The following is a 55,827-nucleotide window of genomic DNA, read 5'->3' on the forward strand; positions in this document are numbered from 1 at the left end:
AACCAGGAGCGCGCTGGAGCCAGGGGTGCGGGCTGGAGCCAGGGGTGCGGGCTGGAGCCAGGGGTGCGGGCTGGAGCCAGGGGTGCGGGCTGGAGCCAGGGGTGCGGGCTGGAGCCAGGGGTGCGGGCTGGAGCCAGAGGTGCGGGCCAGAAGCAGCGGCGCGGGCCAGAAGCAGGAGCGCGGGGCCGGAACCAAGGAGCGCGCTGGAGCCAGGGGTGCGGGCTGAAGCCAGGGGTGCGGGCTAGAAGCAGAGGTGCGGGGCCAGAAGCAGGAGCGCGCCCTGGAGCCAGGGATGCGGGCTGGAGCCAGGGGTGCGGGCCGGAAGCAGCGGTGCGGCCGGCGCGGTGCCGGGGCGTGCTGGTGCGCGTGCAGTCCCTCGATTCGCTTTTCACCCGCCCGACGTTCTATGGTTGTCCTACCGACGCGGGGTGGAGCAGCTCGGTAGCTCGCTGGGCTCATAACCCAGAGGTCGCAGGTTCAAATCCTGTCCCCGCTACAAGAAGAAGAGCCCGGTCACCTGGAAAACAGGGGCCGGGCTTTTTCGTGTCACCTTTCTTGTGCCACCTTCCTCGCGTCAGGTCCGTCGCAGATCGGTCCCGGGTGCGTGTGCTGGCACGGGACGCGCGCCCAATCACCAGGTATGCCCTCACACATCGCCGGCCCCACCTGTAACTGATCGCCCGACCGGATATGGTGACCGGCCGTCCATCAGCACTCTCAGGGGGTCAGGTTGCCCAAGTCACCCGTCTGGTTCGACTGCGACACCGGCATCGACGACGCCTTGGCCCTCGCCCAGCTGGCCGCCAGCCCCAGCATCGACCTCGTGGGCGTCAGCACGGTCAGCGGCAACATCGACGCGGCCCAGGCCGCCCGGAACACGCTGGACCTGCTCGCCCTGCTGGGGCGTGACGACGTGCCGGTGGCCGTGGGGTCGCACGATCCGCTGGTGGGCAAGTACGCCGGGGGCGCGCCGGAGGTGCATGGAGGTAACGGCATCGGCGATGTGCAGCTCGCCCGCTCACCGCGCGAGGTGCAGACCCGCTCCGGGGTGGAAGAACTGCTGGCCGCGGCCCGGGCGCACGCCGGGGAGCTCCACCTGATCGCGGTGGGCCCGCTCACCAACCTGGCCCACGCGCTGGTGCAGGAGCCGGAACTGCCCTCCCTGGTCAAGCACGTGACCATCATGGGCGGCGCGGTCTGGGTGCCGGGCAACCTCACCGCGCACGCCGAGGCGAACATCGCCAACGACGCGGAGGCGGCGCGGATCGTCTTCCGGGCGGGCTGGCCGGTCACCCTGGTGCCGCTCGACGTGACCCACGCGCACACCTTCGACACCACCGCGTACGAGGCGCTCCTGGCCCGTGACACCGCCCTGCACAAGGCGCTGGCGGGGATGCTCGACTGCTACCTCAGCTTCCACGAGACCCGCCACGGAGTGCGGGCCAGCGCGCTGCACGACCCCCTGGCCACGATGCTGGCGACCGGCGCAGTCGAGGCGAGCACGGTCCGTTCGACCGGCCTCGTGGTCGACACCACCGAGGAACAGACCCGAGCACGGACGCTCGCGGTCGAGGTGGACGCCCTGCACCCGGTTGTCGATGTGGTCACCGAGGTGGCCGACCCGGTCGGCCCTCGGCTCCTGGAGCTGCTCCTGGCCCTGCCGGGCCGCTGAGGCCCCAGGCCCTCAGACCTCGTCGTTGAGGATCGCGTCGGCGAGCATCCGGCCCACCCGGATCGCCCCGTCCACGTGCTGGAACCCCAGCCCCGCCACGTCCGAGGAGCCGAACGAGATCGGGCCGACCGGTTCCCGCAGCCGGGCGCCGTAGCGGGTCAGACCGCCGATGTCGAAGCTGGTGGCGTAGGCGCCGGCCGTCCACTCCTCGGCCATCCACTGGCTCTCGTAGTAGGCCAGCGGCTCCAGGGCCTGCTCGCCGTAGTAGGCGGCGAGCGCACCCAGGGTGGCGGCGCGGCGTTCGTCGGTCGACAGTGCAAGCAGCCGGTCGGCGTTCTCGTCGGAGACGAAACCCACCAGCGTCCCTCGGGTGTCGTCGTGGTTGGTGTTGTCGTAGGCCTCGTGCACCACCTGGTAGGGACTGAAAGCGGTTCCGGACAGCCCGGCTTCGCGCCAGAACGGCGTGGGGTAGGTGATGTGCAGCTTGATCACGATGCCGAACGACTGGTGCTGGCGGGCCTGCATGTGCACCGGCGGCAGGTTCGGGGTGAAGGCGATCCGGGGTGCCAGGGTGGGCGGAAGGGCGAGAATCACGCGCCGGGCCCGCCATTCGCCACCGCTGGCGGTGCGCACCGTGGCCCCCGCGTCGTCGTAGTCGATCGAGGTGACCGCCGAACCGGTGACGACCTTGTCGCCGAGCTGCTCGGCCAGGCGCAGCGGAACCTGCTGCAGCCCGCCCTTCACCCGCCGGTCGAGGATGAAGTCGGCGTCTACCAGGTGACTGAAACCGCCTGCACTGGCGGCCATCAGGACTGCCGACAGGGCCGAGAAGGCGTGCGCGGGCTTGGTCAGCATGGCCGGGCCGATGTAGAGCGCGATGTTGTCGCGGGCCTCGGCGTCGTCGGTCTGTTCCTTCAGCCAGCCCGCGAACGAGATCCGGTCCAGTTCGTCGGCCCCGGGCATCTCCCAGGGGCGCAGCGGATCCATCTGGCCGGAGAGCTTGTCCAGCAGAACGGTGATCCGGTCGACCTCGGAGGCGGTGTACTCGGACACCGGGAAGGCGGCGCCGGCGAACGTGTGACGCACCCCGTCCTGGCCCACGTACACGCTCTCGCCCTCGCGGTAGCGCTCGAACGTGTCCAGGCCCAGCTCGTCCAGGGTCTCCAGCAGGGCGGACTGGTCGGGGGAGACCCACTGCCCACCCAGTTCCAGGCGCACGCCGTCGACCGTGTCGGTCCACAGCCGGCCGCCGATGCGGTCGCGGGCCTCCAGTACGACCACGTCGTGACCCGCCCGGCTGAGGCGGGTGGCCGCGGTGAGGCCGGTGACACCGGCGCCGACGACCACGACATCGACCTGCGTGCTCATGTGCGAATGCTCCCTGGGGTGCGTATATCGTCGTCAGGAGTGTCAGGGACACGGGAATTCGCGTCAACCCCAGTTAACCGCCACGAAATCAGCAACGCTGAATCAGCCCGGGATCGGACGTACGCCGGGCCCGTAGCGATCCACGCAGAACTGGGCCAGGCGATCGGCCAGGGCGGCCAGCGTGGTGGCGGCGTGATGCTGTGGGTCCCAGGCCGCGTACAGGTGGATCCGCACGGCGCCTGCCGGGCCGGTGAGCCCCACCGGGCTCAGGCTGAAGCGAGGGTCGTCGGAAACCACCGCTACGCCTCGCCCAGCTGCTGCCAGGGCCTGCGCGACCTGGGCGTTGGTGCACTCGATGTACCGGCGGTAGCTCAGCCCGGCTGCGGCCATCGCCTCGTCGAGCAACTGGCGCGGGCGGAAGCCCTCGGTAAGCACCAGAAGCTCGCGTTCGGCCAGCTCACCCACCGACACGGAATCTCGCGCGCTCCACTCGTCCTCAATTGGGACCTGAGCCCAGATCGGCAACACCGCCAGGGCACAGGAGGCCAGGTCGGACGACGGGGGGCGGGGGACGATGGCCAGGTCGGCGCCGGAGTGGAGGGCGGCGTCGGCGCCCCGGGGGTCGAGCTGGCGCACGATGGGCACCGGATCGTCGGGGAGCAACGTTGCCAGGAATGGGGCCACCACATCGCTGAGGGTGGTGGTGGGTACCGCCAGGTGCAGCTGATCGAGCCTCCCGGAAGCAATGCTCGCGGCGGCTCTCCGCACTTCATCCGCCTGGCGTAGCAATGACCGGGCCAGCGGCAGGAACTGCGAGCCGGCCGGGGTAAGCCGCAGACGGTGCCCCTGGCGCTCGAACAGGGCCATACCTAGCTCCTGCTCCAGCTGGCGTAGCTGCCGGGAGAGCACGGGCTGGGTGACGTGCAGCCGGGTTGCCGCCTGGGTGGCCGAGCCCTCGTCGACGGTGGAGACGAAGTACCGCAGCAGCCTCAGGTTCATGCTCACAGGGCATGAGGATAGTGCTGAACAGGTCTTGGACAACATGAACGCCAGGCTGAATCCTCGGAGTCATGTCCGACCTTGAACAGACCCGCCTGGTCCGCACCGAGTTGCCCGGCCCGCGCTCGGCCGCACTGATGCTCCGGAAGCAGGCCTTCGTCAGTCCCGGGGTCGGCACCACGATGCCGGTCTTCGCCACCCGCGCGGCCGGTGGCATCGTCGAGGACGTCGACGGCAACCGCCTCATCGACCTCGGCTCGGGGATCGCCGTGACCACGGTCGGCAGCAGCGCGCCGCGGGTGGTCGCGGCGGTTCAGGCGCAGGTCGCCGAGTTCACCCACACCTGCTTCATGATCACGCCCTACGAGTCGTACGTGGCGGTCGCCGAGGCCCTCGCCCGGCTGACCCCGGGTGACCACGAAAAGCGTTCCGCGCTGTTCAACTCCGGTTCCGAGGCGGTGGAGAACGCGGTCAAGATGGCCCGTTCGTACACCGGTCGCAGCGCCGTGGTGGTGTTCGACCACGCCTACCACGGCCGCACCAACCTGACGATGGCGATGACCGCGAAGGTGGCGCCCTACAAGCACGGGTTCGGCCCGTTCGCCGCCGAGGTCTACCGGGCGCCGATGTCGTACCCGCTGCGCGACGGCCTGAGTGGGGCCGAGGCGGCCCGTCGGGCCATCGGGCAGATCGAGACCCAGGTCGGGGCCGGGAATCTCGCCGCCTTAGTGATCGAGCCGATCCAGGGCGAGGGCGGTTTCGTGGTTCCCGCCGAAGGTTTCCTGCCCGCTCTGGCCGACTGGTGCCGGACCAACGGCGTGGTCTTCGTGGCGGACGAGGTGCAGTCCGGATTCGGCCGCACCGGAACGATGTTCGCGAGCGAGACCGAGGACGTCGTCCCGGACCTGGTGGTCAGCGCGAAGGGGATCGCGGGCGGGCTTCCGCTCTCGGCGGTCACCGGGCGCGCAGAAATCATGGAAGCTGTCCACCCCGGCGGTCTCGGGGGCACCTATGGGGGCAATCCGCTCGCCTGTGCCGCCGCCCTGGCCGTGATCGAGACGATCGAGTCGGACGGCCTGCTGGAAAGAGCCCGCCAGATCGAGACTCTCGTGCGCGAGCGGTTCGCCAGGGTGGACGATCCGCGGATCGCCGAGGTACGGGGGCGCGGGGCCATGCTCGCCGTCGAACTCGTGCAGCCCGGCACCGGTGAGCCGGACGCCGCCCTGGCCAAGTCGATCGCGGCCCACGCCCACAGCCAGGGCGTGATCACCCTGACCTGCGGCACCTGGGGCAACGTGATCCGTTTCCTGCCGCCGCTGAGCATTTCCGACGAGCTGCTCACCGAGGCCCTCGACATCGTCGTGGCCGGGCTGGAGGTGACCCGATGAGTGACCACACCAAAGGCGTTCTGATCGGTGGGGAATGGCGCACCGGCAGCCGGGGCGTGTTCGAAGTGGTGAACCCGGCCACGCTGGAAGTGATCGCCCAGGTGGCCGACGCCGGCCCGGACGACGCCGTGGCCGCTGTGGACGCCGCGTCCCAGGCCTTCCGGGCCTGGGCCGACACCGCGCCCCGGGTCCGCGCTGATCTGCTGATGCGCACGCGTGAGCTGATGCTGCGAGACGCCGAGGAACTGGCCGAGCTGATCAGCGCCGAGAACGGCAAGTCGCTGGCCGACGCCCGGGCCGAAGTGTCCTACGCAGCCGAGTTCTTCCGCTGGTTCGCCGAGGAAGCAGTGCGCCCACACGGCGATTTCGGCTCATCGCCCGTCGGTGGCACCCGCACCATCGTCACCCACCACCCGGTCGGCGTTGCGGCCCTGGTCACTCCCTGGAACTTCCCGGCCGCGATGGCGACCCGAAAGATAGCCCCCGCACTCGCGGCCGGCTGCACCGTCGTCCTCAAACCGGCTGCTGAAACGCCGCTCACGGCGCTCGCTGTGGCCCGGTTGATGGCCGAGGCCGGAGTGCCGGACGGCGTGGTCAACGTGGTGCCCGGGCAGGACGCCCCGGCGATCGTCGCGGCCTGGACCGATGACCCGAGGGTGCGGAAGCTGTCGTTCACCGGCTCCACCAATGTCGGCCGTCAGCTTCTGCGTCAGGCCGCGGAGCGGGTCGTGAACACGTCCATGGAGCTGGGCGGCAATGCGCCCTTCGTGGTCACCGCCGACGCCGACGTGGATGCGGCGGTGGAGGGGGCGATGCTGGCGAAGTTCCGCAACGGCGGGCAGGCCTGCACCGCGGCGAACCGGTTCTACGTTCACGAAGACGTCGCGGCCGAGTTCACCGCCAAGCTCGGCGCGAAGGTCGAGGCGCTGAAGGTCGGACCGGCCGCGGAGGGGGCGGACATCGGCCCGCTGATCTCGGCCCGGGCCCACCAGAACGTGCAGCGGATGCTGGAGAGTGCGCTGGTCACCGGCGCCACCGTGGCTCATCAGGCTGCCCCGGCCACCGCCCCCGGCCACTTCTTCACCCCGGTGGTGCTGACCGGGGTGACCAATGAATCGGACGTGGTGCGCGAGGAGACGTTCGCGCCGATCGTGCCCATCCTGACCTGGACCGACCCCGAGGACATGCTGGCTCAGGTGAACTCCACCGAATACGGCTTGGCCGCTTATGTTTTCGCCGGTGATCTGGGAACCGCGCTGCGGCTGGCGGAGCGGATCGAGGCCGGCATGGTCGGCGTCAACCGGGGTCTGGTCTCCGACCCCTCGGCCCCGTTCGGTGGTGTCAAGCAGAGCGGAATCGGCCGGGAGGGTGCACGGATCGGCCTGGAGGAGTACACCGAGACCCAGTACTTCAGCGTGGCCTGGTGATCTGACGCCCTAGGAGACCGTCTTCTCCTGCCAGGCGGGCCAGTCCGGGTCGTGCCCGGGCCAGACCTCCACCCCTGGCCGCTGATCCAGTTCGTGCAGACGCTGGATCGCGGTCAGGGCGAACGGCTCGTCCTGAGGGCGCATCACCGTGCCGCACGGCACGGCCTCGAGGACATTGCGCTTCAGATCGGCCGCGTCGCAGGCCAGAACCACGGTACGGCTGGGCAGTTCGACCATCACCGACTGGTGCCCCGGGGTGTGACCGCGCGTGTCCAGAGCAGTGACGCCGGGGGCCAGCAGGGTGTCTCCGTCGAGCAGCACGATGTTCAGATCTTCGCGCAGATAGTCGCCCGGCACCACGACGTGCTTCTCGTCGAGGTCAGGTATCTGACGGGCGAACTCGTACTCGGCGCGTTGCATGAGGACCGGCACGTCGGGCCCGAGCAGCCGCAGCCCGCCGGTGTGGTCGAGGTGCACGTGCGAGACGATGCACCCGCGCAGATCGCCCCAGGAAAGCCCGAGTTCGGCCACCTGGTCGGCCAGTGGGTCACCCGGGGGCAACAGTGCGGTGTAGCTGTCCCAGTTGTAATACGTTGCGCGCTCGACCGGATCGCGCACCACGTCGACGTTGAAGCCGGAATCGACCAGCAGCCAGCCGTTCTCGTGCACCACCGCGCTGACCGTCACCGGCTCCAGCAGGAACACCGCCGGATCGCCGCCGAGAATCGAGATGGACTCGCGGATCGGTTCGTAGCCAACGATCATCGGGTGCAGTCGCAGCGGCGGGCCGGTCAGCCCGAGCGATGAGTCCTCTTGCCAGTCGAGCACGCTCACGACATCACTTCCTCAGGGACGGCCAAGGGGGAGCGGGCCGCCTCGCGCAGCCGTCGCTCGGGTACCCGGAGTACCCGCAGGGCCGCGTCGGCGATCGCTGGGGCCACCTCGTCGGCCGCCATGGCTCCCTCGGTGCGGCGTCGCAGGATCACCGACTCGACCAGTCCGGTCACCAGCGCCGTGGCCTGCTGGGCGGCCTCGGGATCGGATTCCGTTACGGAGGCGACCAGTTCGCGGTAGACGGCGTAGAGTCGTTCCCGTTCGGAGTGGAACTCGGCGAACGGCTCCTGGTCGACCTCGGGCAGCAGGTAGAGCGCGCCGATGTTGTCCCGGCCTGACAGCAGCAGGCGGGTGTCGTAGGAGCACAGAGCCCACAAACGGACGTCTGCGGGCTCGGGTCGGTCGCTCAGAGCGGTGGCGAACTGCACCGAGGGCCGCACGGTCTGCAGCAGCAGACGCAGCAGGATCGCCTGCTTGCCGGGGAAGTAGTGGTACATCGAGGCCTGGCTGATCCCGGCCCGGGCGGCGATCTTGTGGGTGCTCGTACTGCCGTAGCCCGCGGTGCAGAACAGGTGGGCCGCCGCGTCGAGGATGTCCCGCTCGGTGCCGAGGCCGGAAGGGGACGGGCCCTTCGCGCGAGGGCGGCCGAGGCTGGGCATTCCCGGAGTTTAAGGCCCGGGCCCGGAAGGCCGATGACGGCATGGTCGTTCGAACAGATGTTCGATAGAATCGGCGTGTCGCCAGCAGCGTGAACCGCGGGGGTGCTAATGCAGCCGAGGCAGTCACGAGCCGTCCATGAGTTCCCTCCCAGCGATCCATCGGCCCGCGTGTTCACACCGCCGCAGGCCCTTCCGGTGTTGGCGCTGCTGCGCGACGCCAGCGGTGAGGTGCTGGCCGTGGTGCCGGCTGCGGTGCAGGCCTGGTCGGGTGATTCGGTGCGGGTCACCTGGGCCGCCCGGCGTGGTGTCCAGCTGTATGCGGCGTGGGTCCCGGCCGAAGACGTGCTGCGCGGTGCGGCGGCGGCCCGGCTGCTCGACGAGTTCGCCTTCGGCGGGGGCTACCGCGCGGTGATGGCCCGGTTCCTGGCCTGGCGGGAGGTGCAGCCGCGATCCGCCTGAGGCAGTGAAGGGAGGGTGGGTGCTCCCGGGTGGCGGGTACTCCTTCGCGCTGGCTGGGGCGGTGGCTGGTGGCCGTGCTGGCTGTGGCTGGTGGCCGTGCTGACTGTGCTGGCCGTGGCCGGTGGCTGTGGTCGTGCTGGCTGGGGTAGTGCTGGCGCATCGCACGGAGGTGCTGCCCCGCGGCTCACGCGTGGGGCGCCTGGGTTCCGACCATTTCGCGACGTGTACGCATGGTCCACCTGGTACCAGGTGAACCATGCGTACACGTTCAACTCGAGCCCCGACCCATCGGCCGGGGCCGGGGCGACACCAGCGATCACGGGGTGAGCGCGCACGGGGGTGTCTGAAGCCAATCCCAGAAGGGGTTCATCGGGGCGGCGGGTGGGCTTGAACGGGTGGTGCCCTGGTGCAGTTGCGGATCGGGTATTCCTCGGCGCGGGCCCAGTGGGTACCAGTGGTTCATCTCGGCGTAAGTGGCCGCCAGGGCTGGCTGATGCCTAGTGGCGAAGCGATGAGTTTCGCCGGCCGGGGCGGTCCTGAACCAAGAGACGAACTGTCGAAGCCTGGCCAACCCGCCAGACCCTGACAACCGCCGAGACCTGACAGCCGCCGACGCCCTGGGAGCCGAGCCTGTGCCGATGTCCGCCGAAGTCCTCAGCCGGCTCCACGCCGACCTTGCCGACCAGGTCGCCGCGGGCGCGGTGCCCGGCCTGGTCGCGGCGGTGGTCTGCGGCGACGAGACCGAGGTGCTGGTCATCGGCACCCAGGGCCTCGACGACCCGACGCCGATGCGGCCGGACACCATCTTCCGGATCTCGTCGCTGACCAAGCCGATCGTGGCATTCGCCGCCCTGCAGATGGTCGAGGAGGGCGTGTTCGGCCTGGACGAGCCGGTCGAGGGATTGCTGCCCGAGCTCGCCGGCCTCCGCGTGCTGCGCAGCCTGTCCGGCCCGGTCGACGACACGGTTGCGGCCGAGCGCCCGATCCTGGTGCGCGACCTGCTCACCTTCACCGCGGGGTTCGGCCAGGTGATGGCCCCGCCCGGCACCTACCCGATCCAGGCCGAACTCGACCGGGCGCCCGGTGCGCCGGGTCCGCCGCAGCCGGCCCGCACCGTCGCGCCTGACGAGTACCTGGCCGCCTTGGCCGCCCTGCCGCTGTTGCACCAGCCCGGTGCGCAGTGGATGTACAACACCGCGAGCGACGTGCTGGGCGTGCTGATGGCCAGGGCGGCGGGGGCCACCTTGCAGCAGGTTCTGCAGCAGCGGCTGTTCGGTGCGCTCGCCTTGAGAGACACGGGATTCTGCGTGCCGTCGTCCAAAATCGACCGTCTGGCAACGAGTTACCAGCCTGGCCCAACGGGTGGGCTGGAGCTGTTCGACCCGGCCGAGGGCGGGCAGTGGACGAGCCCGCCGCCGCTGGAGTCGGGCGCCGGCGGGCTCGTCTCCACGGCGGAGGACCTGCTTGCCTTCACCCGGCTGATGCTGGGCCGGGGTGTTTTCGAGGGGCGCCGCCTGCTGTCCGAAGAGCTCTTCACCGCGATGACCACCGACCAGCTCACCGAAGAGCAGAAGCAGAACACCATTTCGATGCCCGGCTTCTTCGACACCCACGGCTGGGGCTACGGCCTGAGCGTGCGCACGGTGGCCGGCGACGGGGAGCCGGCCGGTAGCTTCGGCTGGTCGGGCGGGCTGGGAACCTACTGGGCCGCAACCCCCGGCGGCTCGGCCGGCATCCTGCTCACCCAGCGGGCCATGACGTCACCGGAGCCGGAACCGCTGGTCACGCAGTTCTGGTCGGGGGTGTGGGCGGCCGGTGCGGGTCAGCCCTCCAGGTCGTAGAGCAGCACGCCGTCCTCGCTCACCTGCGCGGCGTCCACCTCGGACACCCGCCGTGCGCAGAGCTCCAGCAACTGCACGATCCCGGGGGCGACCACCCGGCGCAGGTCCTCGTCCGAGCCGATCACGATCACCTGCCCGACCGTGCCGCCGGGCTGCGGGACCAGGTCGACCGCGAGCTGGTTGCCGCCGCCGTCGGTGGCGAAACCGATCCAGTCGGGCGAGGTGTAGAGGCCCTGCACCGGGTCGCCGTCGCGGACCTCCACCGCGCTGTCGAAGTCCTCGGCCAGTTGCTCAGGGGTGTAGCCGGCGCGGACCTCGTCCCAGTTCCGCCAGCCGTCGGCGACCTTGCCCACCGGGTCGAAGCTCCAGCCGTCGCCGAACACCGCGCACACCCAGCGTCCCTGCTGGCGAACGGTCTGCGCATGGGCGCCGTGGCTGAGCTGGTACCAGTCGGTCTGCCCGTCGCTGAGCTGGTAGAGCCCGGCCAGGTCGGTCGGCAGGGCCCGGCCGATCGCCTGTTGAACGGCGGCGATGTCGGTCGGGGCGGCGCCCGGCCGCAGTAGTTCGTCCACCGTGTAACCGGCCCGGGCCAACGCCTCGAGCAGCAGGGTCCAGGCGTTCTGCACCTCGGCGGTGGGTGGGGCGATGGCTTCCTCGGTCACTTCGGCTCCCTCGGGTCGGCGGGGGTGGCAGGGGTGGCGTGGGTGGGAACAGATGGACGCTCGGTGGCCCGGCTCGCGCCGGTCGGTCCAGTTGGGTGGGGAGTCGGGTCGGGCTCGTAGACGGCGAAGAGCGCGGTGCCCAGGCTGAGCATCAGCGCGAGGGCGAACAGCACCGGCGCAGTGGTGCCGGTGACGAGTGCGACCACGACCGGAACGCTACCCACCAGCGCCAGGTCGGGGCCACGCAACATCGATGCACTGAGCCCGGGCGGCAGCGAGCCCATCGGGGTGTAGATCAGCGGGCCGCCGAAGGTGGGCACCGGCCGGTATCCGGCCCGCAGCGTGGCGGCGCCCCAGGCCGGGCCGGTGAGCAGGCCGAGCAGCACCCAGCCGGCCGGGTCGCCGTAGCGCCAGCCCAGCACGGCCGTGATCGCGACGAACCACGCGGTCATCACCGTGGCCGGAAGGGCCAGCCGGCTCAGGCGGACCATCCGCTGGGCGATCGGCAGGGCGGCGTCGAGGCCGGGGCTGAGCTGGGCCCGGCGCACGCCCTCACCAGTGGCCAGCGAAGCGATGTACCCACCGATCAGCAGCAGGACGATGGTGGTGGCCGGGCCCGGATCGGGCACCAGCAGGCCGATGCCGGGCAGGGTCAGGGACAGCACCATCTGGGCGATCCGGCGCGGGGCGCGGGCGAACAGGAACGCGTCCGAAGTGATCAGCGCGGCCGAGGGGCGCCAGGAACGAGGGACGTGGGTGAGCCAGGACATCCGGGACGACCGGGAACGCTGGGGAGACTCGGAGCGGATCGTGAGCGCGCGGCCGAGGGCGCGGGTGTCCAGCGAGAGCACTGCCACCAGGGCCTCGTCGGTGACCGAGCCGCGGTGCCGGAGGTCGGCGCCGTGCACGGAGTCCAGGCGGTTGTCCCACCTACGGCCGAGGGCGACGGCAACGCCGGTCAGGAGCAGGGCGAGGGGCAGGGTGATCAGGCCGGGGTGGGGCGGGGCAGTGCCGGCGAAGGCCAGGACGATGCCCACCACCGGCACGGCCAGGGCCACTCCGTCGGCCGACCACCGCAAGGCCCGAATGGCCTGCGGCTGGGGCTGAAGCAGCCCGGCCACGATCACCAGCGTCACCGTGAACACAGCCCCCAGCGCAGTGGAGCCGAGCAGCGCCGCCGTTCCCGCGGGCAGAGCCACCGCCACCGCCGCGCCGCTGATCGCCCCCACCACCAGACCGATCGCCGGCCAGCGCACAGCGGCCGGGCGCAGCAGTGAGCGCCTGTCCACCGGCAGCGGCAGCCACCAGGCGGACTCGGCCGCAGACAACGACAACGGGCCGAGCCGGGTGACCAGACCGACGAACGACGCCACCGCGGCGACCGCGAGCAGCACCGCGATCCAGCCGACGGCCAGCCCGGGCCCCTCCTGCGCGGCCCGCCCGAACCCACCCGCCTCCGGGGCCAGCCGGGAGGACAGCGCGAAGATCATCGAAGCGGCCAGCGCGATCGTGAGCAGACCGGTGTAGACGTCACCGAGCAGATCGCCGAGCCGGGCGTCCGAGTGGTAGCGGGTCGCGTCGCGGGTGGCCCGCCGCACCTGGGTGCCCGAGGGCAGCGGTCGGCTCACAGTTCGTGCCGGATGATCTGTGCTCCCCGTTCGGGATCGACCAGGCGGACCTCGGTGTCGGAGATCGCCAGCACCCGGGTGGCCGCGGTGACCAGGAGCACCGGGTCGTGCGTGGCCATCAGCACGCTGCCCCCGGCCTCGCGCTCCTCGACCAGCCAGCCGGCCAGCGCGTCCCGGATCGCCGCGTCGAGCCGCTGCTCCGGCTCGTCGAGGATCATCAGCGAGCGCGGCCGGGCGAAGGCCGCGGCCAGGGCCAGGCGACGGCGCTGGCCGGAGGAGAGCGCGGCGGGCAGCGCGGCCGAGCGCTCGGTGAGGCCGAAAACCTCTAGCTGGTGGTCGGTCACGTCGTCCGGGTCGTCGACGCCGTGCCCGTAGCAGGTGAGCAGCAGGTGCTCGCGCACGGTCAGGCTGGGGAAGAACGCCTCGTCGCCCAGTTCGGAGGCCACGGACGCGCGGAAGGTGGTGCTGCGCTCGTCCAGGCCGGCACCGAGCATCTGCAGGGTGCCGCCCAGCGGGTTCAGCAGACCGACCACGGTGCGCAGCAGGGTGGACTTGCCCGAGCCGTTGGCGCCGATCACGGCCACCACCTCGCCCGGGGCCACCGCCAGGCTGATCGGTGGGCAGACCGGAAGCCCGTAGCCCACCTCCAGGTCGATGACCTCGATCAGGTTCACGTCCGCCACGGTATCCGTCCCTGCCTTCATCCCTGCCCGCCCTCTTCCGCCGCATGCCCGCCGTGCATGAGCACGGACGAACGGGACACCGGCGGTGTTCCTATCCTGTCCGGGTGAGACCTTCCCGCCGCGCCGCCGCCGTCCAGCCCTTCTACGCCATGGAGTTCGGAAAGCGGGCGCTGGCGCTGGAGTCGCAGGGGCACCCGGTGATCCGGCTGAATCTGGGCGAGCCGGACTTCGGCGCTCCTCCGGCGGTGCTCAGCGCCCTGGAGAAGGTCGCCGACGGCCGGCCGTTGCCGTACACCGGGGCCACCGGCCTGCCGGAACTGCGGGAGGCGATCTCCGGCTTCTACCGCAGCGAGCACGACGTGGAGGTCGATCCGGGGCGCATCGTGGTCACCGCCGGTGCCTCGGCCGCCCTGCTCCTGGTCAGCGCGGCGCTGGTCGACCCGGGCGACGAGGTGCTGATCAGCGATCCGTCCTACCCCTGCAACCGGCAGTTCGCCGAGAGCTTCGGCGCCGAGGTGGTTCTGGTGCCGACCACGGCGGAGTCGCGATTCCAGCTCGACCTGCCCGCGGTGCAGGCGAACTGGACGGCGGGCACTCGCGGAATCATGATCGCCACGCCGTCCAACCCCACCGGCACCTCGATCGAGGGGTCCGAGCTGAAGGCGATCTGCGACTTCGCCCGCGAGCGCGACGCCTGGCGGATCGTCGACGAGATCTACCTGAACCTGGGCCGCCGGGACGCCGACGGCCGGGCCCCGGCCAGCGTGCTGAGCAGCGACCCGGACGCCTTCGTGATCAACAGCTTCTCGAAGTACTTCGGCATGACCGGCTGGCGGCTGGGCTGGTGCGTGGTGCCGCAGGACTTCGCCCCGGTGATGGAACGGCTGGCCCAGAACTACTACATCTGCCCCTCGACCCCGGCCCAGATCGCTGCGCTGGAGTGCTTCACCGCGCAGTCGCTGGAGGTGGCCGAGGCCCGGCGGCTGGAGTTCGAGCGCCGCCGGGCCGTGGTGCTGGAAGGGCTGCAGGCCGCCGGTCTACCGGTGCCGGTGCCGCCGGACGGGGCCTTCTACGCCTACTTCGACGTGTCCGGCACCGGCCTGGGCGCGTGGGAGTTCTGCGAGCGGTTGCTGGCCGAGAAGCACGTGGCGCTCACCCCGGGCAAGGACTTCGGCCGGCTGGGGGCCGAACGCTACGTGCGCCTGTCCTACGCGGCCTCGGTGGCCGAACTGCAGGAGGGACTCGCCCGACTGGCCGACTTCACCGCCGCCCTAAGCACGTGAGGGCCTGAGCGGCCTCAGACGATACCGCCGTTGGCCCGCAGCACCTGCCCGTTGACCCAGCGCCCGCCGGGCCCGGCCAGGAACGCCACCACCTGGGCGATGTCCTGCGGGGTGCCGAGCCGCTCGAGCGGCGGCTGCTTGGCCAGGTGGTCGATGGTCGCCTCGTCCTTGCCCTCCAGGAACAGCTCGGTGGCGGTGGGGCCGGGAGCGACCGCATTGACGGTGATGTCGCGCCCGCGCAGCTCCCGGGCCAGCACCAGGGTCATCGCCTCGACCGCGCCCTTGCTGGCCGCATAGGGCCCGTAGTTCGGGAACTGCAGCCCCACGACCGACGTGGACAGGACGATCACGGCGCCGCCCGAGCGCACCCGGCGGGCCGCCTGCTGGGCCACCACGAAGGTGCCCCGGATGTTGGTCCGGTGCATGGCGTCCAGTTCGTCGAGGTCGAACTCGGCGATCGGCGCCAACGCCATCCGGCCTGCGGAGTTGACCACGACGTCCACCCCGCCGAACGACTGTTCGGCGGCGTCGAACATCGCCGCCACGGCCTTCTCGTCGGCCACGTCGGCCTGGAAGGCCAGGGCCCGGCCACCCGCCGCGGTGATCTCCTGAACGACCTCCTCGGCGGCCGAGGCCCGGCCCGCGTAACCGACCACCACGGCCTGGCCCTGCGCGGCCAGATCCAGAGCGATCTGTCGGCCGATGCCCCGCGACGCCCCGGTGACGACTGCTACCCGCTGCTGGCTCATCTTGACGATCTCCTCTGCGAATCGATGCCACGATCGGCTCGTAGCGTTGCTATGGGAAGACCGTAGCAAGCATTCCTTAGCGGCGCTACCTCGATGTCGTATCGCTGATTCAGGAGCCTTCGACGGCCAGGTACACCCAGGCCGACGCTCCGGACGCCAGTGGCACCAGGAATCGTCGGTAGTCGTCCACCTCGTAGAGATCGGCCGCCGCCAGTTCGGCCGGGGTGATGGTGAACACCGATCCGTCCACCGAACGGGTGGGATCTGCAGCGCGGACGACGGGGTGGCGGTCGGTGCCGCTCGCGGCGATCACCGCCGGATCGGTGATGGTCAGCCACTCCTGCTGGTAGCCGGTAATGCTGTCTGCCTGCCCGTCGAGCAGATGGCCGAACTGGGACCGCTGCACTTCGGGCAGTTGCAGGGTTCCGTACGAGAACAGCTGCACTGCCGTACCTTCCGTCCCGCCGATGCGGACAAGGTGAGGATTGGCCGGGTCGTTGTTCTCGACCACGATCGGGGCCTTGGCAAGCGGATCGTGCTCGGCGAGGTAACGTCGGCAGGCTGCGTGATACCGGTTCGTGTACAGCTCGGCCGCCCTCTCCGAGCTGCCCAGTAGATCGGCGTCACGTACCACCGCCCGGGCGTGCGCGACCTCGAAATCCACCTGCGCGAAGACGATCTGGTCCCATCCGCCGACGAGTTCGGAACGCTGGAGGAAACTCCCGTCCACGATGAGCACGGCATCGCGCGCTGCGGTCTGAGGATCTTCGGCGAGCACCTGATCACTGGCCAGGTCGATCACCCGGGTGCGATAGAGCCCGTCGCCTTCCGGCCCCAGTCGGTCAAGCAGTTCCCGGCGCACGGCCGCGGTGTCGTAGGCGTCCTCGTAGTAGCCCGCCGCCGACTCGCGGCCCTGCCGGTACCGGCGGGCGCGCGGGTGGTGGTAGCCGTCCAGGCTCAGCGCGATCGCCGGACGCCCGCGCTCGGCCACGGCAACCGCCAGTTCGGCAGCCAAGGTCGTCTTGCCGGCGGCGGTGATGCCGTCCACGCCAACCCGCAACGGGTGCCCGGGGTCGAGGGCGGCCAGATGGTCGGCGATGCGGCCGATCACGCGGCTGCGCGGGGTCACGGTCGGAGAATTCGTCATACCTGTGGACACTAAACAGGCAGCCGGTACGCTCGCCTGGATTTCGTCATCGGGAGGTCGTCATCGTCGCCAGCGTCCCCAGTCTGATCGAGCTGCTCACGCTCGAGGAGATCGACACCGACCTCTACCGTTCCGGCACGCTCTATCCAGACCCCCGTGGGCTTTTCGGTGGTCAGGTGGCGGCCCAGGCGCTGCGCGCGGCCGGCCACACGGTTGGGACGGACCGGCCCGCACACTCGCTGCACGGCTACTTCCTGAGGCCCGGGGATCCCTCTCGCCCGGTTATTTTCGAGGTGCACCGCGACCGGGACGGCCGCTCGTACTCGGCCCGCCGGGTGGTGGCCCGCCAGGGCGGGAAGGTGGTGCTCAACCTGGCGGCGTCGTTCCACCGGCCCGAAGACGGTCCCGACCTGCAGGCCGAGGTGATGCCGCACGAGCCGGCGCCCGAGCTCGGCTCGCCGGCCCAGCTCGAGGCGGACACCGTGGGCATCGACTTCGTCGAGGCAGCGGGCGCGCGCTCGGTCCTGGCCGATGCGCAGGCTCGCCCGTCCCGGGTCTGGGCCCGGTCGCAGGTTCCCCTGCCCGACGATCCGCACCTGCAGGCCTGCGTGCTCACCTACCTGTCCGACATCCTCACCGGCCTGACCACGCTCACCGTCCCGTCGCCGGAGATGCTGCTGACCAGCCTGGACCATGCGATCTGGTTCCATCGGCCGGTCGATCTGAACAACTGGGTGCTGATGGATCTGACCGGCCACTCGATCGCGGCGGGCCGGGGCATGTACTCCGGCCGGCTGTTCAGCGAGGACGGCCGGCTGGTGGCCGGGCTGACCCAGGAGTCGTTGTTCCGGACCAGTCCGACCGGGCGACCCGGGTCGCGGCGGATCCGGCGGAAGCCGCAGAACTGATCGACCCGGGTATGATGCTTGAATGCTCAAGCATTCGGCATTTCCCGAACCGGTGGTCGCGCGTCACTCAGGCAGTCCGGTGGAGGGGGAGCGCAGGCCGTTGGTGGTGCTGCTCCACGGGCGCGGCTCGAACGAGCAGGACATCGTCGGGCTCGCCGGTCGTCTACCTGAGACGGCCGAGTACGTGGCGTTGCGGGCGCCGATCGCCGAGGGCGGGGGCTACGCCTGGTTCGCCAACCGAGGCATCGGGCGGCCGCGGGCTGAATCCCTGCGCGAGACCATGGACTGGTTCACGGCCTGGATCGACGGGTTCGCGGGGGAGCGCCCGGTGTACCTGATCGGGTTCAGCGGGGGAGCGGCCTTCGCCGGAGGTCTGGTGCTGGATCGGCCGCAGCGCTTCGCCGGCGCAGCGATCCTTTATGGCACATTGCCTTTCGAGGCCGGCGTGCCGGTGGATCCCGGCCACCTGACCGAGGTGCCGATCTTCGTCGGGCAGGGCCTGGACGATGTGGTGATCCCGCGCGAACTGCTCGACCGTACCTGGAACTACCTTAAGGACGATTCACGCGCCTTGGTAAGGGCCCTGAGAGTTTCCGGCGGACACGGGATCTCGGTGCCGATGCTCGAGGAGTTGCGGATTTGGCTCGGTGACCAGATCGCCGGTGACCCGAGCGACTCGGGTGCTCACGAGCGTCCATAATTTGCCCTGAACGGACGCTGTCGCCGAAAACCCGGCCACAGCGTCCGTTCGGGTGTTGGTCAGCTGAACAGGCCGCCCAGACCGCCGCCGCCCCCGCCGGACTGCTGCGCCTGCTGGGCGCCCGCACTCCACTCGCTGGGCTGCACGATCACGAAACCCGGCCCGTGGAAGGCGTACTGGAAGGCCTCGCCGGTGCCGCCGCGCAGCATCGAGCGCATGTTCATGCTGGAGACGATGTCCGGCACCAGGTTCGCCGACCAGGCGACCGCGGCCTGCACGTCGACGTAGGTGGGCTGCTGCGAGCAGTCCAGCACCACCGGCTGGCCGACTGACACCAGGGCGGCCGTGCCCTGGCCGGAGATCACCGTGTTGAACAGGCCGCCGGCCATCATGCCGGCCCCCTGCACCCGCTTGATGTCCCAGCTCAGGCTGGCGTCGAAGGCGATCAGGTTCTGCCCGTTGACGCTCAGCGCGTCACCGGTCAGGTCGACCAGGTGGATGTAGCCCGCCTCGTTGGCGAAGAACACCTCGCCCCGGCCGGTGACCCGCATCAGCGGCAGGTCCTCGTTGGTGAGGACCTTCTTCAGCAGCTTGCCGACGCTGCCGGAGCCCTCGTGGTTGAAGGACACCTGCCCCTGGTACGCGACCATCGCCCCCTTGGCCGCGAGCACGTCAGGGCCCAGCGCGACCCGCAGCATCTGCGAGTTCTGGAGCGCGAACCGGTTCTGACCGGAGATCTCGAGATTCGACTCGTGGAACAGACTGCTCTGCATAACCCCAGCCTAGGGCCGGGGTGACGGCCGGGGCAGAGCTTCCGCGGTGATGATCGACCACCCGGCGACGGGAACTTTCCGGCAAGTGCGGCAGTTCGAAGTGCACGCCGGCGATCACGGGTTCAAGGTCGGTGGGGTGACGACGACGCCGCAGCAGGGATCGGGGGACGGCCGGGTCCTGCGGAGCAATCTTCCAGCTCGTCTTGATCGACTGCCGTGGTCGAGCTGGCACATCACCGTCCTCATCGGCCTGGGCACGGTCTGGATCCTGGACGGCCTCGAGGTCACCATCGTCGGCGCCCTGGGCGACCGGCTGACCGAGGCCGGCAGCGGGCTGGAGCTCTCCGCCTCGCAGATCGGGCAGGCCGCAGCCGTGTACGTGGCCGGAGCCTGTCTGGGCGCGCTGTACTTCGGTCAGCTCACCGAGAAGCACGGCCGCAAGAAGCTGTTCATGATCACCCTCGGGGTGTACCTGGTGGCCACCGTGCTCACCGCGTTCTCGATGAACGTGTGGTGGTTCTACGTCTGCCGCTTCTTCACCGGCGCCGGGATCGGCGGCGAGTACGCGGCGATCAACTCGGCGATCGACGAGCTGATGCCGGCCCGCCTGCGTGGCCGGATCGACCTGATGATCAACGGCTCGTACTGGCTGGGCGCGGCCGTCGGCGCCGCCCTGACCCTGGTGCTGCTGGACACCGACATCTTCCCGGCCGACGTGGGCTGGCGGGTCGCGTTCGGCCTGGGCGCCGTGCTCGGCCTGGTGATCCTGCTGGTCAGGCGCAACGTGCCGGAGAGCCCGCGCTGGCTGACGATCCACGGCCAGCACGAGGAGGCCGAACAGGTCGTCGAGGGCATCGAGCACACCGTGGAGCACCAGGACAAGCTGAAGCTCGACCCGGTGCTCGACTCGGCCGCGATCTCGATCCGCGAGCGTGGCCCGGTGAAGGTCTTCGAGATCATCCGCACGATGATCCGCACCTACCCGAGCCGCTCGGCCCTGGGGCTGGGCCTGTTCGTGGGCCAGGCGTTCCTCTACAACGCGGTGTTCTTCACCCAGGGCCTGGTACTGACCACGTTCTTCGACATCGGCTCGGGCACGGCGGGCCTCTACATCATCCCGCTGGCCCTGGGGAACTTCCTCGGCCCGGTGATCCTGGGCCCGTTCTTCGACACAATCGGCCGCCGGATGATGATCACCCTGAGCTACGTGCTCAGCTCGGTGTTCCTGGTCGTCACCGGAATCCTGTTCCAGCAAGAGGTCTTCAGCGCGGTTACGCTGACCGCGGCCTGGTGCGTGGTGTTCTTCTTCGCCTCAGCGGGAGCCAGCTCGGCCTACCTGACGGTGAGCGAGATCTTCCCGATGGAGACCCGCGCGATGGCGATCGCCTTCTTCTACGCGGTGGGCACCGGGCTCGGCGGAATCATCGGCCCGCTGCTGTTCGGCCGGCTGGTCGAGACGGAGAGCTTCAGCTCGGTGGCCCTCGGGTACTACCTCGGGGCCGGGCTGATGATGGTGGCCGGGCTGATGGAATGGTGGCTCGGGGTGGACGCGGAGAACCGCAACCTTGAAGACATCGCCTCACCCCTGTCTTCCGTGTCGGAGCGGACTGCTTCCTAGGCCGAGGGCCCCGCGCGGTGGTGTTGGGCTGCTGCTGGTCACTGTCGGCGAATGGTGATGGCACAGGATTGGATGTCTTTTTCGCGGGGCCGGTTATTGGATGCCAAAAGTTGCTCCTAGGGCAACTTTTGGCATCCGATCTCGGCGCGGGCGCTTTTGTCATCCGATCGTAGGGCATGGGGCATGGCGGTGGGTGTGGCGGCCGGGCCCGCTGATGGGGGCCGTGCAGGGGGGCCTAGGGAGGGCAGGCCCGTCGGCGGAAGTTTGCCTGGGGGAGGGCAGGCCTATTGGCAGGGGTTCGCTGGGGGAGGGGGCATGCTCTTGGGCAGGCGCTCGCCCGGGTCGGCGTCGCTTGCACGGGGGCGCAGGCAGGTAGTCGAGGGCGCGCGACCGGTCCGGCCATGGGGCAGGGGAGCCCGACGTCGGCGAGAGTCAGCCGCTGCTGCAGGTGCGCGACCTAAGGGTGGGGCACTGAGGATGTGCCGGCCGGGTGGGGGCGCTGACGCGGGCTTGTTCCGGGTGGGGGCTGAGTCCGGTCGTCAAGAAGGGGCGCTCAGCGGTGCTCGGTGAACGGGGTGTTCGGCCGGGCGGGCTCGGCCCCTCGCCCTACGGGGGTGCCGGCCCGGCCAGCTGCGTTCAGTTGTAGCGGTGGCTCTTCTGCGGGTGGCCCTTCGGGCGGGTGCAGGTGCGGCCGTTCATGCTCCTGTGGCCGCAGAGCTCTTCCGGCTCGTCTGCTTCCTCGGCCGCCGCGACCTCTGCAGCGCCGGCAGTATCCCCGGCAGTGCCCGCACCCTGAGCCCGGGCCCGAAGGTCGATGACTTCAGCCACGTTTGAGGCCTCGCCCGCACTGCTCGCCTGATCGGCCTCGGCCGGACCAGCCGCGGGGGATGCGACCTCGGTCTCGGCCGCCTCGCTCGCCGCTGCTTCGCCGGGCGTCGCGTTACCGCCGACACCCTGCCCAGCAGGGGCCCCAGCGTCAGACGCACCCTCTACGCCCAGATCTGCCGCCGTGCCTGCGTCAGCCGCAGCGCCGCCACCGGCAGCCGTACCCGTGTCAGCCGCAGCCGCCCCGCCAGCCGAAACGCTCCCGTCGGCCGCAGCGCCTGCGCCAGCCGCAGCACCTGCGCCAGCCGCAGCGCCTGCGTCAACCGCCGCGCCCCCACCGACCGCCGTGCCTGCGTCAACCGCAGCCGCCGTACCCGCGTCAGCCCCCGCACCACCCGCGGCCTGGCCCGCCTTGGCCCCGCGACGCCCCGCCGTCTTCTTGGCGGCCGCCTTCTTGCGCGGCTTCGCCCCGGTGCCGGCCTCACCCACCAGTTCGATCTGCTCGACGGTCACGCTGGGCGCGGACTCGGCCACGGTCGCCGAGCGGGCCGCGCGCGCGGGCTGCGCCTTGGTCTCGGCCTTCTTCTGCGCGGCGTACCGCGCGAACCGGGCCTCGCGCAGGGCCCGTACGGCGTCCGCTTTGCTCATCGTTCCATCACACGACAGAGCCTATGGGTTGCCACCGACAAACTTGCCTCTCCCACCCCGACCAGGCGATTCTCCACCCCCGGGCGCCCCGCTAGGCTCTGGTTCAGCGTTCAACCAGTGTGCGAGAGGACGACGATGGAACTGGGCATCACCACCTTCGCGGACACCTACCCGGTGGGCGGTGTGCCGACTCCGCACGGCCTGCGGCTGCGTCAGGTGCTGGAGGAGATCGAGCTCGCCGAACAGGTGGGGCTGGACGTCTACGGCATCGGCGAGCACCACCGGGCCGACTTCGCCGCCTCCGCGCCGGCCGTGATCCTCGCCGCGGCCGCCGGGCGTACCCAGAAGATCAAGCTGACCAGTGCGGTCACCGTGCTCTCGAGTGCCGATCCGGTGCGGGTCTGGCAGGAGTTCACCACGCTCGACCTGATCTCCGGGGGCCGCGCCGAGCTGATGGCGGGCCGGGGCTCGTTCATCGAGTCGTTCCCGTTGTTCGGCTACGACCTGAGCGACTACGACGACCTGTTCGCCGAGAAGCTCGACCTCCTGGTCGAGCTCACCCAGGAAGAAAAGATCACCTGGCAGGGGCAGTTCCGGCCGGAGCTGCACGAGCAGGGCGTCTACCCCCGTCCGGAACGCAAACTCCCGGTCTGGATCGCCGTAGGGGGCACTCCGCAGTCCATCGTGCGGGCCGCGTCCTACGGGCTGCCGGTCGCACTGGCCATCATCGGCGGCCAGCCCGCGCAGTTCGTCCCTCTGGCCCAACTGCACCGGCGGGCGCTGAAGGAGTCGGGGTTCGAAGCGAAGGACGCGCCGCTCGCCGTGCACATGCATGGGTATGTCGCGCCGGAGGCGGAGCAGGCGGTGACGGAGTACTACCCGTCCTACGCCCAGGCGATGACGCAGCTGGGTCGCGAGCGCGGCTGGGGTGTGATGACCAAGAACACGTTCAACAATCTGCGGGGGCGCGGCGGATCGCTGGTGCTGGGCAGCCCCGAGCAGGTGGCGCAGAAGATCGTGGAGGTGCAGCGTCTCCTGGGGGTAGAGCGGTTCATGCTGCACATCAGTGTGGGCACCCTGCCGCACGACCAGGTGTTGCGGGCGATCGAGCTGATGGGCACGAAGGTGGCCCCGCTGGTCCAGGCCGAGCTGGGGTAGAACAAAACCCGACTGAAGACGCTGGTGGGCCTCGAGCGCTCGAGGCTCACCAGCGTCCTTAGTTTGGTTTGCCTCTACAGCGCCCGCCTTGCTACCGTGCGCAACATCATGGGCATCTTCTCGGCTACTGCGCAGACCGTCGGGTCGCGCTCCGCCATGCCCACGCATGCCCATCACGGCGTCCATATCTCGCCGGTGGGTGCTGGCTCCCGCTGAACCAGGTCGACCAGACCTGAACGGTTGAGCCCACACCGATCGGCGCCCTCCGCCCCCGGCGGTCCGCCCTCACGAACGCGCCTGTGCGCGGGCGCGGCCGACGCCGCCGGAACATCCGACCGCCTGAGCACATCAAGCATGGAAGGCCGCACGTGGGAACCCGGGAAGACGTTTACCAGCTCCTCGAAGAGAAGATGCTGAAGTACGCCGACTACGCCGAGGTCCCGGTGATCGAGGTGGACGAAGTCGTTCTCTTCGAGCCGGTTCCGGCCCAGGGGGTGCTGCGGGTCGAGCACCATCCGGCCGAGCGCAGCGAGCTCACCGGCGACACGATCTACGTGCGCCGGCCGGTCGTGGACATGCTCTACGCCGCTGGTCAGGAACTGAAGAACCTCGACCGCTCGCTGACTCTCAAGGTGGTGTACGGCTTCCGCCCCCTGGAGGACCAGACCCGCCTCTTCGAGGCCGCGAAAGACGTTCTGCGCGAGCAGTACCCGAACGAGGACGAGCTCGTCGAGGCGGCTCATCGGAACGTCGCGGTGCCCTCGGTAGCGGGCTACCCGACCGGCGGCGCGGTGGCCGTGGAGATCCTGCGCGACGAGCAGCCGGTCGACCTGGGCACCCCGGTGATGGAGGCGAACCGGGACGCGTTCACGTTCTCGCCGTTCGTCTCCCGCGAGGCCTGGGAGAACCGGCAGCTGCTGCGCCGCGCCATGATGGCGGCCGGCTTCGCGCCCTTCGACGGCGAGTGGTGGCACTTCTCGTACGGCGACAAGGAATGGGCGCGTTACTACCGCCAGCCGGGTGCGCTCTACGACCAGGTGGCTTTCGCGGACGCGCAGAAGGTGGATCCCGATGCCGACCTGGCCCTCTGACGAAAGCGCCTGTGGGCGCCCGTTTAACACCTTGGCCAACAACCTGCTACTGTTCTCGGCGAGCCGGGATAGCTCAGTGGTAGAGCACCTGATTGTGGATCAGGAGGCGGGGGTTCGATACCCCCTCCCGGTACAGGTAGATCGTTCTTCGGTCTCCTCGTGCGCCGGGCGTCCGTTCCAGCGCACGAGGAAGGCAATCCAGCGATGACCGGCCTGGTCCCCCCGCAGAACCTCCGCGGTTTCCGAGACCTGCTCCCCGAAGAGATGCTGCTGCGCGGCGAGGTCGTCGCCCGCATCACTCGGGTCTACGAGTCCTTCGGGTTCGTCCCGCTCGACACCCCGGTGCTGGAGTCGCTGCCCACCCTGCTCGGCAGTGGTGGCGAAGAGGCCGACAAGCAGATCTTCGTGGTCCGCGAGGCCGCCAAACCGGCTGCCGCAGAAGGCGAAGCGACCGAGTTCGGGATGCGCTTCGACCTCACCGTGCCGTTCGCCCGGATCATCGCGCAGTACCACCCGCAGCAGATCAAGCTGCCGTTCCGGCGCTACCACATCGGCCCGGTCTTCCGCGCCGACGACCCCCAGCCCGAGCAGGGCCGGTTCCGTCAGTTCACCCAGTTCGACGCGGACATCGCCGGCACCTCCACGGTCGCCGCCGACGCCGAGATCGTGGCCCTGGCCACGGCCGCCTTCGAGGCCCTGGAACTCACCGCGGGCACCGGTTACGTCATCCGGGTGAACAACCGCAAGCTGGTCGACGCCTTCCTGAACAGCATCGGACTGGAGGACCCGGAGGTCACCCGGCACGTGCTCCGGGTGCTCGACAAGTCCGACAAGATCACCGCCGAGGCGCTGCGGGCCGAGCTGGGCGAGGGCCGCTACGACGTCTCCGGTGACCGGATCCGCGGCGTCGGGCTGGCCCCGGAGCTGATCGACCGGCTGCTCGCCTTCGTCGCGGTGCAGCAGGACACCCGGGCCAAGACCCTCGACGAGCTGGCCGCCCTGCTGCCGGACGACGAGCCGGGGGTGGCCGAGGTCCGCGAGTTCCTGGCCCATCTGGAGGCGCTCGGCGTCAGCGAGGCCAGTGTGAAACTCGACCCGGGCCTGGCCCGCGGTCTGGCGTACTACACCGGCACGGTCTACGAGGCCACCCTGGTCGGGGCCGGAGTCGGCTCGATCGGTGGCGGCGGCCGCTACGACGGGCTGGTCAGCCGGTTCAGCGACGACCCGGTGGCCGCCGTGGGCGTCTCGATCGGCATCGACCGGCTGCTGGCCGGCCTGGCCAACCTGGGCGTCTCCTACGGCACCCGGAAGACCACGGCCGACGCCGTGGTGCTGGTGATGCCCAAGGTCGACGCGGCCGAGGCCACCCGGATCGCCGCCGAGCTGCGGGCCGCCGGCATCGCCACCGAGCTGTACGTGGGCGAGTCGGTGGGCAAGGTGGGCAAGCAGCTGGCCTACGCCAACGCCCAGGGCTTCGCCGTGGCCGTGATGGCCGGCGGCAAGGAGATCGAGGCGGGCACCGTCACGATCAAGGATCTGCAGGCCGGCAGCGAGTCGCGGGCGCAGATCGCGGACAACAGCGAGTACCGCGCGGCCAAGTCGGCCGGTCAGCTCACTGTGGCCCGCAGTGAGCTCGTGAGCACGGTCCAGCAGATCGTCAGCCCGACGCAGGAGAACGACGCATGAGCCAGAAGCAGATCACCCTCGGCATCCCCAAGGGCAGCCTGCAGCAGTCCACCCTGGGCATCTTCGAGCGGGTCGGGCTGCAGTTCACCGGCGGCTCGCGCACGCTCTGGCTGAGCTCGAACGACCCGGAGATCGTGCCGGTGCTGCTCAAGCCGCAGGAGATCCCGATCTACGTGAAGTCCGGCCGGCTCGACGCCGGGCTGTCCGGGCGGGACTGGATCGTCGAGACCGAGGTGCTCGAGCACATCGCGGTCAAGGCCGAACTGCCCTTCTCCCGGCAGACCTCCCGGCCGATCCGCTGGGTGCTCGCGGTGCCCCAGTCCTCGCCGATCAAGACCGTCGAGGACCTGCGGGCCGAGTGTGACCGGCGCCGCCTGGCCGGCGACCCGTTCGTCATCTCCACCGAGCTCACCCGGATCTCGCGGATGTGGCTGGCCCGGCAGGGCGTCGACGCGCACGTCGAGTTCTCCTGGGGCGCCACCGAGGCCAAGGCGGAGTACTTCGCCGACGCCATCATCGAGGGCACCGAGACCGGGAACTCGCTGCGGGCCAACCACCTTCGTGAGGTGGCCGAGGTGTTCAGCTCGACCAACCAGTTCTTCGTCAGCCGCCGGATCTACCGCGACGACGAGTGGAAGCGCGGCAAGCTCGACGCGATCTCGCACCTGATCCGGGGTGCGCTGCGGGCCAACGACGTGGTCGAACTGCGGGTGGTGGCCGACAAGCCGCTGCCGCTGGAAGAGATCCTCGGCCCGGAGGCCCGGGTCGTCGCCGCCTCGGAAGCCACTCCGGGGCAGGGGTTCACGGCCACCGCCACGCTGCCGCGGGCGCAGGTGCCCTACGCCATGCCCGCGGTGATCGCGGCCGGTGCCACCGATGCCTGGGTCTCGCCGATGTCGATCTACTACAGCCACGAGTTCGACGCCACGTCCAAGGCCGCGGCCGAGGCGCGCAACGCCAGCGCCAGCCTGCCGCTGGGGCCGATGGCCCCTTCGGCGACCACCGCCTGAGCCGGACCGAAAGGGAATTGGGGACGAGCGTCGTCCTCAATTCCCTTTCGGCTCACCGATGTGTCAGAGCCGGGGATCGATCGGCTCGGACTCCAGCGCCAGCACTGCGAACACGGCCTCGTGGACCTGCCAGAGCGGGGCCCCGGCCGTCACTCGCTCCAGAGCCTCCAGCCCGAGCGCGTACTCGCGCAGGGCGGCTGAGCGCTTACGGCCCACCGAGCGGGACTTGAGCCGGTTCAGGTTCTCTTCCAGCAGGTAGTCGGGGCCGTAGATGATCCGGAGGTATTCCGGGCCACGGACCTTCAGGCCGGGCTGCACCAGACCGCGCTTGGTGCGGGTGAAGTTGGCCAGGGGCTTGACCACCATGCCCTCGCCGCCGGCCCCGGTCAGCTCTTCCCACCAGGCCACGGCCGACGAAACGCCTTCTTCGGTGGCCGGATCCACCACCAGCCGCCGGGTGGTCACGAACAGCGGGTCGGCCTCGACCAGCCGGTCGGCCAGGGCCAGGTGCCAGGTGTGGTCCCGGTCGGCGAAGGTGCGCCGGCCGGCCGCCAGTACCTGGAACGGGGCGATCTTCACGCCCTCCAGCCCCTCGGTCGGCCAGACGTAGCGCCGGTAGGCCGCGCCGAACGCCGAGGCAGCCTCGAGTCGGGCAGCCGTGTGGTCGCGGAGCCCGGCCAGTTCGGGCAGTTCCGGCAGTCGGTCCGCGGCGGCGGTGAGGGCCTCCAGGGCCGGCGGCAGGGCGGAAGTGGCAGCGGCTCCGACCGCGGCGTACTGCTGGCGGATCAGCTCACCGGCCTTCAGCGACCAGGGCATGATCTCGGCGTCCAGCAGCACCCAGCCGGCCTCCAGTTCTTCCCAGACCTTGGCCTTCTCCAGGGCCGCCCGCGCGCGCCCGAGCATGGTCTCGGTGTCGGCCTCGGAGAAGAACGAGCGTCCGGTGCGGGTGTGGATCGCCCCGGTCCGGCCTTCGGGGAAACCGAAACGTACTGAGGCCACGGTGGCGTCGCGGCAGACCAGGATCACCGCACGCGAGCCCATGTGCTTCTCTTCGCAGATCACCTCGCCCACCCCGTCCTTGGCGTAGGCGGCCAGGGCCTCGGCCGGGTGCTCGAGCAGGTTCGGCAGCGCGCTGGTCGGGCTGGGGGCCATGGTCGGCGGCAGATGGAGCAGCCAGCGCGGGTCGAGGGCGAAACGGCTCATCACCTCGAGCGCCCCGGCGGCGGCCTCGGCGCTCACCGTGATCCGGCCGTGGTGCTTGGTCTGGATCGAGCGCTTGCCCGAGACGTCGCCCAGCGTCAGCACGTCCGGATCCCGCTGCGCGGCCTTCTTGGCCTTGGGCGCGTTGAGCGGCTTCGCCGGCTCGTACCAGACCTTTTCGGCCGGGACGCTGACGACCTCCTTCTCCGGATAGCGCATCGCCGTCAGGCGGCCTCCGAACACGCAGCCGGTGTCCAGGCACATCGTGTTGTTGACCCACTCCGGCGTGAGCGTGGGCGTGTGCCCGTAGAGCACCATCGCCTTGCCCCGGTAGTCGTTCGCCCAGGGGTAGCGCACCGGCAGCCCGAACTCGTCGGTCTCGCCGCTGGTGTCACCGTACAGCGCGAAACTGCGCACCCGACCCGAAGCCCGGCCGTGGTAAGACTCTTTCAGCCCGGCGTGGGCCACCACCAGCCGGCCGCCGTCGAGAACGAAGTGCGCGATCAGGTTCTCGCAGAAGGTGGCCACCTGGGCCCGGAACTCCTCCGGCTCGGCGGCGAGCTGGTCCATCGTCTCCTGCAGGCCGTGCGACAGCTTCACGTTCTTGCCGCCGAGCGCCCGCACCAGCTTGTGCTCGTGGTTGCCGCTGACACAGAGCGCGTGCCCGGACTCGACCATGCCCATCACCAAGCGCAGCACCCCGGGAGTGTCCGGGCCGCGGTCGACCAGGTCACCCACGAAGACCGCGGTACGCCCGGCCGGGGGCACCGCGTCGACCGGGCGGCCCTGCGGGTCGAGGACGATGCCGTAGCCGAGTTCGCCCAGCAGGGTCTGCAGTTCGGAGCGGCACCCGTGCACGTCGCCGATCACGTCGAACGGGCCGGTGAGCCCGCGCCGGTCGTTCAGCAACGGCTCCCGCACGATCCGCGAGGCCGCCACCTTCTCCGGCGAGTCGAGCACGTGCACCCGCCGGAAGCCCTCCCGGCGCAGCCCGGCCAGCGACCGGCGCAGCTGGTCGGCCTGCCGGTGGATCACCCGGGCCGGGAAGTCACGGTCGGTGCGGGCGGCGTTGCGTTCCAGGCAGATCTCTTTGTCGATGTCCAGGACGATCGCGACCGGCAGCACGTCGTGGTCGCGGGCCAGCTTGAGCAGGCTCGCGCGGGCGTCCTTCTGCACGTTGGTCGCGTCGACCACGGTCAGCAGCCCGGCCTCCAGGCGCTTGCCGGCGATGTGGTGCAGCACGTCGAACGCGGCCGCGGTGGCGTCCTGGGAGTTCTCGTCGTTGGAGACCAGGCCGCGGCAGAAGTCGCTGGAGAGCACCTCGTAGCGGCCGAACTTCTGGGCGGCGAAGGTGGACTTGCCGGAGCCGGAGACCCCGACGAGCACCACCAGACAGGTCTGCGGGACGGTGAGCTGATGCTCGCTCATCGGGGCACCTCCGTGGCGGCGAGGACGGTGAAGACGGCCATCTGCGTGGGCGGGCCGGAGGTCTCGTCCTCCTGGCCGATGCCCCGGATCTGCACCGAGTAGCCGTAGTCCTGCGCGACCTGCGTGGCCCACTTCTGGAACTGCGCGCGGTCGAACTCGAAACGATGGTCCGGATGCCGCTTCTCGTGCTCGGCCAGACCGTAGTGCGGGTTGTACTCGACGTTCGGGGTGGTGACGAACACGTGCCGGGGGTGCGCGGCACCGAACACGCAGGCCGCCAGGGCCCGCAGCCGGGAGGCGTCGACGTGCTCGATCACCTCCATCAGCACCGCCGCGTCGAACCCGGCCAGCCCGGGATCGGCGTAGACCAGCGACGACTGGCGCAGCTCGACCCGCGCCCGGGCCCGCTCGGGCATCTCGTCCAGCCGCAGCCGCCGGGCGGCCACGGTCAGCGCCCGGTCGGACACGTCGACGCCGAGCACCCGCTGGAAGCGGGAGTCGGCCAGCAGTTCCTTCACCAGCTTGCCCTCACCGCAGCCCAGGTCGGCCACGGTCTGCGCACCGCTGGCGCGGACCGCCTCGAGCACCGCCCGGATCCGCTGCACAGCCAGCGAGACCTGACGCTCGGCGTGCGACTCCGGCTCCTCGACCAGAGCCACGGCGCCGCCCAGGGCCTCCTCGCCGCCCACCGCGACCACCCCGCCGACCGAGACCGTGATGCCCGAGCCCGGTACCTCGTCCTTGAGTTCCACGAGGTCGGCGGGCAGTTCGGTGTCCTCGTCGGACAGCGTCGCGTCGTCCAGACCGGCGAACCGCTCGGACGCCTCGTTCACCAGCCGCCGCTGGTGACGCAGGTACCGCTCGGTGATCAGGGTGCGCTCCGGGTGCGTGGCCAGCCAGCCCTCGCCGGCCCGGACCAGCTTGTCCACCTCGTCGGCACTGACCCAGTAGTGCTTGGCGTCGTCCAGCACCGGCAGCAGCACGTAGAGCTGACTGAGCGCCTCGAACAACCGCATCCGGCCGGTCAGCCGCACGTCCAGGTAGCGCGAGTCGCCCCAGCCCAGCTCCGGATCGAGGGGGACCGGGGTGATGTCGGCCTCCCAGCCCAGGGGGGCGAACAACCGCCGGGCCACCTCGGCACCACCCCGGCAGGGCAGAGCCGGCAGGTGGACCTGCAGGTTCAGCTGCTTGCTGGGCAGGTCCGGGCGGGCGTCGCAACGGGCCGCGATCGCGGTGCGGAACACCTTCCCGAGCGCGACCGCGAGCATCGACGAGGCCGCGTAGGGCCGGTCGTTGACGTACTGGGCCAGCGAGAACCCGTCGGCCGGGCGAGGGCCGCGACCCCGGACCAGCGCGATCGGGTCGACCTCCAGCAGCAGGGCCGCGGTGCAGCTGGTGGCGTCGGCGCGGGGGTAGAAGACGTGGGCGTCGCCGACCGGCAGCCCGAACTTCTGCGCCCGGTCGGGATGCTTGTGCAGCAGGTAGCCGAGGTCGGTGGCCGGCGACTCGGCGGCCTCGGACTCGTCGCTGGTCGAGGTGATGGTCAGGAACACAGGGGCAAGTCTGTCAACGGCCGACGGTGGCGCCTACGCAATTTCTCCTCGTTCACGAATTGTCGATGATCTCGCGCAGGACCGTGGCCTGATCCTGTACCGAGGTGACGGCCTGCTGGACCTCCATCGCCTGGCTGGAGGTGATCTGCGCGCTGTCGGCGATCACCGCGATGGTGCCGGCGATGCTGGCGGTGGTGGCGGACTGCTGCTCGATCGCCGCGGCGATGGTCTCCTGCGACTCCCGGATCCGGTCGACCAGCGCGTCGATCCCGGCCGTGGCCTCGGCGCTGCCGTCCGCGGCCATCTGGATGTCCTTGATCTTGTTCTCGATGTCGCTGATGCTCGCCGTGGTGGTCTCGGCCAGCTGCTTCACCTCGTCGGCGACCACCGCGAAGCCCTTGCCCGCCTCCCCGGCGCGGGCCGCCTCGATGGTGGCGTTCAGGGCCAGCATCTTGGTCTGCCCGGCCACCGCCTCGATGATCCGCAGGATGCCGCCGATCTCCGCGCTCATCTGCTGGAGCTGGCGCAGCTGCTGCAGGTTCTGGGCGGTCGCCTCGACCGTGCGCTGCACCTGCTGGCTGGCCTCGGACGAGGCCCGGGCGATCTCCCGCACCGCCGAGTTCATCTGGTCGGTGGCCCCGGCCGCGTTGGTGGCCTGCTGCGAGGTGGTGCTCGCGGCCTCGGCCAGGCCCCGGGAGAGCTCGTCCAGCCGGTGAGCCACTGCCTCGTTCTCGGCGAACGTGACATTCGCGCGGGCGTTGCGGTGCGTCACGTTGTCCCACACCACGATGTAGCCGAGGCGCCGGCCGTCGGCGTCGGTGACCGCGTTGATCATCGTGCGCAGGGTGACCCCGCCGAACGAGAACACCGCGGTGCGGGGCAGGGCCGAGGGGTCGTCGAGGATCCGCTCGATCCGGCCCGGGTCCTGGTGGAAGCGGTGGATCGAGCCGCCCAGCAGGTCGTGCAGGCTCACCCCGAAGCTGCTCTGGATCTTCGGGGCCAGGTCCTGCAGGGTCACCGCGGCCAGGCGGTTCATCCAGATCAGGTTCAGGTCCAGGTCGGCGACGAAACAGTTGGCGTGCAGGCTGTTCAGCGCCGCCAGCAGGGGGTTGGAGTTGTCCCCGAGGGCCGCGCGCAGCGACGTCGCCCCGGCCGTCCGCCCGCCTCGTGCCGTCAGCAGTCCCATTTCCCGAGCCCCCGCTCTGCCTTTTCCGTCGTGACGGTCGGAACTTCGGGAAACCCTTCGCTGCTCTTGAGGAACTTCCCAGAATTGCCGTTCGCCGACAGGTGCGACGAGGCGCCGACGAGGCCTTGCGCGCTCCCGGCATCGAGTGCCTTAATGATGGCACCGAGTGCATTGGCGCACGAGAGGAGCCGGGCCTTGACCAGCACGTTGATTCCCACCCTCGCTTCCCAGGGCGAGACCTCGCAGCTCTATGTCACTGCCACCCACAAGGTGCGCGACCAGTCCGGGAAGCCGCCCTTCGACTGGGTGCCCTACGGGGTCCAGCACGCGTGGGCCGCCGGATCGCGCAAGACGTTGTGCGGTGAGTGGACGTCGGGATGGACGGTCTTCTGGGACCGGCAGTTCTCCGCCGCCCGTTCTCAGGCCTGCCCGGCGTGCGTCGAGGCCAGCCTCCCCGAGGCCTCGCGCCGTCGCCTGGACCCGGCGCTGCGTCGCTCAGCCTGACAACTGCTCCCTGCTACCGCCGGGATCCGACAGGTATGGTCACAGGCATGTCACGGGTTCCGCTCGTCCCCGGGGAGCAGGCCGCCCCGGGCACCCGCTCGGACACCGGCCGTCGGATCGCCGCGGCGGCGTTCGAGCTGTTCGCCGCCCAGGGCTACGACGGCACCACGGTAGACGCGATCGCCGAACGGGCCGGGATCGCCCGGCGCACCTTCTTCCGGTACTTCCGGTCGAAGGACGACGTGATCTTCCCGGACCACGACTCCCTGCTGGCGATGGTGAACCAGCACCTGGTCGCGCAGACCGCGCTCGACCCGATCGAGGCGATCTGCGGGGCGGTGAAACTGGTCCTGCTCAGTTATCTGGACGACCCGGAGGTCTCGGTCCAGCGCTACCAGCTGTCGCGCAGCGTCCCGGCGCTGCGTGACCGCGAGCTGGCCAGCGTGCAGCGCTACGAGCGCACCTTCAGCCGCTACGTGCGCGGCCGGCTCACAGGTCCGCTGCCCGAGGCGAACGCCGTGCTGCGGGCCGACGTGGTGGCCGCCGCGGTGGTCGCCGCGCACAACGCGGTGTTGCGCGAATGGTTGCGCGCCGGAGGCAACTACGACCCCCTGGCCGATCTGGACGCCTCATGCGCGTGGGTGCGGGGGATCTTCGGCGAGAGCCAACCGAAGGACGCCGTTGTGCGCCCTCGCGGTTCGGGTGCGGACGACGTGGTGGTTGCGGTCTTCCGCTCCGGTGAACCGCTGGACGACGTGGTCGCCCGGATCAGCCGCTCACTCGAGAACCAGATGCCGAACTAGATCCGGGCGCGCCAGACGTCCTGGTCGCCCAGGAGGTCGGTGATCTCGGGGGAGAGGGTGCCGTTGCTGACGTCGGCGAGGGTGGCCCCCTCGAGCACGATCCGCATCTTGGCCCGCAAGGCCACCCAGACGTCCCGCAGCACCACCGCGGCCCCCGAGTACGCCACGTCCTCCGGGCGTTCGCCGGCGATGTTGGCCAGCGGCCCGTCGATCACCCGGATGACGTCGGCGACCCGGATCTCGGTGGCCGGCCGGGCCAGCCGGTAACCGCCCTCGGCCCCCCGCCGGCTCTGCACCAGCCCGGCGGTGCGCAGCTCGGCCAGGATGTTGAGGAGGAAGGGCAACGGGATGCTCTGCCGCTCGGCCACCGTCTCGGTCTTGATCCACACGCCCTCCGGGGCGGCGGCCAGCTCGAGGGCCGCCCGGACGGCGTAGTCGGTCTTCGCGGAGATGCGCACCCCGCCATTGTGCCGGGCTCACGGCCCTTCCCTTTCCCTGGAGCGGGTCTGCGAACCTGAGGGCATGCTCATGCGTTCGCTCGGCCGGCGGGCCGACCCGGAACTCCTGGTCGTCGGCGTGGTGGTCGGGTGGATCGGGTTCTTCCTGGTGGCCGACGCCGTGCCGCTGTCGGTGCTGTCGGGGCTGGGCGTCGGTGAGCTCGCCCGTCAGCTGGTGCTGGGGGTGGCCACCTGGGCGATGCTGGGCTACCTGCTCAGCCGGGAAAGTGCGCTGGTGCGGGTTCAGACGCTGCTGGTGGTGGTGTTCGCCTCGATCATCGAGTACACGTTCTCGCCGCTGCTGGAGGCCTACGTCTACCGGATCGGCACGGTGCCGATGTTCGTGCCGCCCGGCCACGGCATGGTCTACCTGGCCGCCCTGGCCCTGGGACGCAGCCGGGTGGTCCGCGCCCACCCGGCCTTCTTCGTCTGGGCCACCGTGCTGGTCGGCGGGGCCTGGGCGGTGCACGGCCTGTTCCTGGCCGAGCGCCAGGACGTGCTGGGCGCCTTCTGGTACCTGTGCCTGCTCGGCTTCCTGGTCTGGGGCCGGGCCCAGCTGCTCTACGTGGGTGCCTTCGTCGTGGTCACCTACCTCGAGCTGCTGGGCACCGAGCTCAACACCTGGGTCTGGCAGGAGACCGATCCGGTGCTGGGGGTGATCAGCCAGGGAAATCCGCCCTCGGGGGCGGCCGGGGGCTACGGCTGGTTCGACCTCTACGCCACCCTGCTTGCTCCGAAGGTGCTTCAAGGGTGGGTCGGGTGGGTCTGCTGGGTCAGGATGCCCATCGTGTCGGCGTGGAGAAGGCCGTTGGTGGCCACCGCCGAGCCGCCGAACGGCCCCTCCTTGCCCTCCAGCGAGGTGAACACCCCACCCGCCTCGACCACGATCGGCACCAGCGCGGCCATGTCGTACAACTCCAGCTCGGGCTCGCAGGCGATGTCCACCGCGCCCTCGGCCAGCAACATGTACGACCAGAAGTCGCCGTAGGCCCGGGTGCGCCAGGTGGTGTTCATCAGCTCACGGAAGTTGGCGCCCAGCCCGCGCTCCTCCCAGCCGCCCAGCGAGGCGTAGGAGAGCGAGGCGTCCTCCAGGTCGGCCACCCGCGAGACCTGGATCCGCCGGGCCTTGGCCAGGCTGCGGCCGGTCCAGGCGCCGGTGCCCTGAGCGGCCCACCAGCGCCGGGCCAGGGCCGGGGCGGAGACCACGCCGACCACCGGGACCCCGTTGTCCACCAGCGCGATCAGGGTGGCCCAGACCGGCACGCCGCGGACGAAGTTCTTGGTGCCGTCGATCGGGTCGACGATCCACTGCCGGGGCCCGCTGCCGGTGGTGCCGAACTCCTCACCGAGGACGGAGTCACGCGGGCGGGTGCGCCGGAGCTGGTTGCGGATCAGCTCCTCGGCGGCCCGGTCGGCGTCACTGACCGGGGTGAGGTCCGGCTTCGTCTCCACCCGGAGGTCGGCCGCCAGGAAGCGGTCGTGCGTCACCGCGTCCACCTGGTCGGCGATCACGTGCGCGAGGCGGAGGTCGTCGTCGTAGGCCACAGCCCGCGACGGTACAGGCCGCCGGTCACGCGCAGGTCACGTGCCCGTCCGGGTGATCCTGCCGGGGCTGGTGAGGCTGTGTGAATGCAGTGTCCACCTGCGGAAAGAGCAGCGGTTGAGCCGTCGCCAGACATTGGTTGAGGGTTTAAGCTTCGCCGCATGTTCGATCTCTTCAACGGTATGCCGGTGCACGCGCTCGTCGTCCACGCCGTCGTCGTCCTGCTGCCGCTGATGGCGGTGGTCACGGTGGCGTTCGTGATCCGGCCCCGCTGGCGCCGCGAACTGCCCTGGGCCGTGGTCGGCAACCTGCTGGCGGCCGCGGCCACCTACGCCGCGATGGCCTCCGGCGAGAAGCTGCAGACCCGGCTCAGCAACCCGGACTTCGAGCCGGTGGCCAAGGACCACGGGGACATCGCCTCGCTGCTGATCTACTTCGCGGTGGCCCAGTTCGTGGTCTCGCTGATCGCCTGGCTGCTGCTGCGGACCCGGGACGACGCGCCCCGCACCTCCCGGCCCAAGCTGGTCACCGCGGTCGTGCTCACCCTGGCGGTCGGGGTCGCGGCGTCGGCCTGGACGTTCCGGGTGGGCGACAGCGGGGCCGAGGCCGTGTGGAAGGACAAGATCGCCTCCACCGAGCAGTAGGTGCCCGTTCGGGCCGACCTGCCCGGCGGCCTCAACCGCGCGCCGTGTTGATCTTGTCTTCCCGGGCGGGCGGGCTTTGTCCGGGGGCTGAGGCTTAGGCCGGGGGCTGAGGGCTTAGGCCCCGGCGGCTGAGGGCTTAGGTCCCGGGGGCTTGAGGCCGGCTCAGTAGTCCGGCGCCCCGGCCCGAGCCCGCAGCAGCCGCCGCAGCGACTCCAGCCGGGCCGGCCCGGACGATCCGGCGTGCCCCTCGTTCACCCAGGCGTCCAGCCCGCAGTCCGGCTCGTCGTGCGAGCACCCGCGCGGGCACTCCTCGGCCCCCGGCACCAGCTCGGGGAAGGCGTTCAGGATCCGGGACATGTCCACGTGGCCCAGGCCGAACGAGCGCACGCCCGGGGTGTCCACCACCCAGCCGCCGTCCGGCAGCCGCAGCGCGACCGCCGACGTGGAGGTGTGCCGCCCGCGCCCGGTCACGTCGTTGACCCGGCCGATCGCCCGGCCGGCCCCCGGCACCAGGGCGTTGAACAGGGTCGACTTGCCCACCCCGGAGTGGCCCACCAGCACCGTGACCCGGCCGGTGAGCTGCTTGCGCACCGCCTCCAGGCCGTCGATGCCCTCGTCGGCCCGCCGGGTCACCAGCCAGGGCACCTCCAGCGCGGCGTAGCCGGCGGTGAACTCGGCCGGGTCGGCCAGGTCGGCCTTGGTCAGCACCAGCAGCGGGTCGAGCCCGGCGTCGTAGGCGGCGACCAGGCAACGGTCGACCATCCGGGCCCGGGGCACCGGGTCGGCCAGCGCGGTGACCACGGCGAGCTGGTCGGCGTTGGCCACGATCACCCGCTCCACCGTGTCGGTGTCGTCCGCGCTGCGGCGCAGCACCGAGGTGCGCGGCTCGACCCGGACGATCCGGGCCAGCGAGCCCTCGGCCCCGGAGACGTCGCCGACCAGGGCCACCCGGTCGCCGACCACCACCCCGGCGCGGCCCAGCTCGCGGGCCTTCATCGCGGTGATCACCAGGTCCTTGTCCCCGCCGGTCTCGAAACCGCCCAGCAGACAGCCGTAGCGGCCGCGGTCGACGGTCACCACCTGGGCCGGCACCGCATCGGTGTGGCTGGGCCGGTCCTTGGTACGGGGGCGGTTGCCCTTGGGGTTGGGCCGGAACCGGATCTGGGACTCCTCGTCCTGCCCGCGACTACGGCGGCTCACTGACGGATCACCGCCCTCACCGTCGTTCGGGACCGTCCGATGCGCTCAGCATCCGTTCCCACAAGGCGGTGAACTCCGGCAGGGTCTTGGCGGTGGTGCCGATGTTCTCCACCGACACCCCGGGCACCCGCAGGCCGACCACGGCGCCGGCGGTGGCCATCCGGTGGTCGGCGTAGCTGTGGAACACCCCGCCGCGCAGCTTGGCCGGCTTGATGATCAGCCCGTCCTCGGTCTCGGTGACGTCGCCGCCGAGCCGGTTCAGCTCGGTGGCCAGGGCCGCCAGCCGGTCGGTCTCGTGGCCCCTCAGGTGGGCGATCCCGCGCAGGTGCGAGGGGGTCTCGGCGAGCGCGGCCAGGGCCGCGACGGTGGGCGTGAGCTCACCGGCGGCGCGCAGGTCGGCGTCCAGGCCGTAGAGCTCGCCGTTGCCGCGCACGGTCAGGCCGTCGCGGTCGAGGCTGACGTCGGCGCCCATCTGGTCGAGCAGGTCGCGCAGGTGGTCGCCGGCCTGGGTGGTGTACTGCGGCCAGCCCGGCACGGTCACCGAGCCGCCGGCCACCACGGCCGCGGCCAGGAACGGCGCGGCGTTGGACAGGTCGGGCTCGACCATCACGTCCAGCCCGCCGACCCGGCCGGGCTCGACCCGCCAGACGTCGGGCTCGGAGTCGTCGATCACCACGCCGACGTCGCGCAGCGCCTCGACGGTCATCGTCACGTGCGGCTCGCTGGGCACCTGGCCGCCGACGTGCCGCAGCGTCAGGCCCTCCTCGAACCGGGCGCCGGCCAGCAGCAGGGCCGAGACGAACTGCGAGGAGGCCGAGGCGTCGATCTCCAGGGTGCCGCCGCGCACCGAACCGGAACCGCGCACGGTGAAGGGCAGCCGGCCGCCGCCGTTGTCGTCGACCTCCACCCCCAGACCGCGCAGGGCCTCGATGATCGGGCCCATCGGCCGGACCCGGGCGTGCGGGTCGCCGTCGAAGGCGATGTCACCGTCGGCCAGGGCGGCGATCGGCGGCACGAACCGCATGACCGTGCCGGCCAGGCCGACGTCGATCGTGGCCGGGCCGCGCAGCCGGCCGGGGGTGATCATCCAGTCGGCGCCGAACGCCCCGGTCGCCCCCGCGTCCTGCACGTCGGTGCCGAGCCGGCGCACCGCCTCGGCCATCAGCAGGGTGTCGCGCGAGCGCAGCGGGGCGCGCAGCCGGGAGGGCTCCTCGGCCAGCGCCGCGAGCACCAGATAGCGGTTGGTGAGGGACTTGGAACCGGGCAGGGACACCGTCGCCGAGACCGGGCCCGTCACCGTCGGGGCCGGCCAGAGTGCTGTCGCCTCGTCGCTCACCGGGTTACTCATCGCTTCGCTCGCGCCACTTCCGTCATCGCCTGCCTGGTCCACAAGGGGTGTCGAGCGACGAGAGTATCTGTCCCCCCGCGTGGGAGGCAGCCCCAATCCGCACCGGCGGCCGGACCCGCCGCGGGGGCAGGGTCCGGCCGGGCCGGAACGACTCAGACCGGAAGCGCGTGACCAGCCTTGTAGGCGGCCTTCTGAGCCCGGGCGGCCTGCTTGCCGGCCACCTTGCCGGCCTTGCGCTGGGCGCGGCGGCTGGTGCGGCCCGCCTCCCGCGCGGCCTCCCGGGCGGCCAGCTGCGCGTCCTTCTGGAACTGGCGGGCCGACTTCTTGGCGGACTTGGCCGCCTTGCGCCCCGACTGCCGGGCCGACGCCACCGACTCGGTGGCCTCCTCGCGGGCGTCGTGGATGGCCACGGCGGCGGCCTTGCGGGCCTTGCGGCCGCGGTACGCCACGCTCGGCTTGCCCTCGGTGTCGACCGTGGCCAGCAGGGCGCCGCCGATCAGGCCCAGGGTCTTCACGAAGGTGGACTGCTTGTCGCGGCGCAGCTGCGGGTCCTTCTCCTTCCAGAACGGCTCCACCGGCTGCACCACCGGTGCGGTGGCCACGATGGCCAGGGCCGACAGGCGCGGCAGCCGCCCGGCGGCCAGCAGCGAACCGGCCACCGCGGTGACGACCCCGGCGGCCCGCACCACCATCACCGGGTCCTCGGGCAGGCGGAGCGGACCGGAGACCTGCTTGAGCACGGGACGGGCGGCCTCGGCGGGCGGGCCGGGATGGCGGGCCACCTCGACCCCGGACTGGATCAGCGGGGCCGCAAGCAGCGGGCGGGCGACACGGCGGACGATGGTCATTGTCCTTTGCTACTCCTGATCGACTTCCGGCGCGAACGGACAGGCCGGAAATCCGGGGAAATCGGCCGCGGTTCACAGCCCGCCGTAGGCTGAGCGGCATGTGCGGACGTTACGCATCCAGTCGCAGCCGCGAGGAACTCGTCGTGGAGTTCGAGATCGAGCAGGACCAGCTCGACGATCCCCGGGCCGGCGAGCCGCACTACAACGTGGCGCCGACCGACACGGTGCCGGTGGTGCTGGAGCGGATGGCGGTCCCGCCGAAGGAGCCGGACGAGCAGTCCCCGATGCCCGAGCACCTGCCCGACGACGTCCCCGAGAACGAGACCCCGGCCCGTTCGGTGCAGGACGAGGCCGACGCCCTGATCACCGCCGCGCTGATGCACCACGAGCCGGGCGCCTCGATCGACCCGGAGGAGAGCGAGGCCCGGCCGGTGCGGCAGTTGCGTCCGCTGCGCTGGGGGCTGGTGCCGTCGTGGAGCAAGAACGCCTCCGGCGGGGCCCGGATGATCAACGCGCGGCTGGAGACGCTGCTGGAGAAGGGCGCCTTCAAGAAGGCCGCGCTGAGCCGCCGCTGCCTGGTCCCGGCCGACGGCTGGTACGAGTGGCAGGTCAGCCCGACCGCCCAGGACGCCAAGGGCAAGCCGCGCAAGCAGCCGTTCTTCATGAGCCTGGCCGAGGGCGGGGGGCTGGCGCTGGCCGGGATCTACGAGTTCTGGCGCGACGGCGACCTGCACCCCGACGACCCGGCCGCCTGGCTGGTCACCTTCGCCGTGATCACCACCGCGGCCGAGCCCGGGCTGGACACGGTGCACGACCGGATGCCGCTGGTGCTGCCGCCCGAGCGCTGGAAGGACTGGCTCGACCCGGCGGTGAAGGACGCGGCCACCGTGCACGATCTGGCCGCGGGTCTGCCCACCGGGCGGTTCACCGCGCTGCCGATCACCAGCCGGGTGAACTCGGTGCGCAACGAGGGCCCGGAGCTGCTCGAGCCCGCGCCCGCCGACAGCCTGGTCGGGGTGGTCGACCCGGCCACCGGTGAGCTGCTCGGGGGCCCGGGGTCCGAGCAGCTGTTCTGAACCCGATACGAACTGAGGACGATCGATGCCGGCACGCGCTGCGACCCCGGGTCCCGGGGTGGTCACCGAGTCCGACGAACCCGACCGGCCCACCGAGGTACTCGAGATCGAGACCCCGCTCGGCCCGGCCCGGGCCCACCTGTGGGCGCCGCAGCGGCGGCCGGTGGGCCGGATCGTGCTGGGCCACGGCGCCGGGGGCGGGATCGGGGCGGCCGACCTGGTCGCCGTGCGCCGGGCCGCGGTGGCTGCGGGCTGGCAGGCCGTTCTGGTGGAGCAGCCCTGGCGGGTGGCCGGCAAGAAGGTGGCCGCGGCGCCGCCCAAGCTCGACATCGGCTGGCACGCGGTACTGGCCGAACTGCCCACCCTGAAGCGGCCACTGGTTCTCGGCGGTCGCAGCGCCGGAGCCCGGGTGGCCTGCCGTACGGCCGCCGACCTGGGAGCCCGGGCGGTCTGCTGCCTGGCCTTCCCGCTCCATCCACCGGGCAAGCCGGAGAAGTCCCGCGCCGCCGAACTGGCCCTGCCGCACCAGGCCGGGATCGAGGTGCTGGTGGTCCAGGGCGAGAAGGACCCGTTCGGCGGCTGGGCCGAGGTGGAGGCCGAGCAGCTGCCCGGGGTCACGGTGGCCCGGGTCGAGGGTGATCACTCTCTGAAGAAGTACGGACCGGTGGCCGAGGCGGTCGCGGCCCGGCTGACCGATTGGTCCAAGTCCGTCTGAAGCCCCGGAATGACCTTCCACCATCGCGTGTTGTGCTCACTGCGCAGACGGTCAGCAGACGACCAGCAGCCGGTCGGCGGCCCCCGGGACCGGGCGTGTCGCTCCGGCCTGCCGATCTGGTCGTGACCATCTGTGATCACCACGTAAAACCCTGATGAAGCATCCGCCGGCCCGGTCCGGGGAGCGCAGCATGGGGCGTCCGCGAAGAGTGAGGAGTGCGCCGTTGCTACTCGTGACGACGGTGGAAGAACGGTCTTTCGGGGCCGATCGGTCGTCCGGTCAGTCCACCGGCCGAACCTGGGCGGGTAATGCCGCTGCGGTGCAGCTAGGCTCGTCGGTGATGGATGCCCAAGCGGGTCGCGCACCGGCGACTGAGAACACCGCGGAGCGGTCTGCCCGCTTCGAGCGGGATGCCCTGCAGTACCTGGACCAGCTGTACTCCGCGGCGCTGCGGATGACGCGTAATCCGGCCGACGCCGAGGACCTGGTGCAAGAGACCTTCACCAAGGCCTTCGCGTCGTTCCACCAGTACCAGCCCGGCACGAACCTGAAGGCCTGGCTGTACCGGATCCTGACCAACGCGTACATCAACACGTACCGCAAGAAGCAGCGTGAACCCCAGCAGGCCCAGACCGACGAGATCGAGGACTGGCAGATCGCCCGGGCGGGCTCGCACACGTCCACCGGTCTGCGCTCGGCCGAGGCCGAGGCACTCGACCGGCTGCCGGACTCCGACGTGAAGGAGGCCCTTCAGCGGATCCCGGAGGAGTTCCGGATCGCGGTGTACCTGGCCGACGTCGAGGGCTTCGCCTACCGGGAGATCGCCGAGATCATGGGCACCCCGATCGGCACCGTGATGTCCCGGCTGCACCGCGGCCGGCGGCAGCTACGCGACCTGCTCGAGGAGTACGCTGCTGAACGTGGCATCGTGGCCACGCGATCCCAGGGTGGTGCGGCATGAGCGTCTGCGGAGAACCCGACTGTTCCAAGGTGCTGGCCCAGGTCTACGAATACCTGGACGGTGAGCTGGGCGAGGCCGAGCTCACCGAGATCCGCCACCACCTCGACGACTGCTCGCCCTGCCTACGGCAGTACGACCTGGACGTGGCCCTGAAGGCCCTGGTGCGCCGCAGCTGCCAGGAGACCGCGCCGGCCGACCTGCGCGACCGCATCATGGTCAAGATCACCGAGGTCCGGATCGAGCTGAACGGCTGAGAGCCGCCCGGTGACCGGGAACTGAAGAAGGCGCTGCTCCCCTCGACGGGGGGCAGCGCCTTCTTCGTCTGCTTGTCTGCTGACGCGCAGGGCTCAGGCGTTGGGACGGCGACCGTGGTTGGCCGCGCTGCCCTTGCGCGAGCGGCGCTTGCGACCGCGCTTGCTCATGGCATTTCTCCTTGTCTTCGGCTGCCCTCCATCTTGACAGACACCGGCCCATGCTCCGGACCGGCTCCGGCCCGTGCCTCGTTCAACTGCGACCCAGGCGCCCCCGCCCGCCGCCGTGCTCCAATCACGCAGGCAAGCCGGTCAACCATCCGAAGGAGGCGGCAGCCATGTCCGAACAGGTCCACGCCGAGCTGGTCGGCAGCATCATGCGGGTCGACGTGGCCCCGGGGGACGTGGTCACCCCGGCCGACCCGCTGGTCCTGATGGAGTCGATGAAGATGGAGATCCCGGTGCACCCCGAGCGGGGCGGCACCGTCTCCCGGGTCGAGGTCCGTGCCGGTGACGTGGTCACCGAGGGGGACCTGCTGATCGTCATCGACTGAGGCCGGCCCGGGCGGGTTCCTCAAGATTTGCTCACGCGGGCCGATAGACCCCGCGTGAGCCAGCCGCCTGTGTCCGTCATGCCCTTCCTCCGGGCACTGTCCGAGCTCTTCGGCTCGGACCTGCACTGCAAGGTCGGCTCCCCGCCGCGGATCCGGATCGACGGCAAGCTGCGCCGCCTCGACGTGCCCGCGCTGCGGCCCGCGGACACCGAGGCGATGGTGGCCGAGGTGCTGCGCGACGACCTGCGGGCCGAGTTCGAGCGCACCAACGAGGCCGACTGCGCCTACTCGCTCAGCGGGGTCGGCCGCTACCGGGTCAACGCCTTCCGCCAGCGCGGTTCCGCCGGGCTGGTGTTCCGCCGGGTCAACGTCGGCGCGATCCCGCTGGACAAGCTCGGGGTGCCCGAGGTGATCGGCCGCCTGGCCCTCGAGCCGCGCGGGCTGGTGCTGGTCACCGGGCCCACCGGCTCGGGCAAGACCACCACGCTGGCCGGCATGGTCGACAAGATCAACTCCGAGCGGGAGGTGCACCTGGTCACCGTGGAGGACCCGATCGAGATCCTGCACGAGGACAAGCTGGCGATGGTCAACCAGCGCGAGGTCCGGGTGGACACGCAGAACTTCGCGGTGGCCCTGCGGGCGGCGATGCGGCAGGACCCGGACGTGATCCTGATCGGCGAGATGCGCGACCAGGAGACGGTGCACTCGGCGCTCTCGGCGGCCGAGACCGGCCACTTCGTGATGTCCACCCTGCACACCCAGGACGCCAAGGAGACGATCACCCGGATCATCGACTTCTTCCCGCCGCACGAGCAGAAGCAGGTCCGGCTCTCCCTGGCCGGGGCGCTGAAGGGGATCATCTGCCAGCGGCTGGTGCCCCGGGCCGACGGCACCGGCCGGGCGCTGGCCATGGAGGTCTGCATCAACACCGGCCGGATCGCCGACGCGATCGCCGACCCGGACAAGACCGGCACGATCACCGACCTGATCAAGGAGGGCGGCTTCTACGGGATGCAGTCCTTCGACATGCACCTGGTGGAGCTGATCCGCGACGGCGTGGTGAGCCTGCACGACGGGATGGCGGTGGCCAGCAACCCGCACGACCTCACGGTGGAGCTGCGGCGGCTGGGCCTGGTGGCCTGAGAAACCGGTTCGAGGACGTTGTGCGCACCGAACGCGGTCTGCGCGCCTACGCGTCGGGGAGGGGTCCGTAGGAGGTGGACGGCGGGGTCCCGTTCCGCCCTCCACCTCCTACGGGCTCACCCGGCCACGTTGCCGTGACCAGGGAGCTGGGACGCCGTGACTGCCCTCGCGGCGCCCGATTGGTCCATTATCAAGTTGTTACATTCGGAGCGCGACTCGTAAGCGGTGTGGCGTGGGTCACTGCTGGCCGGGAACTTTTTCGGAGTGGGCAAACGGGAACGCCCGGGCGGTCCCGTGAGGGGACCGCCCGGGCGTCCGGCGCCGGAGTGGGAACTCAGGCGGCCTTGGTCTCCCAGAAGATCTTGCCGATCTCGTCGATCTTGGTCAGCAGCTGGTCGGCCACCGCCACGTCGGTGCTGCCCTTCGTGCCGCCGGCCCCGGCGAGCTTGGTGGCCTCGTTGAACAGGCCGTGCAGCTGCGGGTACTTCTCGAAGTGGGGCGGCTTGAAGTAGTCGGTCCACAGCACCCAGAGGTGGTGCTTCACCAGGTCGCTGCGCTCCTCCTTGATCTGGATCGCGCGCGCCTTGAACACCTCGTCGTCGGAGGCGTTGTACTTGGCGATGCAGGCCTTGACCGACTCGGCCTCGATCTTGGCCTGGGCCGGGTCGTAGACGCCGCACGGAAGGTCGCAGTGGGCGCTGACCTCGACCGCGGTGAAGGCGTTGAGGAACCGCGAGAGCATGGGTACTCCTTGTCGCGAGGCTAGAGGCTTAGGACTCGTAACCTACTCCGCGGCCTGCCCGCCCGCGCGTGGCGGGGCCGTGATCCGGCCCGGCGTCGGCCACAACCGGAAGAGCGCGACGGCCAGCACGTCCTGCTCAGCCACGGCGCCCACCTGCCAGGAGTCGACCCCCTCGGCCGGGTTGTCGCGCTCCACCCACCAGGAGTCCTGCTCGCGGAACGCCAGCCGCTTGACCGACAGGGGCCGGCTGCCGGGCAGCCGCACCACCGCCACCGTCCCGGGCCGGGCCGCTCGTACGGCCGCCCGGTCCCAGCGCACCACCAGCCGGTCGCCGTCGTGCAGGTGGGGCTCCATCGAGCGCCCCCGCACCAGCACCTGACCCACCGGCAGCAGCGGGCGGAATCCGCGCTCACTCATCCGTGCCTCCGCAGTTCCACGCCAATTCCTGGTTACCGCCCTGTCCGGACAGCTTCTGTGGCACCATGAGTGACGCGGGCCACCCCCGTTCCCGACGCCGGCACGCCACCGCAGCCGCCGCGTCCACCATCGCAGATCACATCGCCGGACCTGGCGGCTCCTTCGTCGTTCCCGCCGGCCCTTCCGTGGCCCGTACCCCTGCCGAGGTATCGCGTGACCATCGAGACCAGTTCGACCGACCTGCCCACCCTCGTCCACGAGGATTCCGAGACCCCGTCCGAGACTCCGGTGTTCGCCCTGCACCGCGGCGGCAAGATCGAGACGGTGGCCCGCACCCCGCTGCGCGACCGGGCCGACCTGTCGCTGGCCTACACCCCCGGGGTGGCCGAGGTCTGCCTGGCGATCGCCGCCGAGCCCGGCCTGCTCGACGTGTACACCGGCCGGGGCAACACGGTCGCGGTGGTCTCCGACGGCACCGCCGTGCTCGGCCTGGGCGACATCGGCCCGGGCGCGGCGATGCCGGTGATGGAGGGCAAGGCCCTGCTGTTCAAGCACTTCGGTGGGGTCGACGCGGTGCCGATCTGCCTGGACACCACCGACCCGGACGAGATCGTCGAGACCGTGGCCCGGCTGGCCCCGACCTTCGGCGGGATCAACCTGGAAGACATCTCCGCCCCGCGCTGCTTCGAGATCGAGGCCCGGCTGCGGGAACGGCTCGACCTGCCGGTGTTCCACGACGACCAGCACGGCACCGCGGTGGTGGTGCTCGCCGCCCTGCGCAACGCCGCCCAGGTCACCGGGCGCGAGCTGGCCGGGCTGCGGGTGGTGGTGGCCGGCGCCGGGGCGGCCGGGGTGGCGATCGCCGGCATCCTGCGCGGGGCCGGTATCGGCGACATCGTGGTGTGCGACAGCCGCGGCATCCTGTCGTCCGGCCGGCCGGGCCTGAACGGTCACAAGGCCGCGCTGGCCGAGGTCACGAATCCGCAGGGGCTGAGTGGTGGTCTGGCCGAGGCGATGGCCGGGGCCGACGTGTACATCGGGGTGAGCGGCGGTCAGGTGCCCGAGGCGGCGGTGGCCTCGATGGCGCCGGGCGCCTTCGTCTTCGCCCTCGCCAACCCCACGCCTGAGGTGCACCCGGAACTGGCGGCGAGGCACGCGTCCGTTGTTGGTACCGGTCGCAGTGACTACCCCAACCAGATCAACAACGTGCTGGCCTTCCCCGGGATCTTCCGGGGCGCGCTCGACGTGCGCGCCACCGCGATCACCGAGGGGATGAAACTGGCGGCCGCCGCAGCGATCGCCGCCTGCGTCGAGCACCCCACCGCCGGGGAGGTGGTTCCCGACGTGTTCGACACCCGGGTCGCGCCGGCGGTCGCGGCCGCGGTGGCCCAGGCCGCTCGGGACGAAGGAGTGGCACGGGCCTGAAGGTGGTGCTGGGAGCGGCTGAAGATCAGCTTGACGGCCCTTTAGCGGGCGGGCGGTTGCGCCGGAGCGTCCGGGCGCGCAAGAGTCAGCACCACACGTCGGCTCACCCCCTGTGAAGGCTCATGGACGAGAATCGACCGGTCGCTCCCGGTGCACCGCGCGAAGACTCCTTCGACACGGCGGTGCGTGGCTTCAACCGCCAGCAGGTCATGGAGTACATGACCCGTACGCACGAGCTGCTCACCACGCTCGAGCGGCAGCTGGCCGTGGCCCGGGCCGAGGCACAGCGCGCACGGGCCGGGGCCGACGCGGCCGTGGGCGAGGCCGAGCGGCTGCGCAAGGAGATCGAGGAGCTGCGCGCGGCGCCCAAGCCGGTGCCGGTGCACACCGAGGTCAGCGACCGGATGGCGCAGATCCTGCGGCTGGCCAGCGAGGAGGCCGAGCAGGAGCGCGACCGGGCCCGCGAGGACATCGCCCGGGTGCAGCGCGAGACCAAGGCCGAGTGCGAGCGGCTGGCCACCCAGGCCCGCGCCGACGCCGAGCTGGAGCTGGACCAGGCCCGTGCCTCGGCCCGGGCCGAGCTGGGCGCCGCCCGCGACACCGCCGCCCGTGAGCTGGCCGAGGCCCGACAGACCGCCGAGGCCGAGCTCAGCCGGGCCCGGGCCGAGTCCGAGATCACCCTCACCTCGGCCCGCACCGAGGCCGACCAGCTGCGGCTGGACTCGGTCCGGCACGCCGAGCACCTGATCGAAGACGCCCAGCGTCGCTCCGGAGCGGTCAACGGCCTGGCCGCCCAGCGCCTGGACGCGCTCACCTCCACCCACTCCGAGGCGCTGTCCCGGCTCGCCCAGATCCGCGACGTGCTGGGCCAGCTGCTCAGTGCCGACGCGGCGGCCGGCTCGCTCACCGCGGCGGTCGAGGCGGCGATGAACAACCGCGGCGACAACCCGGCGGGGGGCGAGGCGGTCGAGGGCGAGATCTACGACGAGGCCCTGCCGCACGACGTGCACGAGGTGATCGAGGTGCGTGACCACGTCGGTTACGGCCCGCTCGAGGGCCGCACCTCGCACAGCGCGCTCGACGACGACCTGCACATCGACCCACGCGACCCGCTCAACACCGGCCAGATGCCGGTGGTGCAGCCGAACGTGGAGATCGACCTGCGCGACGGTCACCGGCCCGGGGTCCGGGTGGTCAGTGGTGCCGCTCACGGATCTGCCCAGGCGCCCAACGGCACAACTCGTTAACGTCGGTCCCATGCTGGCTGCGTTCACCACCCGGACCAATGCCGAAGACCCGCTGTCCGCCCTCGAAGTGGGGGAGCGGCCGGTACCCGAGGTGCCCGAGGGCTGGGCCCGGGTGCGGGTGCGGGCCGCCGGGCTGAACCACCACGACCTGTGGAGTCTGCGCGGGGTCGGTCTGCCGGACGAACGGCTGCCGATGATCCTGGGCTGCGACGCGGCCGGCCTGGACGACGAGGGCAACGAGGTCGTCGTGCACGCGGTGATCGGTGACCCGGCCTGGAAGGGCGACGAGACCCTCGACCCGCGGCGCAGCCTGCTGTCCGAGCGTCACCAGGGCACGCTGGCCGCCGAGGTGGTGGTGCCCCGGCACAACCTGGTGCCCAAGCCGGCCGGGCTGTCCTGGGAAGAGGCTGCGAGCCTGCCCACCGCCTGGCTCACCGCCTACCGCATGCTCTTCACCCAGGCCCAGGTCAGCCCTGGCCAGACGATCCTGGTGCAGGGCGCCGGCGGGGGAGTGGCCACGGCCCTGATCGCCCTGGGAAGCGCGGCCGGAGTGCGGGTCTGGGTCACCGGCCGGAGCGAGGAGAAGCGGGCGCGGGCGCTCGGGCTGGGGGCCGATCAGGTCTTCGAGAGCGGGGCCCGGCTGCCCGAGCGGGTGGATGCGGTGATGGAGACCGTCGGCGCGGCCACCTGGAGCCACTCGGTCAAGGCGCTCAGGCCCGGCGGGGCGATCGTGATCTGCGGCGCCACCAGCGGCCCGGCGCCGGAGAACGCCGAGCTGAACCGGATCTTCTTCCTGCAGCTGCGGGTGCTGGGCTCGACCATGGGCACCCGCGACGAACTCGGCCGCCTGCTGGGCTTTCTGCAGACCAGCGGGGTGCGCCCGCAGATCGACTCGGTGCTGCCGCTGGAGCGGGCCCGGGAGGGCTTCGCCCGGATGGCGAACGGCGAGCTGGTCGGCAAGGTCGTGTTCACCCCCGGAAACTGAAGGACGGGGGTGGCCGGCCGGGTGGTCGGTGACCCGTTCGTCGGTGGGCGGCTGTGCGAAACAGGCCCACGAACGTCTTCAATCAGGGTTTTCAGGGACGCGGTACCCCGAGCCACTCGTACCAGCCGTTGTGCAGCACCAGCCAGGCGATCAGGCCGTAACCGGCCTGGCGCGGGTGTTCCCCGTCGCCCGCGGCCAGGTCGGTCAGCCAGTCCTCGTGCGCGTAGAGCGGGTCGAAGCAGTCCACGAACGGCACCCCCCGACGCCGGCAGACGTCGCCGAAAGTGGCCGACAGCTCTTCGATCCGGTGGTTCAGTGCGTTGTCGGAGGCAGGCGGCGGGCCGACCACGAAGGCGGGCAGCCGGCGGGCGTGCGCGTCGTCGAGCATGTTGGCCAGGTTCAGCCGCGAGCGCGGGATCGACAGCCCGGCCTCGATGTCGGAGCGGCCCAGCCCGATCACCACCCGCTTCTCACCCGGGTCCTCGCCGTAACGCCGGCTGGCCTCTTCCCACCAGCGTGCGCCCAGGTCGGCGGTGTTCTCCCCGGGAACGCCGAGAGTGTAGACAGACAGCGCGATCTCGTCCTGCGGGGTGCGGGCGGCGACCCGGCCGACCCAGCCGAGCGCCTTGGGGTCGCCCACCCCGGAGACCAGGGCGTCGCCCACCACGCAGATCCGGACCTGCTTCTCACCCGGACCGGGACCGGCCGAGCGCGAACGGCTCACTGGTCCTCGTCGTCATCGTCGTCGAGCCGGGCCAGCCAGGTGGCCAGCCGCTCGACCGGCGTCTCGAAATCCGGGTTCAGGTCGACGAAGTGGCGCAGTTGCTCGGCCAGCCAGGCGAAGGTCACCTCTTCGTCCCCGCGGCGTTGCTCGAGCTCCTCGATCCCTCGGTCGGTGAAGTACATGGTCCGTATTCTGTCCGACTTCACCCGCCGGATGGCGCAGGTTCTCGTCCAACACCCGAATTGACGCGGAATGGCCCCGTACCCGCCAGGGGTACGGGGCCATTCCGGTGCGGATCAGCGGTTGAACGCCTGGGCGATCAGGGCCGCCTGCTCCGCCTGGTGCTTCTTGGCCGACCCGGTGGCCGGGGAGGCCGCCGCCGGGCGGGAGATCCGCAGCAGCGGCCGCCCACCCAGGTCCTGAGGCAGGCTCAGGGCGATCGACGGCCACGGACCCTGGTTGGCCGGCTCGTCCTGCACCCAGACCAGCTGCGCGTCCCGGTACGGGTCGATGGCCGCCAGCACACCCTCGACGTCGAGCGGGTACAGCTGCTCCAGCCGCACGATGGCGGTGCTGGTGTCGTTGCGCTTGGCCCGCTCGGCGGCCAGGTCGTGGTAGATCTTCCCGCTGCACAGCAGCACCCGGTCGACCGACCCGAGCTCGGTGCTGTCGCTGATCACCGGGCGGAACTCACCGGTGGTGAACTCCTCGATCGGCGACACCGCGGCCTTCAGCCGGAGCATCGACTTCGGCGTGAACACCACCAGTGGCTTGCGCGGCTTGGCGTAGGCCTGGCGGCGCAGCAGGTGGAAGTAGCTCGCCGGGGTCGACGGCTGCGCCACGAACATGTTGTTCTCGGCGCACAGCTGCAGGTAGCGCTCGATCCGGGCGCTGGAGTGGTCCGGTCCCTGACCCTCGTAGCCGTGCGGCAGCAGCAGCGTCACCGACGAGCGCTGACCCCACTTCTGCTCGGACGAGGAGATGAACTCGTCCACGATGGTCTGGGCGCCGTTGGCGAAGTCACCGAACTGCGCCTCCCACAGCACCAGGGCGTCCGGCCGCTCCACCGAGTAGCCGTACTCGAAGCCCATCGCCGCGAACTCCGACAGCAGCGAGTCGTAGATCCAGAACTTGCCCTGGTCGTCGCTGAGGTTGAGCAGCGGCGTCCACTCCTCGGCGGTGACCTTGTCGGTCAGCACGGCGTGCCGCTGGGTGAACGTGCCGCGCCGGGTGTCCTGCCCGGTGAAGCGCACGTTGGTGCCGTCCATCAGGATCGAGCCGAGCGCCAGCATCTCGCCGAACGCCCAGTCGACCCCGCCCTCGGAGGCCATCGCGGCCCGGCGCTCCAGCAGCGTCTGCAGCTTGGGGTGCACCGAGAAGCCGGACGGCGGCGAGACGTACGCGTCGCCGATCCGCTTCAGCACCTCGGCCGAAACGGCGCTGGTGTGGCCGTTGCCGGCCGCGTCGTCCTGCTGCTGGGCCTTGGGCAGGTCCAGGCCGGCGGTGACGTCCCGGTTGACCGTGGGCGGGTGGTTCACGGTGTCGCGGGTCTCGGCGAACACGCGCTCCAGCTGCTGCTGGTAGTCGCGCAGGGCCTGCTCCGCCTCCTCCACGGTGATGTCGCCACGGCCGATCAGGCCCTCGGTGTAGAGCTTGCGGACACTGCGCTTGGCCTCGATCAGGTTGTACATCAGCGGCTGGGTCATCGAGGGGTCGTCGCCCTCGTTGTGACCGCGCCGGCGGTAGCAGACCATGTCGATGACGACGTCCTTGTCGAACGCCATCCGGAACTCGAAGGCCAGCTTGGCCACCCGGACGCAGGCCTCCGGGTCGTCGCCGTTCACGTGGAAGATCGGCGCCTGGATCATCCGGGCGGCGTCGGTGCAGTACACCGACGAGCGCGAGGAACTCGGCGCGGTGGTGAACCCGACCTGGTTGTTGATCACCACGTGCACCGTGCCGCCGGTGCGGTACCCGCGCAGCTGCGACAGGTTCAGCGTCTCGGTGACCACCCCCTGGCCGGCGAAGGCGGCGTCGCCGTGCAGCAGCACCGGCAGCACCGAGAAGATCTCGCCCTGCCGGTCCAGCCGGTCCTGCTTGGCCCGGGCCACGCCCTCCAGCACCGGGTTGACCGCCTCCAGGTGGGAGGGGTTGGCGGCCAGGTAGACCTTGGTCTTCTCACCGGTCTCGGTGGTGTAGTGCCCCTCGGTGCCGAGGTGGTACTTCACGTCGCCGGAACCCTGCACGCTGCGCGGGTCCTGCTGGCCCTCGAACTCGCGGAAGATCTGGCCGTAGCTCTTGCCCGCGATGTTGGCCAGCACGTTCAGCCGGCCGCGGTGCGGCATGCCGATGCAGACCTCGTCGAGCTCGGCCCGGGCGGCGTTGCTGAGCACCTCGTCGAGCAGGGCGATGACCGACTCGCCGCCCTCGAGGCTGAACCGCTTCTGGCCGACGAACTTGGTCTGCAGGAAGGTCTCGAACGCCTCGGCCGCGTTCAGCCGGCCGAGGATGCGCAGCTGCTCCTCGCGGCTGGGCTTGGCGTACGGCCGCTCCAGCCGGGCCTGCAGCCAGCGCCGCTGCTCCGGGTCCTGGATGTGCATGTACTCGATACCCACGGTGCGGCAGTAGGTGTCGCGCAGCACGCCGAGGATGTGCCGGAGCTTGGCCACCGGCTTGCCGCCGAAACCACCGGTGGGCACCTCGCGCTCGAGGTCCCACAGGGTCAGGCCGTGGGTGGTGATGTCCAGGTCGGGGTGCCGGCGCTGCTTGTACTCCAGCGGGTCGGTGTCGGCCATCAGGTGGCCCCGGACCCGGTAGGAGTGGATCAGCTCCTGCACCCGCGCGGTCTTGTTGATCTGGTCGTCGTGCGAGACCGAGATGTCACGGACCCAGCGGACCGGCTCGTAGGGCAGGCGCAGCGAGCGGAAGACGCGGTCGTAGAAGCCGTCCTCGCCGAGCAGCTTGCTGTGCACGATCCGCAGGAACTCGCCGGAGCCGGCGCCCTGGATGATCCGGTGGTCGTAGGTGGAGGTCAGCGTCATCATCTTGCTGACCGCCAGCCGGGCGATGGTCTCTTCCGAGGCGCCCTGGTACTCGGCCGGGTAGTCCATCGCCCCGACGCCGATGATGGCGCCCTGGCCCTTCATCAGCCGCGGCACGGAGTGCACGGTGCCGATGGTGCCGGGGTTGGTCAGGCTGATCGTGGTGCCGGCGAAGTCGTCGGCGCCCAGCTTGTTGTTGCGGGCGCGGCGCACCACGTCCTCGTAGGCCGACCAGAACTCGGCGAAGTCCATGCCGTCGCAGTGCCGCACGTTGGGCACCAGCAGCTGGCGGGTGCCGTCCGGCTTGGGCATGTCGATGGCGATGCCCAGGTTGATGTGGGCCGGCTGGACCAGCGCGGGCTTGCCCTCGTCCTCGGCGTACGAGGCGTTCATCGAGGGCATCAGCTCGAGCGCCTCGACCAGGGCGAACCCGATCAGGTGGGTGAACGACACCTTCCCGCCGCGGGAGCGGACCAGGTGGTTGTTGATCACGATCCGGTTGTCGATCAGGAGCTTGGCCGGGACCGCCCGCACGCTGGTCGCGGTGGGCACCTCCAGGCTGGCTTCCATGTTCGTGACGACCCGGGCGGCCGGGCCCTTCAGACGGGCGATCTGCGGGCCGTCCGAGCTCGCCTTGGCCGGGGCGCTGCTGGCCGGCTCACGAGGCGTGCGGGCGGCCGGCGGCGTGGCCGGAGCCTGCTTGGCAGCCTGCCGGGAGGCCTGCTGGGCGGGCTTGGGGGTGGGGGACGGCTGCTTCCCGGCCGCCTCCGTTCCCGTCCCGCTCGCCGGGGCCGGGCTGGGCGGGGTGGCCGCCGCGGCCGGCTGGGCGGAGTCGGGCTGGGGCGCAGGCTTCGGTGGCTGCAGCGCGGCGGTGGCGACCGGACGGCTCGAGGCCGCTCCGTTCGTACCCGTCGCGGGAATGGTGTCCGAGGGATCGGAGTTCGAGTCGTCGGACGGGCGCGAGCTGGTCCGCAGGTGCGGGGTCTCGGCCGGCTGATAGTCCGCGAAGAACTCCCACCAGGCGGGGTCGACGGAGGACTTGTCCGACAGATACTGCTGGTACAGCTCGTCGACCAGCCACTCGTTCGGTCCGAACTCGGTCACCACAGGCTCGGAGGACACGGCGAGAATCGCCTTCTTTCAGTGCGGGGCTGAAGGGTGTGTCAACCCTAACCCGATCGAGTGGGGACGCGAGGTATTAGCAGTTCCACTCGGCGCCGCCGCGGGGTGGTCTGCACCACGGCCCGGCCCTGACCTGCCTTAGGATGTCCCCACCATGCCTTCACGAAGGTGCCGGCCTCTGGCCGGCACACCCCAGCCCCGTCGTTCGCCGTCGCTCCCGTACCGGTCCTGGTGCGGCTCCGAGCCGGGTGGCGTCGCAGTCCTATGACCGAATGGATCCTCCTCGGCCTCGGCGTGCTGCTCACGCTGGGGACGGCGATCTTCGTCGCGGCCGAGTTCTCCCTGGTCGCGCTCGACCGTTCCACCGTCGAGCGGGCGGTCGAGTCCGGTGACAAGCGCGCCCCCTCGGTGCTCGCGGCCATCCGCAGCCTCTCCACCCAGCTGTCCGGTGCCCAGGTCGGCATCACGATCACCACGCTGCTGGTCGGCTACCTGGTCCGGCCCTCCCTGGCCACCCTGCTCCAGGCCCCGGCCGAGGCGGTCGGCCTGGAGGGGGCGGCGGTCGACTCGGTCACCGTGGCCCTGGCCCTGATCGCGGCCACCGCGTTCTCCATGGTCGTGGGCGAGCTGATCCCGAAGAACCTGGCGATCTCGGTGCCGCTGCCCACCGCCCGGGTGGTGGCCGGCCCGCAGCGGGCCTTCACCACGGTCACCCGGCCGCTGATCACCGTGCTCAACGGCTCGGCCAACCGGCTGCTGCGGCTGGTCGGGGTGGAGCCGCAGGAAGAACTCTCGGCCGGCCGTTCGGCCGACGAGCTGGCCGCTCTGGTGCGGCACTCGGCCGAGGTCGGCACGCTCGACCAGCAGACCGCCACGCTGCTCACCCGTTCGCTGGGCTTCTCCAGCCGCTCGGCGGCCGACGTGATGACCCCGCGGGTGCGCATGCTGGTCCTGCAGAAGGACGAGCCCGCGGCCGCGGCGATCACGCTGGCCCGGCGCACCGGGCACTCCCGGTTCCCGGTCGTCGACGGCGACCTCGACGACGTGGTCGGCGTGGTGCACCTGAAGAGCGCGGTCGCGGTGCCGATGGAGCGGCGCGACGAGGTCCCGGTGGCCGCGTTCATGTCCGAGGCGCTGCGGGTGCCGGAGACGATGCGGCTGGACCCGCTGCTGGTCGAGCTGCGGGCCCTGGGCCTGCAGCTGGCCGTGGTGGTGGACGAGTACGGCGGCACGGCCGGCGTGGTCACCCTCGAGGACCTGGTCGAGGAGCTGGTCGGGGACGTTTCCGACGAGCACGACCGCAGTCGTCCGGGCATCGTGCGCCGGCGGGACGGCGCCTGGCTGGTGCCGGGCCTGATGCGGCCCGACGAGGTGCGCGAGCGCACCGGGGTCGGGGTGCCCGACGGCAACGCCTACGAGACGCTCGGCGGTTTCGTGATGGCCGGGCTCGGCCG

At 70.9% G+C, this 55,827-nt stretch carries 52 protein-coding genes and 2 tRNA genes (1 of these 54 only partly in view); 28 read left to right on the forward strand and 26 right to left on the reverse strand.

Translation table 11 applies throughout. The features are described from left to right. Positions 1-422 precede the first annotated feature (422 nt). Positions 423-496: transfer RNA gene (locus tag LWF15_RS29220), tRNA-Met, on the forward strand. 234 nt (positions 497-730) lie between these two features. Beyond that, on the forward strand, positions 731-1,672 hold the full coding sequence (locus LWF15_RS29225) for a nucleoside hydrolase (protein ID WP_232814188.1): 942 nt from the start codon (positions 731-733) through the stop codon (positions 1,670-1,672). A 12-nt stretch (positions 1,673-1,684) separates the two neighbouring features. On the opposite strand, the gene LWF15_RS29230 is transcribed toward LWF15_RS29225, so the two are convergent. Both LWF15_RS29230 and LWF15_RS29235 read right to left on the reverse strand, forming a co-directional pair. After that, on the reverse strand, positions 1,685-3,040 hold the full coding sequence (locus LWF15_RS29230) for a flavin monoamine oxidase family protein (protein ID WP_232814189.1): 1,356 nt from the start codon (positions 3,038-3,040) through the stop codon (positions 1,685-1,687). Positions 3,041-3,142: 102 nt separating this feature from the next. Continuing rightward, positions 3,143-4,039: a LysR family transcriptional regulator gene (locus tag LWF15_RS29235; protein WP_232814273.1), complete on the reverse strand. Its 897-nt coding sequence runs from the start codon at positions 4,037-4,039 to the stop codon at positions 3,143-3,145. 71 nt (positions 4,040-4,110) lie between these two features. On the opposite strand from LWF15_RS29235, the gene gabT reads away from it, so the two are divergent. Next, a complete protein-coding gene (gene gabT, locus LWF15_RS29240; protein ID WP_232814190.1) occupies positions 4,111-5,427 on the forward strand; it encodes a 4-aminobutyrate--2-oxoglutarate transaminase in 1,317 nt (438 codons plus the stop codon). After that, positions 5,424-6,854: an NAD-dependent succinate-semialdehyde dehydrogenase gene (locus tag LWF15_RS29245; RefSeq protein ID WP_232814191.1), complete on the forward strand. Its 1,431-nt coding sequence runs from the start codon at positions 5,424-5,426 to the stop codon at positions 6,852-6,854. Before gabT ends, LWF15_RS29245 begins: the two co-directional genes overlap by 4 nt. Before the next feature lie 9 nt (positions 6,855-6,863). On the opposite strand, the gene LWF15_RS29250 is transcribed toward LWF15_RS29245, so the two are convergent. After that, complete coding sequence (locus LWF15_RS29250; protein ID WP_232814192.1) at positions 6,864-7,688, reverse strand: N-acyl homoserine lactonase family protein; 825 nt, start codon at positions 7,686-7,688, stop codon at positions 6,864-6,866. After that, positions 7,685-8,347, reverse strand: coding sequence for a TetR/AcrR family transcriptional regulator (locus LWF15_RS29255; RefSeq protein ID WP_232814193.1), 663 nt, complete (start codon positions 8,345-8,347; stop codon positions 7,685-7,687). Before LWF15_RS29255 ends, LWF15_RS29250 begins: the two co-directional genes overlap by 4 nt. Before the next feature lie 168 nt (positions 8,348-8,515). Between LWF15_RS29255 and LWF15_RS29260 the strand changes: the two genes are divergently transcribed. Together LWF15_RS29260 and LWF15_RS29265 are read left to right on the forward strand one after the other, a co-directional pair. After that, positions 8,516-8,806 carry a hypothetical protein gene (locus LWF15_RS29260; protein ID WP_232814194.1) on the forward strand — a complete coding sequence of 97 codons (291 nt, stop codon included), beginning with the start codon at positions 8,516-8,518 and terminating at the stop codon, positions 8,804-8,806. A gap of 638 nt (positions 8,807-9,444) precedes the next feature. Next, positions 9,445-10,647: a serine hydrolase domain-containing protein gene (locus LWF15_RS29265; protein WP_232814195.1), complete on the forward strand. Its 1,203-nt coding sequence runs from the start codon at positions 9,445-9,447 to the stop codon at positions 10,645-10,647. On the opposite strand, the gene LWF15_RS29270 is transcribed toward LWF15_RS29265, so the two are convergent. The 3 genes from LWF15_RS29270 to LWF15_RS29280 are packed head-to-tail and all read right to left on the reverse strand — an operon-like array spanning position 10,629 to position 13,611. Next, positions 10,629-11,309, reverse strand: a complete 681-nt coding sequence (locus LWF15_RS29270; RefSeq protein ID WP_232814196.1) for an SMI1/KNR4 family protein — start codon at positions 11,307-11,309, stop codon at positions 10,629-10,631. The two genes, LWF15_RS29265 and LWF15_RS29270, sit on opposite strands and share 19 nt — an antisense overlap. Next, positions 11,306-12,937, reverse strand: a complete 1,632-nt coding sequence (locus LWF15_RS29275; protein WP_232814197.1) for a DUF6297 family protein — start codon at positions 12,935-12,937, stop codon at positions 11,306-11,308. Before LWF15_RS29275 ends, LWF15_RS29270 begins: the two co-directional genes overlap by 4 nt. Next, a complete protein-coding gene (locus LWF15_RS29280; protein WP_232814198.1) occupies positions 12,934-13,611 on the reverse strand; it encodes an ABC transporter ATP-binding protein in 678 nt (225 codons plus the stop codon). Before LWF15_RS29280 ends, LWF15_RS29275 begins: the two co-directional genes overlap by 4 nt. Positions 13,612-13,724: 113 nt before the next feature. Between LWF15_RS29280 and LWF15_RS29285 the strand changes: the two genes are divergently transcribed. Further along, entirely contained in the window at positions 13,725-14,903 is a 1,179-nt protein-coding gene (locus LWF15_RS29285) for an aminotransferase class I/II-fold pyridoxal phosphate-dependent enzyme (RefSeq protein ID WP_232814199.1), read from the forward strand. Positions 14,904-14,917: 14 nt separating this feature from the next. Here LWF15_RS29285 and LWF15_RS29290 read toward each other — a convergent pair whose 3' ends face one another. Together LWF15_RS29290 and LWF15_RS29295 are read right to left on the reverse strand one after the other, a co-directional pair. Beyond that, a complete protein-coding gene (locus LWF15_RS29290; protein ID WP_232814200.1) occupies positions 14,918-15,652 on the reverse strand; it encodes an SDR family oxidoreductase in 735 nt (244 codons plus the stop codon). Positions 15,653-15,761: 109 nt separating this feature from the next. Next, positions 15,762-16,799 carry a gamma-glutamylcyclotransferase gene (locus LWF15_RS29295; protein ID WP_232814201.1) on the reverse strand — a complete coding sequence of 346 codons (1,038 nt, stop codon included), beginning with the start codon at positions 16,797-16,799 and terminating at the stop codon, positions 15,762-15,764. A 110-nt stretch (positions 16,800-16,909) separates the two neighbouring features. On the opposite strand from LWF15_RS29295, the gene LWF15_RS29300 reads away from it, so the two are divergent. Then, entirely contained in the window at positions 16,910-17,707 is a 798-nt protein-coding gene (locus tag LWF15_RS29300) for an acyl-CoA thioesterase (RefSeq protein ID WP_332879943.1), read from the forward strand. 22 nt (positions 17,708-17,729) lie between these two features. Next, entirely contained in the window at positions 17,730-18,407 is a 678-nt protein-coding gene (locus LWF15_RS29305; protein ID WP_232814203.1) for an alpha/beta hydrolase, read from the forward strand. Positions 18,408-18,466: 59 nt separating this feature from the next. On the opposite strand, the gene LWF15_RS29310 is transcribed toward LWF15_RS29305, so the two are convergent. After that, positions 18,467-19,180, reverse strand: coding sequence for an AIM24 family protein (locus LWF15_RS29310; protein ID WP_232814204.1), 714 nt, complete (start codon positions 19,178-19,180; stop codon positions 18,467-18,469). 178 nt (positions 19,181-19,358) lie between these two features. Here LWF15_RS29310 and LWF15_RS29315 point away from each other — a divergent pair, with 178 nt between their 5' ends. Next, positions 19,359-20,798, forward strand: a complete 1,440-nt coding sequence (locus LWF15_RS29315; protein WP_408624274.1) for an MFS transporter — start codon at positions 19,359-19,361, stop codon at positions 20,796-20,798. 636 nt (positions 20,799-21,434) lie between these two features. Here LWF15_RS29315 and LWF15_RS29320 read toward each other — a convergent pair. Then, the gene (locus tag LWF15_RS29320; RefSeq protein WP_232814206.1) at positions 21,435-22,271 is read right to left on the reverse strand and encodes a hypothetical protein; all 837 of its coding nucleotides are present in this window, start codon (positions 22,269-22,271) and stop codon (positions 21,435-21,437) included. Between the two features lie 135 nt (positions 22,272-22,406). On the opposite strand from LWF15_RS29320, the gene LWF15_RS29325 reads away from it, so the two are divergent. The 5 genes from LWF15_RS29325 (at position 22,407) to hisG (ending at position 27,216) form a co-directional block, all read left to right on the forward strand. Beyond that, the gene (locus tag LWF15_RS29325) at positions 22,407-23,429 is read left to right on the forward strand and encodes an LLM class flavin-dependent oxidoreductase (RefSeq protein ID WP_269811052.1); all 1,023 of its coding nucleotides are present in this window, start codon (positions 22,407-22,409) and stop codon (positions 23,427-23,429) included. A gap of 368 nt (positions 23,430-23,797) precedes the next feature. Beyond that, complete coding sequence (locus LWF15_RS29330; protein ID WP_232814208.1) at positions 23,798-24,520, forward strand: M15 family metallopeptidase; 723 nt, start codon at positions 23,798-23,800, stop codon at positions 24,518-24,520. Between the two features lie 62 nt (positions 24,521-24,582). Beyond that, positions 24,583-24,653 (forward strand) — tRNA-His (locus LWF15_RS29335). A 71-nt stretch (positions 24,654-24,724) separates the two neighbouring features. Next, a complete protein-coding gene (gene hisS, locus LWF15_RS29340; protein WP_232814209.1) occupies positions 24,725-26,206 on the forward strand; it encodes a histidine--tRNA ligase in 1,482 nt (493 codons plus the stop codon). Further along, positions 26,203-27,216: an ATP phosphoribosyltransferase gene (gene hisG / locus LWF15_RS29345; RefSeq protein ID WP_232814210.1), complete on the forward strand. Its 1,014-nt coding sequence runs from the start codon at positions 26,203-26,205 to the stop codon at positions 27,214-27,216. The genes hisS and hisG overlap by 4 nt, the downstream gene beginning before the upstream one ends. 63 nt (positions 27,217-27,279) lie before the next feature. Here hisG and LWF15_RS29350 read toward each other — a convergent pair whose 3' ends face one another. Genes LWF15_RS29350 through LWF15_RS29365 form a run of 4 tightly spaced genes read right to left on the reverse strand, consistent with a single transcriptional unit; the run spans position 27,280 to position 32,789 of the window. Beyond that, on the reverse strand, positions 27,280-29,844 hold the full coding sequence (locus LWF15_RS29350; RefSeq protein WP_232814211.1) for a polynucleotide kinase-phosphatase: 2,565 nt from the start codon (positions 29,842-29,844) through the stop codon (positions 27,280-27,282). Then, positions 29,841-31,397, reverse strand: coding sequence for a 3' terminal RNA ribose 2'-O-methyltransferase Hen1 (locus LWF15_RS29355; RefSeq protein ID WP_232814212.1), 1,557 nt, complete (start codon positions 31,395-31,397; stop codon positions 29,841-29,843). The genes LWF15_RS29350 and LWF15_RS29355 overlap by 4 nt, the downstream gene beginning before the upstream one ends. A gap of 52 nt (positions 31,398-31,449) precedes the next feature. Next, positions 31,450-32,583 (reverse strand): methyl-accepting chemotaxis protein, encoded by a 1,134-nt coding sequence (locus LWF15_RS29360; RefSeq protein WP_232814213.1) that lies wholly within the window; start codon positions 32,581-32,583, stop codon positions 31,450-31,452. Continuing rightward, on the reverse strand, positions 32,571-32,789 hold the full coding sequence (locus LWF15_RS29365; RefSeq protein ID WP_232814214.1) for a hypothetical protein: 219 nt from the start codon (positions 32,787-32,789) through the stop codon (positions 32,571-32,573). The genes LWF15_RS29360 and LWF15_RS29365 overlap by 13 nt, the downstream gene beginning before the upstream one ends. Here LWF15_RS29365 and LWF15_RS29370 point away from each other — a divergent pair. Continuing rightward, complete coding sequence (locus LWF15_RS29370; RefSeq protein WP_232814215.1) at positions 32,779-33,087, forward strand: hypothetical protein; 309 nt, start codon at positions 32,779-32,781, stop codon at positions 33,085-33,087. The two genes, LWF15_RS29365 and LWF15_RS29370, sit on opposite strands and share 11 nt — an antisense overlap. A 47-nt stretch (positions 33,088-33,134) precedes the next feature. Next, positions 33,135-33,890 carry a TetR family transcriptional regulator gene (locus LWF15_RS29375; protein ID WP_232814216.1) on the forward strand — a complete coding sequence of 252 codons (756 nt, stop codon included), beginning with the start codon at positions 33,135-33,137 and terminating at the stop codon, positions 33,888-33,890. Here LWF15_RS29375 and LWF15_RS29380 read toward each other — a convergent pair. Both LWF15_RS29380 and hisN read right to left on the reverse strand, forming a co-directional pair. Then, positions 33,887-34,348: an RrF2 family transcriptional regulator gene (locus tag LWF15_RS29380; RefSeq protein WP_232814217.1), complete on the reverse strand. Its 462-nt coding sequence runs from the start codon at positions 34,346-34,348 to the stop codon at positions 33,887-33,889. The two genes, LWF15_RS29375 and LWF15_RS29380, sit on opposite strands and share 4 nt — an antisense overlap. 783 nt (positions 34,349-35,131) lie before the next feature. Next, positions 35,132-35,932: a histidinol-phosphatase gene (gene hisN, locus LWF15_RS29385; protein WP_232814218.1), complete on the reverse strand. Its 801-nt coding sequence runs from the start codon at positions 35,930-35,932 to the stop codon at positions 35,132-35,134. A gap of 159 nt (positions 35,933-36,091) precedes the next feature. On the opposite strand from hisN, the gene LWF15_RS29390 reads away from it, so the two are divergent. Beyond that, positions 36,092-36,574: a DUF2231 domain-containing protein gene (locus tag LWF15_RS29390; protein ID WP_232814219.1), complete on the forward strand. Its 483-nt coding sequence runs from the start codon at positions 36,092-36,094 to the stop codon at positions 36,572-36,574. Positions 36,575-36,736: 162 nt separating this feature from the next. On the opposite strand, the gene rsgA is transcribed toward LWF15_RS29390, so the two are convergent. From rsgA to LWF15_RS29405, 3 genes are all read right to left on the reverse strand, one after another. Then, positions 36,737-37,774 carry a ribosome small subunit-dependent GTPase A gene (rsgA, locus tag LWF15_RS29395; RefSeq protein ID WP_232814220.1) on the reverse strand — a complete coding sequence of 346 codons (1,038 nt, stop codon included), beginning with the start codon at positions 37,772-37,774 and terminating at the stop codon, positions 36,737-36,739. 16 nt (positions 37,775-37,790) lie between these two features. After that, a complete protein-coding gene (aroA, locus tag LWF15_RS29400) occupies positions 37,791-39,122 on the reverse strand; it encodes a 3-phosphoshikimate 1-carboxyvinyltransferase (protein WP_269811040.1) in 1,332 nt (443 codons plus the stop codon). 152 nt (positions 39,123-39,274) lie between these two features. After that, the gene (locus tag LWF15_RS29405) at positions 39,275-39,970 is read right to left on the reverse strand and encodes a DoxX family protein (protein WP_232814222.1); all 696 of its coding nucleotides are present in this window, start codon (positions 39,968-39,970) and stop codon (positions 39,275-39,277) included. A gap of 98 nt (positions 39,971-40,068) precedes the next feature. Here LWF15_RS29405 and LWF15_RS29410 point away from each other — a divergent pair, with 98 nt between their 5' ends. From LWF15_RS29410 to rsrA, 4 genes are all read left to right on the forward strand, one after another. Next, entirely contained in the window at positions 40,069-41,046 is a 978-nt protein-coding gene (locus tag LWF15_RS29410; RefSeq protein WP_232814223.1) for an SOS response-associated peptidase, read from the forward strand. Between the two features lie 25 nt (positions 41,047-41,071). Next, positions 41,072-41,761, forward strand: coding sequence for an alpha/beta hydrolase family protein (locus LWF15_RS29415; protein ID WP_232814224.1), 690 nt, complete (start codon positions 41,072-41,074; stop codon positions 41,759-41,761). 340 nt (positions 41,762-42,101) lie between these two features. Continuing rightward, positions 42,102-42,722, forward strand: coding sequence for a sigma-70 family RNA polymerase sigma factor (locus LWF15_RS29420; RefSeq protein WP_232814225.1), 621 nt, complete (start codon positions 42,102-42,104; stop codon positions 42,720-42,722). Then, entirely contained in the window at positions 42,719-42,976 is a 258-nt protein-coding gene (rsrA, locus tag LWF15_RS29425; protein ID WP_232814226.1) for a mycothiol system anti-sigma-R factor, read from the forward strand. Before LWF15_RS29420 ends, rsrA begins: the two co-directional genes overlap by 4 nt. A 93-nt stretch (positions 42,977-43,069) precedes the next feature. Here rsrA and LWF15_RS38275 read toward each other — a convergent pair whose 3' ends face one another. Continuing rightward, positions 43,070-43,144 (reverse strand): 50S ribosomal protein bL37, encoded by a 75-nt coding sequence (locus LWF15_RS38275; RefSeq protein ID WP_370449906.1) that lies wholly within the window; start codon positions 43,142-43,144, stop codon positions 43,070-43,072. Positions 43,145-43,311: 167 nt separating this feature from the next. Here LWF15_RS38275 and LWF15_RS29430 point away from each other — a divergent pair, with 167 nt between their 5' ends. Together LWF15_RS29430 and LWF15_RS29435 are read left to right on the forward strand one after the other, a co-directional pair. Then, complete coding sequence (locus tag LWF15_RS29430; protein ID WP_232814227.1) at positions 43,312-43,527, forward strand: biotin/lipoyl-binding carrier protein; 216 nt, start codon at positions 43,312-43,314, stop codon at positions 43,525-43,527. A gap of 78 nt (positions 43,528-43,605) precedes the next feature. Continuing rightward, a complete protein-coding gene (locus tag LWF15_RS29435) occupies positions 43,606-44,670 on the forward strand; it encodes a type IV pilus twitching motility protein PilT (RefSeq protein WP_232814228.1) in 1,065 nt (354 codons plus the stop codon). A 334-nt stretch (positions 44,671-45,004) separates the two neighbouring features. Here the strand turns inward: LWF15_RS29435 and sodN are convergent, their stop codons facing one another. Together sodN and LWF15_RS29445 are read right to left on the reverse strand one after the other, a co-directional pair. After that, entirely contained in the window at positions 45,005-45,412 is a 408-nt protein-coding gene (gene sodN, locus LWF15_RS29440; protein WP_232814229.1) for a superoxide dismutase, Ni, read from the reverse strand. 42 nt (positions 45,413-45,454) lie between these two features. Beyond that, positions 45,455-45,829 (reverse strand): S24 family peptidase, encoded by a 375-nt coding sequence (locus LWF15_RS29445; protein ID WP_232814230.1) that lies wholly within the window; start codon positions 45,827-45,829, stop codon positions 45,455-45,457. 219 nt (positions 45,830-46,048) lie between these two features. On the opposite strand from LWF15_RS29445, the gene LWF15_RS29450 reads away from it, so the two are divergent. From LWF15_RS29450 to LWF15_RS29460, 3 genes are all read left to right on the forward strand, one after another. Next, positions 46,049-47,254: an NAD(P)-dependent malic enzyme gene (locus tag LWF15_RS29450; RefSeq protein WP_408624277.1), complete on the forward strand. Its 1,206-nt coding sequence runs from the start codon at positions 46,049-46,051 to the stop codon at positions 47,252-47,254. A gap of 122 nt (positions 47,255-47,376) precedes the next feature. Beyond that, positions 47,377-48,501 (forward strand): hypothetical protein, encoded by a 1,125-nt coding sequence (locus tag LWF15_RS29455; protein ID WP_232814232.1) that lies wholly within the window; start codon positions 47,377-47,379, stop codon positions 48,499-48,501. Positions 48,502-48,511: 10 nt separating this feature from the next. Then, positions 48,512-49,486: a zinc-binding dehydrogenase gene (locus LWF15_RS29460; protein ID WP_232814233.1), complete on the forward strand. Its 975-nt coding sequence runs from the start codon at positions 48,512-48,514 to the stop codon at positions 49,484-49,486. 91 nt (positions 49,487-49,577) lie between these two features. Here the strand turns inward: LWF15_RS29460 and LWF15_RS29465 are convergent, their stop codons facing one another. From LWF15_RS29465 to LWF15_RS29475, 3 genes are all read right to left on the reverse strand, one after another. Next, a complete protein-coding gene (locus tag LWF15_RS29465; RefSeq protein ID WP_232814234.1) occupies positions 49,578-50,210 on the reverse strand; it encodes a GDSL-type esterase/lipase family protein in 633 nt (210 codons plus the stop codon). Then, entirely contained in the window at positions 50,207-50,392 is a 186-nt protein-coding gene (locus LWF15_RS29470) for a DUF6104 family protein (protein ID WP_232814235.1), read from the reverse strand. Before LWF15_RS29470 ends, LWF15_RS29465 begins: the two co-directional genes overlap by 4 nt. A 114-nt stretch (positions 50,393-50,506) precedes the next feature. Continuing rightward, positions 50,507-54,373, reverse strand: a complete 3,867-nt coding sequence (locus LWF15_RS29475; protein WP_232814236.1) for a multifunctional oxoglutarate decarboxylase/oxoglutarate dehydrogenase thiamine pyrophosphate-binding subunit/dihydrolipoyllysine-residue succinyltransferase subunit — start codon at positions 54,371-54,373, stop codon at positions 50,507-50,509. Between the two features lie 264 nt (positions 54,374-54,637). Here LWF15_RS29475 and LWF15_RS29480 point away from each other — a divergent pair, with 264 nt between their 5' ends. Next, on the forward strand, positions 54,638-55,827 hold the 5' portion of the coding sequence (locus LWF15_RS29480) for a hemolysin family protein (RefSeq protein ID WP_232814237.1). Its footprint extends 217 nt past the window's final position; 1,190 of the gene's 1,407 nt are visible here — the first part of the coding sequence; it begins with the start codon at positions 54,638-54,640; its stop codon lies off the right edge, out of view.

The organism is Kineosporia rhizophila, assembly GCF_021277265.1.
Taxonomy (GTDB): Bacteria; Actinomycetota; Actinomycetes; order Actinomycetales; family Kineosporiaceae; genus Kineosporia; species Kineosporia rhizophila.

What these genes read in the sequence shown, in the direction of transcription:
- LWF15_RS29230 (WP_232814189.1), bottom strand. Translation starts at nt 3,040, where the DNA reads ATGAGCACGCAGGTCGATGTCGTGGTCGTCGGCGCCGGTGTCACCGGC.
- LWF15_RS29235 (WP_232814273.1), bottom strand. Translation starts at nt 4,039, where the DNA reads ATGAACCTGAGGCTGCTGCGGTACTTCGTCTCCACCGTCGACGAGGGC.
- gabT (WP_232814190.1), top strand. Translation starts at nt 4,111, where the DNA reads ATGTCCGACCTTGAACAGACCCGCCTGGTCCGCACCGAGTTGCCCGGC.
- LWF15_RS29245 (WP_232814191.1), top strand. Translation starts at nt 5,424, where the DNA reads ATGAGTGACCACACCAAAGGCGTTCTGATCGGTGGGGAATGGCGCACC.
- LWF15_RS29255 (WP_232814193.1), bottom strand. Translation starts at nt 8,347, where the DNA reads ATGCCCAGCCTCGGCCGCCCTCGCGCGAAGGGCCCGTCCCCTTCCGGC.
- LWF15_RS29265 (WP_232814195.1), top strand. Translation starts at nt 9,445, where the DNA reads ATGTCCGCCGAAGTCCTCAGCCGGCTCCACGCCGACCTTGCCGACCAG.
- LWF15_RS29290 (WP_232814200.1), bottom strand. Translation starts at nt 15,652, where the DNA reads ATGAGCCAGCAGCGGGTAGCAGTCGTCACCGGGGCGTCGCGGGGCATC.
- LWF15_RS29295 (WP_232814201.1), bottom strand. Translation starts at nt 16,799, where the DNA reads ATGACGAATTCTCCGACCGTGACCCCGCGCAGCCGCGTGATCGGCCGC.
- LWF15_RS29305 (WP_232814203.1), top strand. Translation starts at nt 17,730, where the DNA reads ATGCTCAAGCATTCGGCATTTCCCGAACCGGTGGTCGCGCGTCACTCA.
- LWF15_RS29310 (WP_232814204.1), bottom strand. Translation starts at nt 19,180, where the DNA reads ATGCAGAGCAGTCTGTTCCACGAGTCGAATCTCGAGATCTCCGGTCAG.
- LWF15_RS29320 (WP_232814206.1), bottom strand. Translation starts at nt 22,271, where the DNA reads ATGAGCAAAGCGGACGCCGTACGGGCCCTGCGCGAGGCCCGGTTCGCG.
- LWF15_RS29325 (WP_269811052.1), top strand. Translation starts at nt 22,407, where the DNA reads ATGGAACTGGGCATCACCACCTTCGCGGACACCTACCCGGTGGGCGGT.
- hisS (WP_232814209.1), top strand. Translation starts at nt 24,725, where the DNA reads ATGACCGGCCTGGTCCCCCCGCAGAACCTCCGCGGTTTCCGAGACCTG.
- hisG (WP_232814210.1), top strand. Translation starts at nt 26,203, where the DNA reads ATGAGCCAGAAGCAGATCACCCTCGGCATCCCCAAGGGCAGCCTGCAG.
- LWF15_RS29350 (WP_232814211.1), bottom strand. Translation starts at nt 29,844, where the DNA reads ATGAGCGAGCATCAGCTCACCGTCCCGCAGACCTGTCTGGTGGTGCTC.
- LWF15_RS29360 (WP_232814213.1), bottom strand. Translation starts at nt 32,583, where the DNA reads ATGGGACTGCTGACGGCACGAGGCGGGCGGACGGCCGGGGCGACGTCG.
- LWF15_RS29375 (WP_232814216.1), top strand. Translation starts at nt 33,135, where the DNA reads ATGTCACGGGTTCCGCTCGTCCCCGGGGAGCAGGCCGCCCCGGGCACC.
- LWF15_RS29390 (WP_232814219.1), top strand. Translation starts at nt 36,092, where the DNA reads ATGTTCGATCTCTTCAACGGTATGCCGGTGCACGCGCTCGTCGTCCAC.
- aroA (WP_269811040.1), bottom strand. Translation starts at nt 39,122, where the DNA reads ATGAGTAACCCGGTGAGCGACGAGGCGACAGCACTCTGGCCGGCCCCG.
- LWF15_RS29405 (WP_232814222.1), bottom strand. Translation starts at nt 39,970, where the DNA reads ATGACCATCGTCCGCCGTGTCGCCCGCCCGCTGCTTGCGGCCCCGCTG.
- LWF15_RS29410 (WP_232814223.1), top strand. Translation starts at nt 40,069, where the DNA reads ATGTGCGGACGTTACGCATCCAGTCGCAGCCGCGAGGAACTCGTCGTG.
- LWF15_RS29415 (WP_232814224.1), top strand. Translation starts at nt 41,072, where the DNA reads ATGCCGGCACGCGCTGCGACCCCGGGTCCCGGGGTGGTCACCGAGTCC.
- LWF15_RS29420 (WP_232814225.1), top strand. Translation starts at nt 42,102, where the DNA reads ATGGATGCCCAAGCGGGTCGCGCACCGGCGACTGAGAACACCGCGGAG.
- rsrA (WP_232814226.1), top strand. Translation starts at nt 42,719, where the DNA reads ATGAGCGTCTGCGGAGAACCCGACTGTTCCAAGGTGCTGGCCCAGGTC.
- LWF15_RS29430 (WP_232814227.1), top strand. Translation starts at nt 43,312, where the DNA reads ATGTCCGAACAGGTCCACGCCGAGCTGGTCGGCAGCATCATGCGGGTC.
- LWF15_RS29435 (WP_232814228.1), top strand. Translation starts at nt 43,606, where the DNA reads ATGCCCTTCCTCCGGGCACTGTCCGAGCTCTTCGGCTCGGACCTGCAC.
- sodN (WP_232814229.1), bottom strand. Translation starts at nt 45,412, where the DNA reads ATGCTCTCGCGGTTCCTCAACGCCTTCACCGCGGTCGAGGTCAGCGCC.
- LWF15_RS29445 (WP_232814230.1), bottom strand. Translation starts at nt 45,829, where the DNA reads ATGAGTGAGCGCGGATTCCGCCCGCTGCTGCCGGTGGGTCAGGTGCTG.
- LWF15_RS29455 (WP_232814232.1), top strand. Translation starts at nt 47,377, where the DNA reads ATGGACGAGAATCGACCGGTCGCTCCCGGTGCACCGCGCGAAGACTCC.
- LWF15_RS29460 (WP_232814233.1), top strand. Translation starts at nt 48,512, where the DNA reads ATGCTGGCTGCGTTCACCACCCGGACCAATGCCGAAGACCCGCTGTCC.
- LWF15_RS29470 (WP_232814235.1), bottom strand. Translation starts at nt 50,392, where the DNA reads ATGTACTTCACCGACCGAGGGATCGAGGAGCTCGAGCAACGCCGCGGG.